Raw genomic sequence first — 57,132 nt, forward strand, 5'->3', positions numbered from 1 at the left:
GCGGCGTGCTTCCGTTTGTCGGAAATCCGGCGGGTATCGGCGGATATTTCGGTTTTGACGCGGCAACTGCCGGGTCGGCGGCGGGGTATCCGGCGGCCGGCGGGCGCGCCACCACCCTGAGGCGCGACCCGTATTTCGCCGCAGCAGCGCCCGCGACCGCGCCGGCGCCGGCCGCTACGGCCTCCCGCGGTAGCCCTGGGAACATGAATGGGAAACCCAGCCCGGCGCCGACATCCAACGGCACAGCCGCGGCGGCCGGCATCCCCAGCGGAACCGATCCCAACGCCGCCGGCAGACCCGCCGTGGCCCAGCCCCAGCTCGCCGGCACCGACAGCCCCCCGACCTCAGCCGCTTGCCCCAGGCCGGCCAGGCCGCCCAGGCCTGCAATGTCGCCGACACCGGAGCCCAACGCACCCTGTGCTGCCGCGGCCGCGCTGTCGGCGGCCGCCGCCGCAGCGTCGGCTGCGCCCGCCGCGGCGGGGCCGGCGGCGCCGGACAGTGCATTACTTATCGGCGTACCCATGAGGGGTCCGAGTGCGCCTTCCGCCACGAACATGCCAAACCACGCCGGGACGGTGGCGTAGCTTGACGCGATGCCTCCGAGCGAGAAACCGGACGACGAAAGCCCGCCCAGGAACCCCCCGGTCGAGGACGACGCGGATGACCCGCCCAAGAGATCACCCAGGATGCCCGAAACTCCCGATGTCGACGCGAGGGGCGAGGTGAGGCTCTGTAGCGCCCCGGAGAGGCTGGAAATCAGCTGGGACAGGACGGACTGCACCCCGGTGCCCGTCGAAGAACCGACGGCCTGGGCGCTCGCGGCCCCCTGGGCGGCCAACCCACCGAGGTTGGTGGTGTCCGGCGCCGCGGTGAAGGGCACCACTTGTGCGGTGGCTGCCGCCGAATTCGCGGCGTAGCCGTACATCGCCACGGCGTCCTGGGCCCACATTTCGGCATATTGGGCCTCCGTGGCCGCGATCGCCGGCGTGTTCTGACCGAAAAAGTTCGTCGCGACCAACATCATCAGCAGTGCGCGGTTGGCCGCGATCTCCGGCGGCGGCACCGTCATCGCAAACGCTGCCGCGTAGGCGGCCGCCGCGGCGAGTGCCTGGCTGGCCGCCAGCTCAGCCTGCTGGGCGGTCGCGCCCATCCACGCCACGTAGGGTGCGGCTGCAGCCGCCATCGCCGTCGCCGACGGACCCACCCAGGGGCCACTGGTGAGCGCCAAGACCACCGACCCGAAAGACGATGCGGCGGACTCCAATTCGGCGGCCAACCCGTTCCAGGCGCCTGCGGCGGCCAGCATCGACCCCGCGCCTGGACCGGCATACATCCGACCGGAGTTGATCTCCGGCGGTAACGCCCCGTAATCCATGCTGAAACCCCTGCGACCTCAGAGGACCGCGGCTGCGTTGGCAGCCTCGGTGGCCGCGTAGGAACCCGCGCTGGTCGCCAGGGTGCTGACGAACAATTCGTGAATCGCGGTGGCCTGGGCGCTCACTTCTTGGTACATGACACCGTGCGCGGCGAACTGCGCCGCCGTCAGTGCCGACACTTCGTCGGCGGCAGCCGGGACTACACCGGTCGTGGGGGCTGCTGCCGCCGTATTCCCGGCGGCCACTGCAGCGCCGATGCTTTGCAGCTCTCCGGCCGCCGACGCCAGCATCGCCGGCAGGGTGGTCACGAACGACATGTTCTCCTCCTCCTAACGGAAGCAGGCCCCTAAGAGGCGGCCGCGACTACCGCGGTCCAGGGCGCCACTCCGGTGCGTATACTGACTATGCACCTTGAGGGCAATAATACATACTCTTTGTCATATCGTAAACCGATCTGGTGACTTGTGGTCTCTTTTAGGGCATAAGGCATGCGGAAGTCCGGGACGAGGCCCGTAGAACAGACTGCCGACACGGCGCCGCGGCGAAGGGCCGCTCGGCGGCCGCGCCTCGACACGGGCAAGGGGCCGCAAGCAACAGCGATCTGGGCACGACCCGGTACCGTGTCGCCGCGTCCGGCCCGGCCATTGGTGGTGCACGCCGGCCAAGCCTTTCGACACCCGGCGCGGTTCACGCGAGGGCACCACCTGCCGCGTTCAGGCCGCCGTTCGGCGCGTTGCAAGGAAATCAGGGCTTGGACGCACCGGCTGCAAGCCGGGCGTCGGGGGCCCAACCAGCCGATCTGCGACCGGGCGGCCGCCTAGGGTCGGACGACGAGGCGCCCGGGCCGGCTGCGCCGAACGGGGTTGAGCGTCGGGGACAGTTATCGCTCGTCCGTCCAGAGTTGTTCGGTCAGATTTTCGAAGGCGACCAACACAACCGGGTCGTCCCGCCGCAGCAGCGCCGACCTGCTCATCCTGGCCCGCACCGGCCAACCCTCACAATGGCGCAACTCCACGACCAGATTCGCCAGCGCATCCACACCGGAAAGCCCGCACAACGCGGCCGGCACCGTATCGAAGATCTCCGGAAACACCGACCCCGCCAGGCCGTCGTGCTCGTACCCCACCATCTCGGCAAACGCCGCATTGGCAAACAAAATGACCCCGTCGCGCGCCATCGCCAGCGCAGGAACCGGCAACCGATCCAACACCACCACCGCGGGCAACCGGCCCAACACGTCCATCGGTGAATCCCCCGGCGACCCATTGCGCCGCCGCTCAACCCGCCCGCACCCACCAGCGCCATCGCGCACCCCGTCGGGTCGGCCCTCCGTCGGCAACGGCGCATTCGACCTTGTCGGCGCAGACGTATGCAACTCCGGCGATCTGGTCACAACCGACATGTGCTCCTCCTAGAAGCAAAGCCGATCCGGCCGGGGAATTACCGCGGCACGGAGGCGCATCGCCAGCAGATACCGGCCATCCACCTTGGTGGCTAATATACATACCATTTGGTATGATAGATGCGGAACTGACACACTGCCAGTCTTTAAACAGACTCAATCATGAATTAAACTCATGAAGTTAGCTGCAGATCAGACCAGACGACGACTACGGACGACTTCGACGGACGGCGCCGCCCCAGGCGGGCGAGCACACAACCCAGCGAGTCACCACCCCAGCATGGAAGGGACTGACTCGGTGTCGAAACCGCCATGGCGCACCGCGCCGGCTCGCTGCGCGGCAATCGCGACAAGACAGGCGGGCGATGACTGAGGACAGCGAAGGACGAGCCGACACCACACGTCATCGACTCATCGCCGCCGCGGCACACCAGTTCGCGAGCCGCCCCTACAGCATGGTCAGCCTCGAGGACATCCTGGCCGAGGCCGACCTGACCAAAGGGGCCATGTACTTTCACTTCGCCTCTAAACAGGCGCTGGCCCTGGCGATCATCGACGACCTCACCGAGATGAGCCAGGCGACGGTGGCCGAGTTGCTTGCCCGCAAGATGTCGGGACTGGAAACGCTGATCGACCTGGTGTATCTCCGAGCCGTTCAGGACGCCCACCACGAGGTGGCGCGAGCCGGCGTCCGACTGCTCGATACGTTGGACAACCCCGCCTCCCTGCCCCCCACGATGTGGCAGTCGTGGATCGAGTTCGTCACCACCCTCGTCAAGAGAGCGATCACGGAGGGCGACGTCATCGAACAGCGCAATCCCGAGGACATCGCCCAGATGCTGGTGGCGCTGTGGGTGGGCGTCCGGCGAACCAGCAATCCGGACCAACCCGAGAACTACCTCGATAACCTCGAAAAAGTCTGGATACTGGTGCTACCCAGCTTCACCAGCCCCGACCGGATCGACTACTTCACCCAGTTCATCCAGCGACGCCGCGCACTCGCGTAAAGCGGCCGGGGTTTCTCGCGCGCGAGTCCCGCACCGCCACAGGTCACCGATCCGACCGACCGGGCACCCCGACACTTACTGTTGCTCGCCCATCCAGAGTTGTTCGGTCAGATTTTCGAAGGCGACCAACACAACCGGGTCGTCCCGCCGCAGCAGCGCCGACCTGCTCATCCTGGCCCGCACCGGCCAACCCTCACAATGGCGCAACTCCACGACCAGATTCGCCAGCGCATCCACACCGGAAAGCCCGCACAACGCGGCCGGCACCGTATCGAAGATCTCCGGAAACACCGACCCCGCCAGGCCGTCGTGCTCGTACCCCACCATCTCGGCAAACGCCGCATTGGCAAACAAAATAGCCCCGTCGCGCGCCATCGCCAGCGCAGGAACCGGCAACCGATCCAACACCACCACCGCGGGCAACCGGCCCAACACGTCCATCGGTGAATCCCCCGGCGACCCATTGCGCCGCCGCTCAACCCGCCCGCACCCACCAGCGCCAACGCGCACCCCGTCGGGAAAGCCCCCTGCAGGCGACGGCCCATCGGCCGTCCGCGCCACAGGCTTCACCATCTCCAGTTGTGTAGTGACGACCGACATGTGCTCCTCCTAGAAGCAAACAGATGCGGAGGCGGTTAGGTCTCGCAGCACCGGACGGGAACTCGCGGACAAACCGATGATGCACTACCCGGGGCGAATACATACTTAGTGTGCACACATTTAACCGGTTCGCAGTCCAATGGTAAAGCGATAGCGCGCACGTGAACGAAGGATGTCAGCTCGACGGAACGAACGATAGGGTGCGACCGACACAGCGCGTCATCAGACGGACCTGCACACCCGGCGGGCCGCCACCCCCTATCATCGGAGGGATTGGCGTGGCGGTGAGCTTGCCTGGCGTGAAGGCTCGCCGCGCGGCAACCGGGACAAGACAGGCGGGCGATGACCGAGGACACCGAACGACGGGCCGACACCACACGCCATCGGCTCATCGCCGCCGCGGCTCGCCAGTTCGCCCGCCGCCCCTACAGCATGGTCAGCCTCGAGGACATCCTGGCCGAGGCCGACCTGACCAAAGGGGCCATGTACTTTCACTTCGCCTCCAAGCAGGCGCTGGCCCTGGCGATCATCGACGACCTCACCGAAATGAGCCAGGCGACGATCAGCGAGTTGCTTGCCCGCGAGATGTCGGGACTCGAAACACTGATCGACCTTGTCTTCCGCCTTGCGGTTCAAGACACCCAACAGGACGTGGCGCGAGCCGGCGTGCGACTGCTCGAGACCCTGGACAACACAACGCCGCTGCCCCCCGCGATGTGGCGATCGAGGATGGACTTCGTCACCACCCTCATCGAGAGAGCGGTCGCCGAGGGCGACGTGATCGACCGCCACGACCCCGACGACATCGCCCAGATGCTGGTGGCGCTGTGGGTGGGCGTCCGGCGAACCAGCAATCCGGACCAACCCGAGAACTACCTCGACAATCTCCAAAAGGTCTGGACATTGGCGCTACCCAGCTTCATTCATCCCGATCGGATCGACTACTTCACCCAATTCATCCGCCGCCGCCATGCGCTGACGGTGAAAAAAGTGTTCGCTGAGGCAGTCCCGGTTGATATGCACGCCACTGCCGGCGCCTCCGCCGCGACTCCCACCGACGCGTAGGCCAACTGCCGGGCCTCACCCGCGACAGCCACACGATCGGCCACGACCGCTGTGCAAGGCGCCGAACCGCAGCGCCGACAGCAATCACCACCGACAGATCAATAGCCGATTTCCGGAATTTCTTGCCCGCGAGAGCCACCAACCGTACTAGTGGTGGTCAACCCAGAGCCGCTCCGTCAAATTGTCGAACGTCACCAGCACAACCGGATCGTCACGCCGCAGCAGCGCCGACTTGCTCATCCGGGCCCGCACCGTCCAACCCTCACAATGCCGAAGCTCCACCACGAGGTTCGCAATCGCATCGACACCGGAAAGCGCCGCGACGTCGGTCGGCACGGTCAGGAAGATTTCCGGAAACGCCGATCCCGCCAACCTGTCCTGCTCGTATCCCACCATCTCGGCGAACGCCGTATTGGCAAACAAGATGACCCCGTCGCGCGCCATCGCCAGCGCAGGAACCGGCAGCCGCTCCAACACCACCACCGCGGGCAACCGGCCCAACACGTCCATGGGTGAGTCGTTGGACCCCGAATTACGCCGCCGCTCCACTCGCCGATCGCCGGCCATGACCGCGGCGTGGCGGGGGTTGCCGGCTGAGTTCTCGCCAGCCAACTGCGCGTCCGACATGGATGGCACAGTATCAACGAGACAAGATCAATGCATCAAAAAAGCAAAATCCCTACGGGAGCGGCCCTTCTGTAAGGGGTTTTCGAAACGCCCCCGGGCCGGTCCGTCGAAGACGGTCGGCGCCGTGTTCTTGCGAGAAGTCGTCGCTTGTCTCCCACGGTTGCACCACCGGCCTAGTTTCCCGGCGGTCGGGCGGAATCCCGAGCCGGCCGCCGCGTGGCCGCCGGTTTCCCCTGCGCTGTGGTGGTGCGCCCGTTCCGCGCGCGTGAAACCTGGGAATCGTGCCAGCTGGCGACGGTGTCAAGCACTGGAGCCACGTTGGTTGCCCACCATTCGTGCTGGTTTGGCTGCGTGGCACATTTGCGCCACAGATCGGCAATACGGTGCAGCCAGGTAAGCAGGATTGCGACACGCTCGCCGATGCGATTGTCGACCGGCTCGCGGTCACCGATACCCACGTCGGGGTGGCAGCGCGCGGCGAACAACGCACGACGCTCGCGGTCCGAGAGACCGCCTGCCCGCAGCCGGTCGGAGACGATCGTGCCCAGATCGACCCGCTCGACCTGGCAGCTCGCCGTCAGAAGCATCAGGTACTCGTCGATGAGCGCCGGCTGGCCGGGACGCGCCCCATCCCAGTCCACGATGCCGGTGACCGCGGTCGGCACGCCGTCCAGCCGAACGTTGCCGGGGGTGTAGTCGCCGTGCGTCCAGCTCACCGGCACGCGCCAGTCGACGAGCACCGAGCGCAGCATCGTTCCAAGCCGGTCCACCTCGGGAACCCGACGGGGATCTAGCCGCCGGCACATGGCCGTCAGCTCCGCAAGGGGCTGCACCAGCCATCGCCTCAGCATGCAGATGTTGTCGATGGCGACGAAAGTGGCAGTCCCCCGATGCAGCGGAGCGATGGCCCTCAGGGCCGCTGTGGTCAGCTCCTCGACCCGGTTCGGGTAGCGCGTCAGCACCTCCGCCAGGTCTGATCCCGGCCGATAGGACTCCACGCACACCGTCGCATCGGCGCGCTCGTCGAATGCCAGGATCCGCGGCAGCAGCTCGCGCCATCCCCCATCGAGCCCTTGGTGGATGGCAAGTTCGGCGAGCACGCGGCGCTGCGTGCGCAGTTCCGCGGCTCGCAGCGGGCCGCGGCCCACCTTCAAAACCGCGGCTGGCGGTCCCTGCTCGCGACTCAGCAGCACCACGGCCGTGTCCCCGACGAGTTCGACGGGCGGCATGCTCAGTGCGACGTCGATCAGACCGATCGGGAGATCGTTGCCGTCGATCATCCAGTTGGATGACCGAGCAGCGCTTGTCATGCCGTCACTGCGGCTGACGCTTCCACTCCCGGTCGCCCCGCCGCCTGCCGCACCGCCTGGTACAGGTGCCCGGAGACGCCCGAGCGGTGATGGCGCAGTACGGTTCGCAGCACGCGGATGCCGTCGCGGATCGCATGCAGGTTCGACGCCCCCGTGCGGCGGGGCAGCTCGACGCTGGGAACCTCGGCAATGCGCAGCCCTGCCTGCATCGCACGCACCGTCATCTCGGCCTCGATTTCGAAGCCGGTCGCTGACAGCTGGAGGTGGTCAAGATAGCGACGGTCGAACGCGCAGAATCCGTAGCAGAGGTCGGTGAGGTGCCCGTGGTAAAGCCAGTTGAACACCGCGAGCAGGAACCTGTTGCCGAGTTGCCGGAACCAGGTGATGTCCAAAGACGATCCGCCGCTGATGAATCGCGATCCTTTGACGAAGTCGTAGCCGTTGGCAAGGAAATGCACGTAGTGGGGGATCTCGCTGGGCGACATGCTGCCGTCCGCATCCATCATGATGACGATGTCCCCGGTGGCGGCCAGAAAGCCGGTTCGCAACGCGCTGCCTTTGCCTTTGCCCTGTTGCGGCACTACCCGGACGTCGGGCCGGGAGCGACGCGCGGTGACGATCGTGACGTCGGTCGAATCACCGTCAACCAGGATGATTTCGGTCGCCTCATCGGTGATCTGCTCGAGCACCCAGCCGATGTTGCGCGCCTCGTTCCGCACCGGAATAACCAGGCTGACCGTCGGATCCTGGACGACGCTTTTCGGGCGAGGTCGGGGATGCCGAGTGAGCGAATGCTGGACCGACTCTAAGGAGGAAACGCTGGTCATGTCGCGACTGCCAATCTGTAGGGGAGGCATTGCCCCGCCCCGGAGCACGCCTGAGGTGTATACCGACTATCCACTTGGCGGGAAGCTTACATACTATCTGGCTGACTTGCAACGGATTCAGCAACTATTGGTATTCCATGTCGTTGGAAGCATGCCCCAAACCCGCGTCACAGCTGATTAGGAGACCGCAGGCCTAGCCGTCGGCGGCCGGGCGTTACCCTCCAGCGCGTCAACTACTGGTTGACATAGCCCACGGTGACCGGCACAGCGCGTCAAGGCGGTGGCTGTTCCCAAGCGGAGGGTCGGCCGTCAGCACCGGTCCTCCAGTCCGGCGCGACACCGACGCTCCCGCCACGACGCTTCGCGTGTCGGTTCGGGCGCCATGCCGGCCGCTTCGCCACCCGGCTGCCCCCGGCACGCGTGCCGGGCAGGCCGAGCCGGAGGGCGTATCCGTGATGGGTGCGCGGGGTAACCAAGCCGGACGGGACAGGTGAGTGGCGAGGGAGCAATCCCCGCCGAACGGATGCCGAGGGCACCTTTTCGGAGGTGAAACTTGGCGCTCGTCCATCCACGTAGAACCGTCGCACGCGGGTAATCCGTTGCCGCCAAGGGCTTCTCGGCGACTGTGCACCGATTCGAGCTCACGTCGGAATTCCTAACTCCACCTGGGGAATTAGGCGAAACGGCGTCGAATCCGTTGCGAGCAAACGAGTCCCGTGACTGCAGAGTCAAGATTGGCCGTCGGGTTGGACCACGAAGTCGACGACGACCGCGGCGACGGAATCGATGGCGCGCCGCGCCATGACCTCATAGCCGTGCGTGCTCAGCGTGGGCAGGCACAGCAGGCCCGCCCGCGGTGTCAGCCCATTCGCCTTGGAATGTGAGGCGTCGGACATGAACGCGCCCAAGACCGCCGCCTGCGGCTCAAACCCGTGGTCGTCGGCGATCTGCATCAGCCGGTCCGCGACGTCCTTGTCGTAGGCGCACATGGCGTCGCTGTAGCCGACGATGGGACCGCCGGTGACGGTGGTCCCGTACTCCCGTTCGGTGGGGCCTACCTCGAGGGCGAGGGTAAGGGTGCCGGGCAGGGTGGCGCTGGCGTAAGACCCGCCCACCCCGCCGATCTCCTCGTTGGTGGTGAAGACGGCGTAGACGTCGTGGGCGGGCCGTTGTCCGCACTCGCGTAACAGGCACGCGGCTTTCAGGAGCGCGGTCACCGCGGCGCGGTCGTCCAGGAAGTAACAGCCGACGTAATCACCGATCTCGACCAGTGACCTCTTGCTGCGCTCGACGCACACCCGCGTGCCCGGGTGCACGCCCGCGGTGGCGAGCTCGTCGCCCGTGCGGCCGGTGAAGACGTAGACGTGGTGCCAATCCAGAGCCTGGTCGCCCTGATCCGGTTTGGTCTGCCAGATCCGCGGACTCTCCTTCGTGGTGTGCTCGGAGCCCAATGTGAGCACCGCGGTGAAAGTCTCGTGATCGCCGAGCACGGCGACGGGCCCGAGCCCGAAGTTCCCGGGGTACATCGTCCCCAGTTGCGTCAGGTGCAGCGAGCCGTCGGGCTCGATCCGCTTGACGAGCATGGACAGTTCGTCCATGTGCGCCATCACCCGCGTCGCGTCGCCGGGCCCGGCGGTCGATCGGTGGCGGTGGGCGGAGTCCTCGGGCGGACCGTTCGCCCCGATGTAGCCCACCAGGTTGCCGGCGTCGTCGGTCCACATGTCGTCGACGACGGGTTGCAGCTCGCGCGCGCACACCGCGCGCACCTCGTTCTCCTGGCCGCACGGGCCGTACGTCCACAGGAGTTCTCTCAGCAGCGCGTCGGTCGCGTCGGTGTCGCGGAGCGCCATCGAGTCCTTTCCTCACGGCGGCGGGCGCGCGTGATCTCAAGTTCGGCCTCATGGGTGATGACTGGATCAGTACCCGTATCTGGGACTCTTGCAACCGGTCGGTCCGTTCGAGCGGACTCGCCTGCAAACGACTGGTTGCGCAAACGCCGGGGCCAGCGGAGACTGGCGATGCCCCGGAGACTCCGCGACCACGCATTGGGGAGCACGGTGAACGACCTAGAGCTCGCGCCTGCGTGCGGCGGCCAGCCGGAGAAACCGTGACAGCACACAACATCGTCGTCGTCATGCTGATGGTGTGGGCGATTCTCGCGCCGCCGGCCTTCTTGTGGTTCGGTGTGTGGCTCGAACAACGCCGGCGGCGATGAGCGCGGACGCGAGGGGGCGGAACTGATCGTTGAGGCGGGATTGGGCACCGCACAATACGACGACACCTGGCTCCATATTTTGGTGGAGCTGAGCGGGTGTTGCACCTGCGCGTGCAGCCAAACTCCCAAGACCGCATGATCTTTGGCAAACAGCGGCCAGCCCGACGGCCAGCACCCAGGTGCACGTCGACGCGGTCCAGCGGATGCCGGGCCACGCCGAGGCGTCGAAGACGTCAGACGCGTCTACGCCGACCCGTTCGATGAAGACGTGGACAGCGTGGCAGCCGACTTAACCGTGGCGATTCGGTCGGCGACTGCCCGATCGGAAGTCGTGCGGCAACGACCTGAACCGGCGGATCTAGGCTTTTGCTCCACCGTCGGTCGGCGCGTCAACGAAGTGATCGGCATCCAGCGCCGTCGCGTAGTACATCGAAGATATCGACGCGACCATCGCGACCCTCGAGTAATCGCGCTCAGTCGGTTCCTCCGGCAACGCCTGGACGAGACCGACGGTCAGGTCGCCATACTTTTGGGCAGTTTCACGCCATTCGCGAATCCTGTCCGGATCAACAGCCATCCTCTTCAACCCTCCCTGCGCACCCGCTGCGGACCGGACCCGCCGCGTGACGCCCGTTGAATGACAAAACCACCGGTCAATCTTGGTGGAGCTAAGGGGATTCGAACCCCTGACCTACTCGATGCGAACGAGTCGCGCTACCAACTGCGCCATAGCCCCTGATCGCTAGCAGGCTACCAGCCCCCGGGCGAACCGCCGAACTGCCGGCGCTACTCGCCGACCGCGCGGGGCAGGTCCCTGGGCCATCCGAAGTTCCGCATCGGCGTCGCGTAGTCCAGATGCTCGAAGATCGGGTCCTCGTCGTCGATCTCGAGCACCACCGCGCCGGGGCGCCGCAGGCGGGAGGGCACCACGTCGTATTCGCGGTCGTAGGCGTTCTCCACGCCGAGGCGCGCGCGTGCCATCCGCTGCATCCGGCGGCGACGAATCTTCTCCTCGATCCGGGTCTGCCTGCGCAGATAGGCCAGATACAGCACGGTCACCGCCGTCGCGCTGCCGCACACCCACCACGCCGTCGGCGATACCTCGAATGCGGCCGTGGCCGAGCCGACCAAAAAGACCGCCATCGCCATCAGCACCCGCTTGCGAAACGCGTACTTGCGAGCGCTGACCGCGGCGGCGGCCTTCGGGTCGAACCGGCGACGCCGGGAGGCGCCCGGCGCGACGAACGCCCGCGGATCGTCGTCCTCCTCGCGGTCCGCCTCGGGCTCCAAACCCGAAGAGTCCTCGACGTATTCGTACTCGTCACCTTCGTCGCCGGTTCCGGCGTGCGCGGCGACGGGCTGGGGCTCGGTCTCGTCGGCGGCCTCGTCCGCGTCGGCCGGCTCGGCGTTTTCGGCCCCGGTCCCGGCCGGGAGCGCGCCGGCATCCTCGACGACGTCGACGTCCAGGTAGTCGGGCTCGGCCGGCTCATCGGCCGCGACCTTCACCACGACGGGTCGCGCCGGACGCAGATCGGTGGTGTCGCCTTCCTCCTCGGGGTCCTCGGCGTCGTCCCGGTCCACCTCGGCCGCGTCGTCCTCGGGCTGCCAGTGCGGGTCGCTGCGGTGGCCCGCCGCGGGCCCACCCCGCTTGAGCAGCCGGGAACCGGCGCCGTTGAGCACCCGGGTCGCCAGCGCCACGTCGCTGGTGCGCCGCACGGCGTCGCGTTTGCTGACGAGCATGGGCACCAGCACGAACAGCCACAGCACCACGAGCGAGATCCACAACAGCGACTGCGGGATGCTTGGCATGATGACTAGCTCCTAACTGGTCCTGCCCTCCGCGAGGCTCATCGGTGGCCGGTGCGGCCGGGGCAGGGTGACCAGCACAATTACACACCTGTAATTTGCCGCTCACAAGCACCAAACGTCACTCGTGTCGCGCTAGCCACAGCAAGCGGCAACGTGACGCCTCCGGCGGGGCGGTCAGGCCCAGCTCGCGTGACCCGCGCGGACCAGGGTCGACGCCACCGATCCCTGAACCTCCTCGACCGTGATCGCCATCAGCAGGTGATCGCGCCACGCCCGGTCGACCTCGAGGTAGCGGCGCAGCAGGCCCTCTTCGCGGAACCCGACTTTTGCCAGCACGGCGCGGCTCGCGGCGTTCTCCGGGCGCACGGTGGCCTCCACGCGATGCAACATGACCGGGCCGAAGCAGTGATCGAGACCGAGCGCCAGCGCCGCCGTCGCCACCCCGCCGCCCGTGGCCGACCTGGGCACCCAGTAGCCGATCCACGCCGACCGCAGCGCCCCGTGCGTGACGTTGCCGATGGTCAGCTGGCCGCAGAACCGCCCGTCGAGCTCGATGACGTAGGGCAGCATGCGTCCCTTACGGGCCTCCGCGCGCAGGCCCGAACACAACGCCGGCCACGCGGCGACCGTGTGCCGGATCGTCCAGTCACTGTCGGTGCTGGGTTCCCACGGCTCGAGATGGGCGCGGTCGGCCAGCCGGATCCGGCTCCATTGCGCGCCGTCGCGCATCCGCACCGCCCGCAGCCGCACGACCCCCGCCGGTACCCGCAGCGGACCCACGTCCAGCGGCCAACCGGGATGACGGGAATTGGTGCGCAGCAGGTTCACGAGCGGGTGCAGTCGCTTCGCCTAGCCGCGCTGGGCCAGGAAGGCGACGTCGACGATCTCGCCGGTGCGGATCTGCTCGGCGCCGCTGGGCACCACCACGAGGCAGTTCGCCTCGGCGAGCGTGGCCAACAGGTGCGACGACGCGCCCGGCGCCCCGCCCAGCGCCTGCACCAGGTATTCACCGCTGTCCTGGTCGCGCATCAACTGGCCGCGCAGGTACCCCTTGCGCCCGGCGACCGACGTGATCGGCGACAGGGCGCGGGCCTGCACGATCCGGCGCATCGGCTGGCGCTTGCCCAGCGACAGCCGGATCAGCGGCCGGACCATCACCTCGAACACCACCAGCGCGCTGACCGGGTTGGCGGGCAGCAGAAACGTCGGAACGCCCTCGCGCCCGAGCTGCCCGAAGCCCTGGACGGATCCCGGGTGCATGCCGACCCGGACGACCTCCATCTCGCCCAGCTCGGAGAGCACCGACCGCACCGCCTCGGCGGCCGCGCCCCCGACCGCGCCGGCGATGACGACGACCTCGGCGCGGTTGATCTGGCCCTCGACGACCTCCCGCAGCTCCTTCGGGTCGTTGCTGACGATGCCGATGCGGTTGACCTCCGCGCCGGCGTCGCGGCCCGCCGCCGCCAACGCATAGGAGTTGACGTCGTAGACCTGCCCGTTGCCCGGGGTGCGCGAGATGTCGACCAGCTCGCCGCCCACGGCCATCACCGACAGCCGCGGCCTCGGATGCACCAGCACCCGTTCGCGGCCGACCGCCGCCAGCAGCCCCACCTGCGCCGCGCCGATGATCGTCCCGGCGCGCACGGCGACGTCGCCGGGCTGCACGTCGTCGCCGGCGCGGCGCACGTAGGCGCCCGACGGCGCCCCGCGGAAAATCCGGACCTGCGATGTCCCGCCGTCGGTCCAGCGCACCGGCAGGACGGCGTCGGCCAGGGTGGGCAGGGGCGCCCCGGTCTGCACCCGGACCGCCTGCCGCGGCTGCAGCCTGCTGGGCGTGCGGGAGCCGGCCTCGATGGTCCCCATCACGGGCAGGACGAGGCCGTCGCGCGTGTCTTCGTCTCCTGCGGGGTCGCGGGGCGGCTCGCCGAGGCTTTCGGCGCCCACCTCGCCGACGCCCAGCACGTCGACGCTGCGCACGGCGTAGCCGTCGATCGCGGCCTGATCGAAGCCGGGCATGGGTCGCTCGGTCACCACTTCCTCGGCGCACATCAAGCCCTGCGCCTCGGCGATGGCCACCCGTATCGGCCGCGGGGCCACCGCGGCCGCCGTTATCCGGGCCTGCTGCTCCTCCACAGAACGCACAAGCGCGCCTTTCTGCCCTCAAATGCCCTGACGGGCACAAGCCCTCTGAGTGCTGGCGGACCGACGTATCGCCCGGCTAGTTCTCGGTCAGGCCCAATCGCGCCACCAACCATCGCCGCAAATCCGGGCCATAGTCGTCACGATCCAATGCAAAGTCAACCGCAGCCTTGAGGTAGCCGCCGGGATTTCCCAAGTCGTGTCGAGATCCGCGATGCACGACGACATGCACCGGGTGGCCCTCTTTGATCAGCAGCGCAATGCCGTCGGTGAGCTGCATTTCGCCGCCGGCCCCGCGTTCGATGCGGCGCAGCGCGTCGAAGATGGCGCGATCGAGCACGTAGCGGCCCGCGGCGGCGTACATCGACGGGGCATCCTCGGCCCTGGGCTTTTCCACCATCCCCTTGACCCGCAGCACGTCGGGGTTGTCATCGCCGGGGACCGGTTCGACGTCGAAAACGCCGTACGCGCTGATCTCCTCGGGGGACACCTCGATCGCGCACAACACCGTGCCGCCGTGATCGGCCCGCACCCTGGCCATCGTCTCCAAGACGCCCGTCGGCAACACCAGGTCGTCGGGCAGCAGCACCATGACGGCGTCCTCGTCGGCCGCGAGGGTGGGCTCCACGCAGCTGATGGCGTGCCCCAGTCCGAGCGGTTCGGCCTGCACGACGGACTCGACCTTGATCAGCTGCGGCGCCCGGCGCACCTTGTCGAGCATCGCCTTCTTGCCCCGCGCCTCGAGCGTGCCCTCCAGCACCAGGTCCTCGACGAAGTGCGCGACGACCCCGTCCTTGCCCTCGGAGGTGACGATCACCAGGCGTTCCGCGCCGGCGGCGGCCGCCTCCTCGGCGACCAGCTCGATCCCGGGGGTGTCGACGACCGGCAGCAGCTCCTTGGGCACGGTCTTGGTCGCGGGCAGGAACCGGGTACCCAGGCCGGCGGCGGGAACGATCGCCGTAAAGGGGATCGGAATTTCTGCGCGTGACATTGTTAAAACGATAACCCCCGCTGGGCGCTCCCACGCCGTCTGGCGACGCCGAAACCCGGCCTGTCATCGTTAGGGGCGTGCAAACCGCGAGCAAGGCCGCGTTGCGCCGGCAGCTCTTGGCCGCGCGGCGCGGTGTGGGCGACGACGTTCACGGCGCCGAGGCGCGCCTGCTCGGCGAGCGGCTGGAGGCCGGCCTCACCAGCGGGATCACCGTTTGCGCGTACGTTCCGGTGGGCGCCGAGCCGGGTTCTCCCGAGCTGCTGGACATGCTGCTGCGCCGGTGCGGACGGGTGCTGCTGCCGGTCGCGCGGACCACCGCCGACGAGACGCCGCTGCCGCTGCGCTGGGGCGAGTACCGGCCGGGCACCCTCGTTCCCGGGCCGTGGGGGTTGTTCGAGCCGCCCGAGCCGCTGCTGCCGGCGACGGCCCTGGCCCAGGCCGGAGTGGTGCTGGTGCCGGCCCTGGCGGTTGACCGCCGGGGGGTGCGGCTGGGCCGTGGGCGGGGGTTTTACGACCGCTCGCTGGGCGGGCGCGACCCGGCGGCGCGGCTCATCGCGATGGTCCGCGACGCGGAGTTCCTCGACGAGCTGCCCGCCGAGCCGCACGATGTCCCGATGACGCACGCGCTGACGCCCCACCGGGGCCTGATCGCGCTGCCGACGCGGGAATGATCGCGATCACGTGGCGGTTCTAGCACTTGACACGGTAGAGTGCTAATGCAGCCCGAGACGATTTCGGAGGTTTTTGTGCCGACTTACAGCTACGCGTGCACCGAGTGCGGCGACCGCTTCGACGCTGTGCAGGCCTTCACCGACGACGCGCTGACGACCTGCGCGAAGTGCTCGGGCCGGCTGCGCAAGTTGTTCAACTCCGTCGGAGTGGTGTTCAAGGGCAGCGGCTTCTACCGCACCGACAGCCGCGCCGACGGGGCGAAGTCGAAGAGCTCGACCAACGGATCGTCGGGTGACGCGGGCTCCAGCGAGAAGAGCGCGTCCACCGATAAGAGCGGGTCAAGCGACAAGAGCGGCTCGGCCGAGAAGACGACCAGCAGCAGCGCCACCCCGGCCACCGCCGCCTCCAGCTGAGCGGTTATCCACAAGCAATCTTCTGACCGGCATCGCCGGCCGCCCGGCGCGCCTACCGTTGCGCCGTGGGCGAATCATCGCTGAACCCCAGCCTGTTCAGGCGGATCTCGACGTCGCTTCGCCCCGACTGGTCTCGCACCGTGTTGGCCCGCCGGATGGCCGCGGGCGGGCTGGTGGCGCTGGCGGGCGTTGCGGCCCTGCGGTCCGACCCGCACGGTGACGACGCCGAAGTGGTGGTGGCGGCGCGCGACCTGCAGCCGGGCGCGGCACTGACCGCCGATGATGTCCGGCTCGAAAAGCGTTCGGTCGCAAGCCTTCCCGACGGTTCTCAGGCCGACGTCGGCGCGGTCGTCGGTTCGACGCTGGCCGGCCCCACCCGGCGCGGCGAGGTGCTCACCGACGTCCGGTTACTGGGCAGCCGGCTGGCCGAGGCGGCGATCGGGCCGAAGGCCGGGCCCGGCGCCCGCATCGTGCCGTTGCACCTGGCGGACGGCGGGCTGATCGACCTCGTTCGGGTGGGCGACGTGGTGGACGTGCTCGCCGGCCCGGGCAACGACGCACCGGCGACCGGCGGCCCGGCCGTGACCAAAGTGGTAGCAACCGACGCCGTCGTCGTGCTTGTTTCCGCCAAACAGAAGGTCCAGGCTGCCGATAGCGACCGCGTAGTGTTGGTTGCGCTGCCGGCTCGCGTGGCGAACACGGTGGCGGGCTCGACGCTGGGTCAGACGGTGACGCTGACCCTGCACTGAGGGCCTGGCCGCTGTTGGGCACGTGATCGATAGCAAACGTTGTCAGTCCAGAAAGGACCTCGGCATGCTCAAAGGGTTCAAGGAGTTTCTCGCAAGGGGCAATATCGTCGACCTGGCCGTCGCGGTGGTCATCGGTACTGCCTTCACCGCATTGGTCACCAAGTTCACCGAAGCCATCATCACGCCGCTCCTCAACCGGGTCGGCGCGAACAAGCAGACCAATGTCGGCGCCTTGAAGATTTCTATCGGCGGCGGCCAGTTCATCGACTTCAACATCTTGCTGTCGGCGGCGATCAACTTCTTCTTGATCGCGCTGGTGGTCTATTTCTTCGTCGTGCTGCCGTACAACACCCTGCGTAAGCGCGGCGAGGTCGAGCAGGCCGACGACGCCCAGGTTGTCCTGCTCACCGAGATCCGTGACCTGCTGGCCCAAAACACCGACGGGGACTCGTCCGGCCGGCACGGTGGCGCGGCGGCCACCACGCCCCCGCCGGCCCACGGGCCCCGCGCGGACGCCGAAGCGCAGTGAGGCGCGCCTAGATCTCCAGGCTCGACAGCTGGCCGATGATCTGAGCGGCAAGGGGATTCAGCGTCGCCATCCCGTCGCGCACCGCGTAGCGGGAGCCGGCGAGGTTGACCACCAGCGTGCTGCCCGACACCCCGGCCAGACCGCGGGACAACCCGGCATCGATGATGCCCGCGGACAGCCCCGACGCGCGGATGGCCTCGGCGATGCCCAGGATCTCCCGGTCCAGGATCTCGCGGGTGGCCTCCGGCGTGACGTCGCGTGGCGTGACGCCGGTTCCGCCGACCGATACCACCAGGTCCACCCCGCCGATCACCGCGGTGTTCAGCGCGTTGCGGATCTCGACCTCGTCGTCGGCGACCGCCACCACGCCGTCGACCACGAACCCGGCCTCGGTCAGCAGCTCGGTGACCAGCGGTCCGCTGTGGTCCTCGTCCCCGTGCGCCGTGCGATCGTCGACCACCACGACCAGGGCCCGGCCGACCACCAACTCCGCACCCGTTTCCATGGGTGCCACCGTATATCCGAGGTCGGACAATCCCGCCGACGAGGGCTCATCGACTCGCATCACTGATCCGCCTTGCCGAGGGTGACCTGCACGGTGCGGCTCCCGCCGCCGGCGTCCTGGAAGGTCAGCGACACCTTGTCGCCGGGGGCTTTCGACCGCACGGCGGCGACCAGCGCGTCGGCGCTGTTGATCGGGCGGTCGTCGACCTTGGTGACGACCACGCCCTTGGGCACGCCGGCGCTCGCCGCGGCTCCGTTGGGCACGACGTCGACGACCTTGGCGCCCGGGGTGCCCTTGTCGCTGGTCACCTGCACGCCGAGCGAGGCGTGCGTGGCCTTGCCGGTCGCGATCAGCTCGTCGGCGATGCGCTTGGCCTGGTCGACCGGAATCGCGAAGCCGAGGCCGATCGAGCCGCTCTGCGCGTCGGGCGAGTCGGCGCCCAGGGTGGCGATCGCGGAGTTGACGCCCACCAGCTGGCCGCTCATGTTGACCAGAGCCCCGCCGGAGTTACCCGGGTTGATCGCGGCGTCGGTCTGGATCGCGTCCAGCACGGTGTTCTGGTTCCCCGACTCGCCGGTGGTGGACACCGGCCGGTTCATCGCGCTGATGATTCCGGTGGTCACCGTCCCCGACAGGCCCAGCGGCGACCCGATCGCCACCACCGGCTGGCCGACCCGCAGGTCCGACGAGGAGCCCAGCGTGATGGGGGTCAGCCCGGACACGCCCTGCACGCGGATCACGGCGATGTCGCTGGTGGGGTCGGCACCGACGACCGTGAACGGCGCGGTGCGGCCGTCGGAGAAGGTCACCGTCGTTTTCGGCGGCGCGCCACCGGGGGGAGCGCCGGGCCCACCGGGCCCGCCGGGCTTGGCCGCGGCCGCGACGACGTGGTTGTTGGTCAGGATCAGCCCGTCGGCCGACAGGATGATGCCGGAACCCTCTTCGGACTGGCGGCCCAGGTCGGTTTCCAGCATGACGACGCTGGGCACCACCTTGGCTGCCACCTGTTCGACGCTGCCCGGCGGCATGTTCGCCGCCGGGACGCTGGGAGCGGCGCCCGGGATGATCCCGTGGCCGTTGCCGCTCGCGGAGTGCGTGCCCAGCTCGACGGCCGTTGCCGCGGCGCCGCCGATCCCGGCCGACACGACCGCGATCGCCAGCGCGCCGGCGGCCAACAGGCCTGCGCGGGAGCGCTTCTGGGGCACGGGACCCGGGGGCATCGGCGGCAGCAGGTGGATCGGCCCCGTCCCGGTTCCGCCGGGCATGGGACCCACCCCCGTGCCGCCGGGCATCGGACCCGTCCCCGCGCCGCCAGGCATCCGGCCCGGCCCGGCGCCACTGAAAGGCTCGTAGGGCTCGTAGGGCCGCCGGTACGGGCTCGTCGGCGTGGGCTGCGACGGCTGGGCCGGCTGCTGATAACGCCAGTCGAACTGCTGGTTGTACGGCTGTTGGCGCCCCTGCGCATAGGCTGGGGGCACAGGCTGATCAGGCCCGGTACGGTATCCCGGCTGCTGCGGCGGTGGCGAATACCTCGGGTCATTCGTCATGTCGCTACGTCGCTCTTCCTATATTCCGGCGTTTTGGGCTCGACTTGGCTCGAGTCCAACACTAGCTGCAGACCTACCTTGCCCGCGCGGACTGAGATTCCACTGAGATAACGTTCGCCGAATCCCGAGAGTTCTGCCCGCTGTTCGCCACGGGCATAACGGGGCCGGTTTCGCTGTCGGCGCGCAGGACCTCGGTGTCGTCCGCGGCCGGCGGGGCCGGCATCGGACGGCCGGGCAGCAGCACGTAGATGGAGGTACCGGGCGGCTGACCTCCGGGCACGGTGTCCTCCACCCGAAGCAGCCCACCGTGGTTGAGCACCACCTTCTTCACGATCGCCAGCCCGAGCCCCGAGCCCGGCATCGCCCTCGCCGTCGTCGACCGGTAGAAGCGCTCGAACACCAGGCGGCGCTCGTGCGCTGGGATGCCGGGGCCGTGGTCGGCAACCACCAACTCGGCGTGCGTCGGGTCGAGTTGTCGCATCGTGATGCCGACATGGGCACCCGGCGGGCTCCACTTGGCCGCGTTGTCCATCAGGTTCAGCACCGCGCGGGAGAGGCCCGCGGCGTCACCGTAGACCTGCCATCCGATCGCGTCGACATCGAAGTGAATGTCGTTGCGCCGCCGCCTCACTCGCTCCAGGCTGCGATCGATCACCTCGGACATGTCGACGGTCTCGTGCACGACCTGTCCGGCGTCGTCGCGGGTCAGGTCCACCAAATCGCCTACCAGAGTGGATAATTCCTCGATCTGCGCCAGCACGTCGGCGCGCAGGCCGACCATCTCCTGTTCGGGCAGCCGCGGCGCCCCGGGCTCCATGGCGGCCATCAGGAGTTCGACGTTGGTGCGCAGCGAGGTCAGCGGGGTGCGCAGTTCGTGTCCGGCGTCGGTGACCAGCCGGGCCTGCCGCTCCCGCGACTCGGCCAACGCCCGCAGCATCAGGTTGAAAGCCTCGGTGAGCCTGGCCAATTCGTCGCTTCCGAACACCGGGATGGGCCGCAGGTCGTCGGTGCGCGCCACGCGCTCGGCGGCTTCGGTGAGGCGGGCCACCGGACGCAGCCCGGCCCGGGTGACCATCCCGCCGGCCACCGCGGCGACCGCGACTCCGATGCCGCCGACGATGAGCAGCACCCAGCGCAGCTGGGTCATGACCGCCTCGGTCGGCTTCAGGCTCTTCGAGATCAGCAACGAGCTGCCGTTGGGCAGGTGGATGGCCAGTATTCGTTGATCGGAGGCGGTGCGCCGCGACATGAACAAATCGCCGCTGATGACGGCCTTTTCGGTGGTTCCGACCGGCAGCGTCTGGCCCGGCTGGTTGGCGCTGTAGACGGCGTGGCCCGGGTTCACCAGCATGGCGTTGACGTCCGAATAGGCGGTGCCCTCGATGGCCTTGCCGGGGTCGGCGGCCAGCGAGCCGCTGGCGATCAACAGCTGCGCCCGGCTCTGCAACTGGTTGTCGATGTCGCTGTAGAGCGCAGCCGAGATCACCGCGTAGACGGCGAAGGACATCAGCACGACGACCATCGCCACCATCGACATCGCCAGCAGCATCACCCGCCACCGAAGGGACAGCGAACTGGTGGCTCGCAGCGGCGCGCGCCGGTGCCTTTCCGACCGGATCATCGTCGGGCAGGGCTCATCACGGCGGCGTCTCCCGGAGGACGTAACCCACCCCGCGCACCGTGTGGATCAGCCGGGGCTCGCCCTCGGCCTCGGTCTTGCGGCGCAGGTAGCCGACGTAGACCTCCAGCGCGTTGCCCGAGGTGGGAAAGTCGAATCCCCACACCTCCTCGAGGATGCGGCTGCGGGTCAGCACCCGGCGGGGATTGGCGATCAGCATTTCCAGCAGCGCAAACTCGGTGCGGGTCAAGCTGATCCGACGGTGTCCGCGGGTGACTTCGCGCGTCACCGGGTCCAAACTGAGGTCGGAGAACGTCATCGCCACCGACTCGACGTCGTCGTCGGGCTTCGTGCGCCGCAGCAGCGCCCGCATGCGGGCCAGCAGCTCTTCGAGGGCGAACGGCTTCGGCAGATAGTCGTCGGCTCCCGCGTCCAGGCCGGCGACGCGCTCGGACACCGAATCGCGGGCGGTGAGCACCAGGATCGGCAGGTCGTCGCCCGTGCTGCGCAGCTGACGGCAGACCTCGAGGCCGTCCAGGCGCGGCATCATCACGTCCAGGACGAGCGCGTCGGGCCGGTCGCTGGCGATCATGTCCAGGGCCTCGAGGCCGTCATGGGCCAGCTCGACCGAGTACCCGTTGAACGAAAGCGAGCGGCGCAGTGACTCGCGCACCGCGCGATCGTCGTCGACGACAAGTATGCGCACGGCCATTAGTTTCGTCCCAGCGCCTGAGAGCCGCCTGAGAGGCGCGCCGCGTATTTGCCGAGATTAACGCTTGTCGAGATCGATCAGGCCCAGGCGCGCGGCCTTGAGCAGCCGGCGGGGCACCTTGTGCTTCTGGCCGGCCACCGTCACGCCGACGAGCTCGGTCTTCGTGGCCTTCCACTGCGCGCGGCGGCTTCGGGTGTTCGCGCGCGACATCCTGCGCTTGGGTACGGCCATGGTCGGGCCTGACTCCTCGTGTCGGGGGCATGTCGCGGGCGTGGCCGGTGCGGCCGAACGTGCGACGATTGCCCATCAGGATAGTCGGTGGCCTGCTGGTCGCCAAAACGACGGCGCACTGGCCGACTCGACGTCCTTGACGCGATACCGGCGCGACCCGCTAACCTACCGGTTGGTTGGTTGGTTTGCGCTCAACGGTGGATCGCGGATGGGAGGACTGCATGGCCTCTTCCTCGGGTCGCGACGCCGTCCGGATCGCGAACTGCTCCGGGTTCTACGGCGACCGGCTCTCGGCGATGCGCGAGATGCTGACCGGCGGGGACGTCGACTACCTCACCGGGGACTACCTGGCCGAACTGACCATGCTGATCCTGGGCCGCGACCGGATGAAGCACCCCGAGCGCGGCTACGCCAAGACCTTCCTGACCCAGCTCGAGGACTGCCTGGGCGAGGCGCACGATCGCGGGGTGCGCATCGTCGCCAACGCCGGCGGCCTCAACCCGGCCGGTCTGGCCGACGCGATCCGCGCCCTGGCCGAGCGCCTGGGTGTGCCCGCCCGCGTCGCGCACGTCGAAGGCGACGACCTGCAGCCGCGCGCCGCCGAACTCGGGCTGGGCGCCCCGCTGACCGCGAACGCCTACCTGGGCGCCTGGGGCATCGTCGACTGCCTCGGCGACGGGGCCGACGTCGTCGTGACCGGCCGGGTCACCGACGCCTCGGTGATCGTCGGCGCGGCGGCGGCGCACTTCGGCTGGGGCCGCACCGACTACGACGCGCTCGCGGGCGCGGTGGTGGCGGGCCACGTCATCGAGTGCGGCGTGCAGGCCACCGGCGGCAACTACTCGTTCTTCACGGAGCTTCCGGATCTGACCCACGCCGGTTTCCCGCTGGCCGAGGTCCACGCCGACGGCTCGTCGGTGATCACCAAACATCCCGGCACGGGCGGCCTGGTCAGCGTCGACACCGTCACCGCGCAATTGCTCTACGAGATCACCGGCGCCCGCTACGCCAACCCCGACGTCACCGCCCGGATGGACACCATCGCGCTGTCCCCCGACGGCCCCGACCGCGTGCGCATCGCCGGGGTGCGCGGGGAACCGCCCCCGCCCACGTACAAGGTGTCGCTGAACAGCATCGGCGGGTTCCGCAACGCCATGACGTTCGTGCTGACCGGCCTGGACATCGAGGCCAAGGCCGAGCTGGTGCGCCGCCAGCTGGAGGCGGCGTTGACGGTGAAGCCCGCCGAGCTGCAGTGGACGCTGGCCCGCACCGACCACACCGACGCCGACACCGAGGAGGCCGCCAGCGCGTTGCTGCACTGCGTCGTCCGCGACCCCGACCCTGCAAACGTGGGCCGCCAGTTCTCCTCCGCCGCAGTCGAATTGGCGCTGGCCAGCTACCCCGGCTTTCACGTGACCGCCCCGCCCGGTGACGGCCAGGTGTACGGCGTGTTCACCGCGGGCTACGTCGACGCCACGAGCGTGCCGCACGTCGCCGTGCACGCCGACGGGACGGGGACGTACATCCCTTGCGCCACCGAGACTTTGGAACTGGCGCCGGCCGATCCCCCGCCGTTGCCCGAGCCGTTGCCGCCCGGCCCGACGCGGCGCGTGCCGCTGGGCCGCGTCGCCGGGGCCCGCAGCGGCGACAAGGGCGGGTCGGCCAACGTCGGGGTCTGGGTGCGCAGCGACGAGCAATGGCGCTGGCTGGCCAACACGCTGACCGTCGAGCTGTTCACCGAACTGCTGCCCGAGGCCGCCGACTTCGAGGTCACCCGCCACGTGCTGCCCAATCTGCGCGCGGTGAACTTCGTCGTCGACGGCATCCTCGGTCAGGGCGTCGCCTATCAGGCGCGGTTCGATCCCCAGGCCAAGGGGCTGGGCGAATGGCTGCGCGGCCGCTACGTCGACATCCCGGAGAGCATCTTGTGAGTATCTGGACCACCCCGGAGCGCGAACAGTTGCGAAAGACGGTGCGCTCCTTCACCGAACGCGAGATCCTGCCCCACGCCGACGAATGGGAGCGCACCGGCGAGTTGCCGCGCGACCTGCACCGGCGCGCCGGCGCGGCCGGCCTGCTGGGCGCGAGCTTCCCCGAATCGGTCGGCGGCGGTGGCGGGGACGGCGCCGACGCGGTGGTCATCTGCGAGGAGGTGCACCAGGCCGGCGCCCCGGGGGGCGTCTTCGCGTCGCTGTTCACCTCCGGCATCGCGGTGCCGCACATGATCGCGTCGGGTGACCGGCGGCAGATCGACGAGTTCGTGCGACCGACGCTGGCCGGCGAGAAGATCGGTTCGCTGGCGATCACCGAGCCCGGCGGCGGTTCGGACGTCGGGCACCTGCGGACCAGCGCCGTCCGGGACGGCGATCACTACGTCGTCAACGGCGCGAAGACCTACATCACCTCCGGGGTGCGCGCCGACTATGTCGTCACCGCGGCGCGCACGGGGGGCCCCGGCGCAGCGGGGGTTTCGCTGCTGGTGGTGGAGAAGGGCACGCCCGGTTTCGAGGTGACCCGCAAGCTGGACAAGATGGGCTGGCGGTCGTCCGACACCGCGGAGTTGTCCTACATCGACGTGCGGGTGCCGGTGGCCAACCTCGTCGGCGCCGAGAACAGTGGATTCGCCCAGATCGCTCAGGCCTTCGTCGCCGAGCGGATCGGCCTTGCCGCGCAGGCGTATTCGAGCGCACAGCGATGCCTGGACCTGACGGTGCAGTGGTGCCGCGACCGCGAGACGTTCGGCCGGCCGCTGATCTCGCGGCAGTCGGTGCAGAACACGCTGGCCGAGATGGCCCGCCGCATCGACGTCGCCCGGGTCTACTCCCGCCATGTGGTCGAGCGGCAGCTGGCCGGCGAGACCAATCTGATCGCGCAGGTGTGCTTCGCCAAGAACACCGCCGTCGAGTCCGGCGAGTGGGTGGCCAACCAGGCCGTGCAGCTGTTCGGCGGCATGGGCTACATGGCCGAGTCCGAAGTCGAACGCCAGTACAGGGACATGCGGATCCTGGGCATCGGCGGCGGCACCACCGAGATCCTGACCGCACTGGCCGCCAAAACGTTGGGATTCCAGTCATGACGACACTGCGATCCACCCTCGACCCGAACTCCGCCGCGTACACCGACGCGGCGTCGACGGCGGCGGAGCGGCTCGCCGAGATCGAAACCGAACTCGCCAAGGCGCTCGCCGGCGGCGGACCCAAGTACGTCGAGCGCCACCACGCCCGCGGCAAGTTGACCGCCCGGGAACGCATCGAACTGCTCGTCGACCCGGATTCGCCGTTCCTGGAGCTCAGCCCGCTCGCGGCCTACGGCAGCGCGTTCACCGTCGGCGCCAGCACGGTCACCGGGATCGGCGTGGTGTCGGGTGTGGAATGTTTGATCGTCGCCAACGACCCGACGGTCAAGGGCGGCACCAGCAACCCGTGGACCCTGAAAAAGATCCTGCGGGCCAACCAGATCGCCTTCGAAAATCGGCTGCCCGTCATCTCGCTGGTGGAGTCCGGCGGGGCGGACCTGCCCACCCAGAAGGAGATCTTCATCCCCGGCGGGCAGATGTTCCGCGACCTGACCCGCCTGTCTGCGGCCGGAATCCCCACCATCGCACTGGTTTTCGGCAACTCCACCGCCGGTGGCGCCTACATTCCCGGCATGTCGGATCACGTCGTGATGATCAAGGAACGCTCGAAGGTGTTCCTTGCCGGTCCCCCGCTGGTCAAGATGGCCACCGGCGAAGAGTCCGACGACGAATCGCTCGGCGGCGCCGAAATGCACGCGCGCACTTCGGGATTGGCCGACTACTTCGCCGTCGACGAGCTCGACGCCCTCCGCATCGGGCGCCGCATCGTGGCCCGGCTGAACTGGGTCAAGCAGGGACCGGCTCCGGGGCCCGTGGCCGAGCCGCTGTTCGACGCCGAGGAGCTGATCGGCATCGTGCCGGCCGACCTGCGCATCCCGTTCGACCCCCGCGAGGTGATCGCCCGCATCGTGGACGGCTCCGAATTCGACGAGTTCAAAGCCATGTACGGCTCGTCGCTGGTCACCGGCTGGGCCCGGTTGCACGGCTACCCGCTGGGCATCCTGGCCAACGCGCGCGGCGTCCTGTTCAGCGAGGAGTCGCAGAAGGCCACCCAGTTCATCCAGCTGGCCAACCGCTCCAACACGCCACTGCTGTTCCTGCACAACACCACCGGCTACATGGTCGGCAAGGACTACGAAGAGGGCGGCATGATCAAGCACGGGTCGATGATGATCAACGCCGTGTCCAACTCGACCGTCCCGCACATCTCCCTGTTGATCGGCGCCTCCTACGGCGCCGGCCACTACGGCATGTGCGGGCGGGCCTACGATCCGAGGTTCCTGTTCGCGTGGCCCAGCGCCAAATCCGCCGTCATGGGCGGCGCCCAGCTCGCGGGCGTGTTGTCGATCGTGGCCCGCGCGGCGGCCGAAGCCCGCGGTCAGCAGGTCGACGAGGACGCCGACGCCGCTATGCGCGCGGCCGTCGAGGGACAGATCGAAGCCGAGTCGCTGCCGCTGGTGCTGTCCGGAATGCTTTATGACGACGGGGTGATCGACCCGCGCGACACCCGCACGGTGTTGGGAATGTGTCTGTCCGCCATCGCCACTGGCCCGATCGAGGGGACGTCGAACTTCGGCGTCTTCCGGATGTGAGCCCCATGGTTACTCGAGTGCTGGTCGCCAACCGCGGCGAAATCGCCCGGCGGGTGTTCGCCACCTGCCGGCGGCTGGGCCTGGGCACCGTCGCCGTCTACACCGACCCCGACGCCGGCGCGCCGCACGTGGCCGAGGCCGACGCGCGGGTGCGGCTCGCCCAGACGAGCGACTACCTCAACGCCGAGGCGATCATCGCCGCCGCACGCGCCGCTGGCGCGGACGCGGTGCATCCGGGCTACGGGTTTCTCTCCGAGAACGCCGATTTCGCGACCGCGGTGCAGTCGGCCGGGCTGACCTGGATCGGTCCGCCGGTGGACGCGGTGCGGGCGATGGGCTCCAAGATCGAGTCCAAGAAGCTGATGGCCGCCGCCGGGGTTCCGGTGCTCGACGAACTCGACCCGGACGCGGTCACCGCGGCGCAGCTGCCGGTGCTGGTCAAGGCCTCCGCCGGCGGTGGCGGCCGCGGCATGCGGGTGGTCCGCGAATTGTCTTCTCTCAAAGGCGAAGTCGAGGCGGCCAGGCGCGAGGCGCAGTCGGCATTCGGTGACCCGACGGTCTTCTGCGAACGCTACCTGCCGACGGGACACCACGTGGAAGTGCAGGTGCTGGCCGACGCGCACGGCACCGTGTGGGCCGTCGGGGAGCGGGAATGCTCGATTCAGCGCCGCCACCAAAAGATCATCGAGGAGGCCCCCTCGCCGCTGGTCGAGCGCATCCCGGGCATGCGGGCCAAGCTGTTCGACGCGGCCCGGCTGGCCGCCGGCGCCATCGGCTACACGGGCGCAGGCACGGTGGAGTTCCTCGCCGACCCAAATTCTCAAGACGGCGAGTTCTACTTCCTCGAGATGAACACCCGGCTGCAGGTCGAGCACCCGGTGACCGAGGAGACCACCGGGCTCGACCTCGTCGAACTGCAACTCGCCGTCGCCGACGGCGGGAGGCTCGAAGCCGAACCTCCCGCCGCCCAGGGATATTCGATCGAGGCCCGGCTCTACGCCGAGGACCCGGCGCGCGGCTGGCAGCCGCAGGCCGGCGTGCTGCACACGATCGACGTGCCCGCGGCCCGGGCCCAGTTCGGCACGCTCGGGCACCGGGCGGGCATCCGGCTCGATTCCGGCGTCATCGACGGCTGCACCGTATCGATCCACTACGACCCGATGCTGGCCAAGGTCATCTCCTACGCCCCGACGCGCCGGCAATCCGCGCTGTTGCTCGCCGACGCGCTGGCCCGCGCCCGGCTGCACGGCGTGCGCACCAACCGCGAGCTGCTGGTGAACGTGCTGCGGCACCCGGCATTTCTCGACGGCGCCACCGACACCGCATTTTTCGACACGCACGGCCTGGCCGAGCTGGCCGCGCCGCTGGCCGAGCGCCGGGCGATCCGGTTGTCGGCCGTCGCCGCCGCGCTGGCCGACGCCGCCCACAACCGCGCCGCGGCCTCCGTACTCGGCCCGGTCCCCAGCGGGTGGCGCAACCTGGCGTCGGGGTATCAGCGCAAGACCTACCGCGACGACACCGACACCGAGCACATCGTCGAATACCGTTTCACCAGAGCCGGATTGACGCTGCCGAACGACGCGGCGGTGCGCCTGGCTTCCGCCGCGGTGGATCGCGTCGTCCTCGCCGACGACGGGGTGGAGCACACCTTCGCGGTCACTCGATGCGGTGACGACGTCTACATCGACTCGGCCCGCGGACCCGTTCACCTGGTCGCGCTGCCCCGGTTCCCGGAGCCGGGCTCGACCCTCGAAAAGGGTTCCCTGGTCGCGCCCATGCCCGGCAACGTCATCCGCCTCGGCGCCGCGGTCGGTGACGCCGTCACCGCGGGGCAGCCACTGATCTGGCTGGAGGCGATGAAGATGGAACACACCATCACCGCACCCTCCGACGGCGTGCTCGCCGAGCTCAACGTCGCCACCGGTCAGCAAGTCGAAGTGGGCGCCGTCCTCGGAGTGATCGCAAGCGCGGCGCAGCCGGGCGAAGCGGGTCACGACCATCCGAACATGGCACGCGTGGAGGCGCCCGAAGCAGAAGGAGATTCACAGTGACCGACAGCAGCTTCATCGAGAACGAGGAGCGCAGGGCGCTGCGCAAGGCGGTGTCCGAGTGGGCGGCCAACTACGGCAGCGAGTACTACCTCGAGAAGGCCCGCGCGCACGAACACACCACCGAATTGTGGTCGGAGGCGGGCAAGCTCGGCTTCCTCGGGGTGAACCTGCCCGAGGAATACGGCGGCGGCGGCGCCGGCATGTACGAGCTGTCGCTGGTGATGGAGGAAATGGCGGCCGCGGGCAGCGCGCTGCTGCTCATGGTGGTGTCCCCCGCCATCAACGGCACCATCATCAGCAAGTTCGGCACCGAGGAACAGAAGAAGCGGTGGATTCCCGGCATCGCCGACGGCTCGCTGACGATGGCGTTCGCGATCACCGAGCCGGACGCCGGCTCGAACTCGCACAAGATCACCACCACCGCCCGCCGCGACGGCGGCGACTGGATCCTCAAGGGGCAGAAGGTCTACATCTCCGGCATCGACCAGGCGCAGGCGGCACTGGTGGTGGCGCGCGCCTTCAAAGAGGGAGGGGCCAAGTCCGAATCTCTCCGCCCGGCGCTGTTCGTGGTGCCCACCGACGCGCCGGGCTTCACCTACACCCCGATCGAGATGGAGCTGATCAGCCCCGAGCGGCAGTTCCAGGTCTTCCTGGACGACGTTCGGCTGCCCGGCGATGCGCTGGTGGGGGCCCAAGACGCCGCCATCGCACAGCTTTTCGCGGGCCTGAATCCCGAGCGCATCATGGGAGCGGCCAGCTCGGTGGGCATGGGCCGCTTCGCGCTGCGCAAGGCCGTCGACTACGTCAAGACCCGCCAGGTGTGGTCCACCCCCATCGGTGCGCATCAGGGCCTGTCACATCCGTTGGCGCAGTGCCACATTGAGGTCGAACTCGCCAAGCTGATGATGCAGAAGGCCGCCGCGCTCTACGACAGCGGTGACGACGCCGGCGCGGCCGAGGCCGCCAACATGGCCAAGTACGCCGCCGCCGAGGCGGCCACCCGCTCGGTCGACCAGGCCGTGCAGTCGATGGGCGGCAACGGGCTGACCAAGGAGTACGGCGTGGCCGCCATGCTCGCCTCGGCCCGGCTCGGGCGGATCGCCCCGATCAGTCGGGAGATGGTGCTCAACTTCGTGGCGCAGACATCGCTGGGCCTGCCCCGGTCGTACTGATGGACACGCTCGTCGAATACGCCGGCCCGGCCGAGACCGGCGGCCCGGCCGCGCGGCTGACGCTCAATTCGCCGCACAACCGCAACGCGCTTTCCACTGCGCTCGTCGAGCAGCTGCACGGGGGCTTGCGCAGTGCCGCCTCGGACCCGAGAGTGCGCGCGGTGGTGCTCGGGCACACCGGCAACACCTTCTGCGCCGGGGCGGACCTTTCTGAAGCGGGCGCCGGCGACGCACACGACATGGCGGTGGCCCGCGCCCGGGAGATGACCGCGCTGTTGCGCGCGATCGTCTCCTCGCCGCTGCCGGTGATCGCCGCGGTCGACGGGCACGTCCGGGCCGGCGGGTTCGGGTTGGTCGGCGCGTGCGACATCGCGGTCGCCGGCCCGGGCAGCACCTTCGCGCTCACCGAGGCCCGGATCGGCGTCGCGCCGTCGATCATCTCGCTGACGCTGCTGCCGAAGATGTCGGCGCGGGCCGCGGCGCGCTACTACCTCACCGGCGAGACCTTCGGCGCGGCGACGGCCGCGGAGATCGGGCTCGTCACGATGGCGGCCGACGACGTCGACGCCGCGGTGCAGAAGTTGGTGGCCGACGTGAGCCGCGGTTCGCCGCAGGGGCTCGCGGCGTCGAAGGCGCTGACCACCGCCGCCGTGCTGGAGGGGTTCGACCGCGACGCCGAACGGCTCACCGAGCAGTCGGCGCGGCTGTTCGTGTCGGACGAGGCCCGCGAGGGCATGCTGGCGTTCCTGCAGAAACGCCGGCCCGGTTGGGCGGACGTCTGACGGGCCGCGCGAGCGGCGGAGACGCCCCTGAGCGGGGCCCGACCTGGGCAACAACGTTGCAGTTTAGCCAACCCTCTTGCAGCAAAACTTCTACGTCGTACGCTCGTGGATGATGAGCAACTCGGCGCAGCGCGGCACCCGCGACTCCCAGGACACGCGCGACGAATCGTCCCGCGCGGCCGATACGGATCGCATCCAGGTCGCGCAGTTGCTCGCATACGCCGCAGAGCAGGGCCGGCTGCAGCTGAAGGACTACGAGGACCGCCTGACGAAGGCTTACGCCGCCACCACGTACGAAGAGCTCGACCAGCTCAGGGCCGACCTACCCGGTGCCATGCTGAGCCCGCGCAGGGGCGGCAAACCCAATCCCGCCCCGTCGATGTTGCTGTTGGCGTTGATGAGCAATTTCGAGCGCCGCGGCCGGTGGAACGTCCCCAAGAAGCTGACCACCTTCACCTTCTGGGGCACCGGGGTGGTGGACTTGCGCTACGCCGACTTCACCTCCACCGAGGTGGACATCCACGCCATCTCGATCATGGGCGCGCAGAACATCCTGCTGCCACCCGAAGTCAACGTCGAGATCCACGGGCACGGCGTGATGGGTGGCTTCGACCACACCGTGCTCGGCCAGGGGACGCCCGGCGCGCCGAAGGTCAACATTCACGGCTTCTCGCTGTGGGGCGGTGTCGGCATCAAGCGCAAGGCCCGCCGCCCCCGCGGGTAAGCCCGCCCCGGGATTCGTTGCGCCGCAGGGGTTCCTAGCCCGGGATGTAGTCGAACTGGTCGGGGTTGGGGCCGCGCCTGCCCGCCTCGCCCTTGTCCAGCGCCGAGATCGCGTCCATGTCGGACTCCCCCAGCTCGAAGTCGAACAGCTCGAAGTTGGCCTGGATCCGTTCCGGCGTCACCGATTTGGGGAAGACGACGTCGCCGCGCTGGATGTGCCAGCGCAGCACCACCTGCGCCGGTGACTTGCCGCTCGCGTCGGCGATACGGTTGATCACCGGGTCGCCGAGCACCTTGCCCTGGGCGATCGGCGACCACGCCTCGGTGACGATGCCGTGCTCGCGGCCGTACGCGCGGACCTCCTCGTTGCCGAAGTACGGGTGCACCTCGATCTGGTTGACCGACGGGACGGTGGTGGTTTCCGCGGCCAGCCGATCCAGGTGTGCGGTCTGGAAGTTCGACACACCGATGCTGCGGGCGCGACCGCCCTTGGCGAATTCTTCGAGCACCTTCCACGTGGAGACGAAGTCGCCGTCATAGAGCGTCGGCAACGGCCAGTGGATGAGGAACAGGTCGACGTAGTCGGAATTCAGCGCCTCCAGCGTCTTGTCGAACGCGCGGCGCGCATCGTCCGGCTTGTGAAAGCCGTTGTTCAGCTTGCTGGTAACGAACACCTCGGCGCGGTCGAGCCCGGCGTCGCGGATGCCCTCGGCGACCTCCTTCTCGTTGCCGTACATCTGGGCGGTGTCGATGTGCCGGTATCCGATGTCGAGGGCGCGCTTGACGGCCGCCGCGGTCTCGTGGGGCTTGATCTGGAACACGCCGAAACCAAGCTGCGGGATGCTCACTCCATCGTTGAGTTCGATCGTTGGAACCTTGCTCATGCGTCTCCTCCTTCTTCGCCCGACTACCCGGCCGGGGAAGTATCTATTCCACTGAGGGTTTACCGCCGGCTAACGTCGCCGCCGAGACCGCAGATAGTCGCCCACCACCGCGGCGCCCAGGCCGTCGACATCGGGTACCACCACACGCCCCTCGACGCGCCGGGCCACCTGGTCGATGAACCGGGCCAGGCCGGGATCGTTGCCCAGCCGGAAGATCGTCACCTGCGCGCCGAGCCTTGCGATGTCGTCGAATCCGCGAACGGTGTGCGCGATGGTCCGCGGGTGCGGCGGGTAGTCGAAAAACACTGCGGAGCCGTCCCCGTCGAAATCCTCCAGGTGGGCGGTCGGCTCGCCGTCGGTCACCACCAGCACGACGGGCTGCGCGTTGGGATGCCGGCGCAGGTGGCGGCCCGCGAGGGCCAGCGCGTGATGCAGGTTGGTGCCCTGCTCGTAGACACCCTCGAGACCGGTGAGCTCGGCGGCCGTCACCGTCCTCGCGTAGCGGCCAAACGCGATGATCTGCAACGCATCCGAGCGGAACCGCGTGCACACCAGGTGATTGAGGGCCAGCGCCGTCTGCTTCATCGGCAGCCAGCGGTTCTCCATCACCATCGAGAACGAGGTGTCCACCAGCAGCGCCACCGCCGCCTGCGTGCGCGTCTCGGTCTCGGAGATCTCGACGTCGTCGACGCTGATCCGGATCGGGCCCGCCCGGCCGTCGAGCGTCGTCGTCCCGGCCTGCCGCAGCACCGCGTTGGTCAGCGTGCGGGAGATGTTCCACGGCTCGGTGTCACCGAATTGCCAGGGCCGGGTCGCGCCGGTCAACTCGCCGGCCGCACCCGCGCGCCGATGATCGCGCTCGCCGCGGCGCCCGGAAAGCTGTTGCACCACATCGCGTAACGCCGTCTCGCCGAGCCTGCGCATCGCCTTCGGGGAAAGCCGCCACTGGCCGTCGGAACCGCGATCCAGGAAACCCTGATTGACCAGCGCGCGCTCCAGTTCGGCGAGGGTCCGGGCGTCGATGGCCGCCTGGTCGCCGAGTTGGCGGGCCAGCGCGTCGAGGTCGACGTCGTCCATGGTGGCGCCGGGGTAGCTCTGCGACAGCTGCTCGGCCAGTTGCTCGAGCTCGGCGATGTCGGAGATGGCCTGGGTGCCTTCGCCCATGCCGAACGGGTTGTCGCCGGAGAACTGTTCGGACCCCGTCCAGTCCTCGCCCGGCCGCGCGGCCTGCAGGTGGGCGTCGAGCCGCCCCAACGCCTCCATCAATGCCTGCGATCCAAATGCCTGCTGCGCCAATGCATCCAGCTCGGCGCGCTGATCGGGGCTCAGGCTGTTGCGGAAGCGTTGCGCCGCGGCGGCGCGTTTGGCCAGCGAGTCCAGCAGCTCCTCCACATTGCGCGGGTTCTCCGGGAAGAACTCGCCGTGCTTGTCCATGAATTCTTCGAAGTCCTGTTGCGAGTCCTGCCCGCGCGCGTGCTTGTCCAGCAGCTCGTTGAGGTCGTCCAGCATCTCGTTGACCCGCTGGCGATCCGCCTCGGTGGCGCCCTCCAGCGCCTGCTTCATTCCGGCGAAGCGCTGGTCGAGCATCTCGCGGCCGAGCAGATCCTTGATCTGCTCGTACTTTTCGCGCGCCTCGCCGCTGCGCCAGTTGTAATCGGACAGCTCCTGCACGGCCTTGGCCGGCGACGCCGGCAGCGCGTCGAGCTGCAACTCGCCGAAGCGGGCGTCGTCGTCGAGCGCGCGGGCCAGCTCCTTGCGCTCGGCCAGCACGGCCTCGTCGAGCAGCTTCTTGATCTCCTGCAGGGTGCCGTCCAAGTTGTTGCGGCGCAACAAGTCCCGTCGCCGGCGATTCGCCTCGGCGGCCAGCCGGTCGGCCCCGGGCATGTTCTTGGTGCCGCGGCGCAGCAACTCCGACAGCGCGCGCCGCGGCGAGGTGCCGGCCATCACGTCCTGACCGATCTGTTCGAGCGCCTCGCGCAGATCCACCGGGGGGGCCAGCGGATCGGGTCCCCCGGTGTAGGCCGAGTATCGCGAGGAGTGGCCTTTCGAAAAAGGCTTAGCCATAGACGGTTTGGCCCTCCCCGGACACCTTATCGATCCGCTTGGCCAGGTACAACGCCTCGAGCGCCAGTTCCAGCGCCGCGGCGCGCTCGCCCACGGATTGGGCGTTGAGCTTGATCGCGATCCGGTCGACGACCGGCAGCTCCCCCACCGCGGCCAGCACGTCCTTGGCCGACACCCGCTCGCCGGTGGTCACCGCCGACCCTCGTTCGACCGCGGAGACCAGCGAGCCGACGTCGATGCCCCCGAGCACGCGCGATGCCGTGTCGGCCGTCGCGCGCCGCAGCAGGTGCTCGAGCACCGCCTGCTCGCGGCCCTCCTCACCGGACTCGAACTCCAGCTTGCCGCGCAGCACGTCGATCACCGTGCCGAGGTCGACCACCCGGGCCACCGGGTCCGTCTCCCCCAGCACCGCGCCGCGGTGCCGGGCGGCGGCGGCGACGGTCTCGGCGGCCGCGATCGCGAACCGCGCCGACACCCCGGACCGCTGATCGATCGAGTTGGACTCCCGCAGGTAGCGGGCGAACCGCGCGATCACCTGCATGAGGTAGTCGGGCACCTGGGCGCTCAGGTGGGCCTCCTGCACGATCACGCCCACCTCGTCCTCGAGCTCCAGCGGGTAGTGGGTGCGGATCTCGGCGCCGAACCGGTCCTTGAGCGGCGTGATGATGCGGCCGCGGTTGGTGTAGTCCTCGGGGTTGGCGCTGGCCACCACCAACACGTCGAGCGGCAGGCGCAGCGTGTAACCGCGGACCTGGATGTCGCGCTCCTCCATCACGTTCAGCATCGACACCTGGATGCGCTCGGCGAGGTCGGGCAGCTCGTTGACCGCGACGACGCCGCGGTGCGCGCGCGGGATCAGCCCGTAGGCGATGGTCTCCGGGTCGCCGAGGCTGCGGCCTTCGGCGACCTTGATCGGGTCGATGTCACCGACCAGGTCGGCGACGCTGGTGTCGGGCGTGGCCAGCTTCTCGGTGTAGCGCTCGCTGCGGTGCTTCCACGCCACCGGCAGGTCGTCGCCCAGGGTGGCCGCCCGTCGGATCGACTCCGGGGTGATCGGGGTGTACGGGTGCTCACCCAGTTCGGCCCCGTCGATCACGGGGGTCCACTCGTCGAGCAGCCCGGTCAGCGCGCGCAGCAGCCGGGTCTTGCCCTGGCCGCGTTCGCCCAGCAGGACGAAGTCGTGACCGGCGATCAGCGCCCGCTCCAGCTGAGGGAGCACGGTGTCCTCGAAACCCAGGATCCCGGGCCAGACGTTGTCGCCCTCGGCCAGCGCAGTCAGCAGGTTTTCCCGGATTTCCTGTTTCACTCCGCGTTCGCGGTGACCGGTGGCGCGCAGTTCGCCGACGGTGCGGGGGAGATTGCTCGGTGATTGCACCACTCCACGCTACGCGCTGCCCGCACGCCCCACGCGCCGAGCGATCAGTGAGCGAAGTGGCGGGCGCCGGTGAGGTACACGGTTACGCCCGCGTTGGCCGCCGCCGCGGTCACCTCGTCGTCGCGCACCGATCCGCCCGGATGCACCACCGCCTTCACCCCGGCGGCGGTCAACGTCTCGAGCCCGTCGGGGAACGGGAAGAACGCGTCGGAGGCCGCGACGGCTTCGCGGACCCGGTCACCGCCCCTGGCATTGCCTCTTTCGACGGCCAGCCGGGCGGCGTCGACCCGGTTCACCTGACCCATGCCGACGCCGATGGTCGCGCCGTCGGCCGCGATCACGATCGCGTTCGACTTGACCGCGCGGCAGGCGCGCCACGCGAAGACCAGATCGGCCAGGGTGTTCGGGTCGGCGGGCGATCCGGTCGCCAGGGTCCAGTTCGCCGGGTTGTCGCCGTGCGCGTCCAGCTGGTCGCGCTGTTGGACCAGGAGCCCGCCACTGACCGGGCGCAGCTCGGTGCCGCCGGCCAGCGGCTCGGAGGCCACCAGCACGCGGATGTTCTTCTTGCGCGTCAACGCCTCCACGGCGCCCGGCGCGTACGCCGGCGCGACGATCACCTCGGTGAAGATGGTGCTGACGTACTCCGCCATCTCGACGCTGACTTCGGTGTTGGTGGCGATCACCCCGCCGAAGGCGCTCAGCGGGTCGCATTCGTGGGCCTTGCGGTGCGCGTCGGCGACCGAGACCGACGAGATCGCGATACCGCAGGGGTTGGCGTGCTTGATGATCGCCACGCAGATCTCTTCGTGGTCGAAGGCGGCCCGCCAGGCCGCGTCCGCGTCGGTGAAGTTGTTGTAGGACATCTCTTTTCCGTGCAGCTGCTCGGCCTGTGCCAGGCCGGGCCACGCGCCGGGGTCGCTGTAGAGCGCCGCCTGCTGGTGGGGGTTCTCGCCGTAACGCAGCATCGCCGACCGCCGCCAGCTGCCGGCGAACCACTGCGGGAACGCCGTGGGCGGGTGCTCGGGGGCCAGCGTCGACTCCATCCAGCCGGCGACCGCGATGTCGTAGTCCGCGGTGTGCTGAAACGCCAGCGACGCCAGCCGTTTGCGCTCGGCGAGGGTGAACCCGCCGTTGCGCACGGCGGCGAGCACCCCGTCATAGCCGAGCGGGTCGGTGACCACCGCCACGCTCGGGTGGTTTTTCGCGGCGGCCCGGATCATCGACGGTCCGCCGATGTCGATCTGTTCGACGCACTCGTCGATGCCGGCGCCCGAGTCGACCGTCTCGCTGAACGGATACAGGTTGACGACAACCAGTTCGAACGCCGCGATGCCGAGCTCCTGCAGCGCCGCTTCGTGCCCGGGCTTGCGCAGATCGGCCAGCAGCCCGGCATGCACCCGCGGATGCAGCGTCTTGACCCTGCCGTCGAGCACCTCCGGGAAGCCGGTCAGCTCCTCGACGCGGGTGACCGGAATTCCTTTTTCCGCAATGGTTTTCGCCGTCGACCCGGTCGAGACGATCTCCACACCGGCGGCCGTGAGTCCCTGGGCCAGCTCGACCAGCCCGGTCTTGTCGTACACGCTGATCAACGCGCGGCGGATCGGCCGCTTCGTCACCCTCAGCCCGTCGTCGGTGCTCATGCTGTGCTCATCCCAGGGTCGCCTTTCGTCCTACCAGGGTCATGCCGCGGGTCGCGATCGCGGCCACCACGTCCACCAACAGCTGTCGTTCGGTGACTTTGATGCGCTCATGCAGGGTCTCTTCGTCGTCGCCGTCGAGCACCGGAACGGATTGCTGCGCCAGGATCGGCCCGGTGTCCGTACCGGCATCTACCAGGTGCACCGTACAGCCCGTGACCTTGACGCCGTAGGCCAACGCGTCGGCCACCCCGTGCGCGCCGGGGAACGCGGGCAGCAGCGCCGGATGAGTGTTGACGATGCGCCCGTCGAAGCGTGAGAGGAATTGCGGCCCAAGTATTTTCATGAACCCCGCCGACACCACCAGGTCGGGCTCATGGGCGGCGGCGGCCTCGGTGATGGCGGCGTCCCAGGCGTGGCGGTCGGGGTGATCGGCCAGCCGGACGGTGAAGGTGGGCACCGACGCCGCCGCGGCGATCTCGATGGCGGGGCAGTCGCGATCGGTGCCGAGGGCGACCACGCGGGCCGGGTAATCACCGGCGGCGGCGTGGATCAGTGCGGCCAGCAGCGAGCCGGTGCCCGATGCCAGCACCACCACCCGCGCCGGCGCACTGGGGGGCACGTGAAGCGGTGGCTGCACAACGGCGAGCCTAGTCTGGCGACGATGCGCGCCGAGACTGCGGCCAGCGCGTTACCGTCCGGCGTGTCGGCGCGCTCAGCGCAGGCTCGGCGACTCGGGCGGCGGGGTGTCCTCGTCGCCCGCTTCCCCGGCGCCGGCTTCGTCGCCCGCGGCGGCCTCTTCGTCGCCCGCGGCGGCTTCGTCGGCGGATTCTTCGGCCGGCTCTTCGAAAAGCCCCGCGAAGTCCGCCGGTTCGTCGGCCTCGGCCTTGGGCCGCCTGGGTCTTCGGAGTCGCACCGGGCGAATCCCGCCGGCCATCACGACCGTGATCCCGCCGACGACCGCGAACCAGAAGAACACACCGCCCAGCAAGGTCCCCTGGTCGACGCCGACGTCACCGAAGTTGCCGAGCCGGCCGCTCCCGCCGTAGGCGAGCAGCGACATCGCCAGCGCGCCGACCGCGGCGGCGACCAGCAGTTTGGCCGTCGCCGGCAGCAGCGGCAGCGCGCGCCGGGCGCATTGCTGCCCCACCGCGACACCAGACGAGGCGCCGACGATGAGCAGCGCGACCCACACCGGTCCCAGCGGCGGCGTGGGCAGCGCGGCCAGGATCGGCAGTGCGGGGATGTCGCCGCCGAAAACGGTGAACGGACTGAACGTCGCGAACCCGAGGTGGGCGCTGGATCCGACGGCCACCGCCGACGTGCCGACGATGACGTTGGGCGCGTACAACACGGACAGCACGGTGAGGCTGAACTGGCCGAAGATCGAATCGGTGATGCCGTAGAGCTCCTGCATCGTCGCCCAGTGCACGACAAGAGACCCCGCGGTCACCAGCCCGGAGAGCCCGACCAGCGCCAGCACACCGGCCACCGCGGCGCGCAGCGAATCACCGAGCCAATCGGGCAGCGCCGACGCCGCCAGCGCCCGCCTGCCCACCCGCGACCACACACCGATCCCGGCGCCGAGGGCGTGCACCACCAGGACGCTCGCGAACGCGCGCAGCGCGCTGGGCGTCTGCAGCTCGGTGATCACCGACGACGCGTCGTGGATGACCGCCAGCGCGATCGCCGCCATCAGCAGGGGGCCGCCCAGCGCCGATGCGACCACCCAGCGGACCACCAGCCACGACGACCGCGGCGAGGTGGCCCGCGCGCTGCTACGCGCGGTGCCCCAGACCATCAACAGGACCGGCAGCAGCGGCAGCACGCCCAGTTCGCGGCCACCGATCGAGATGGGCACCTGGTGCACCGCCAGCCACATGCTGGCGATGGCCCCCAACGCGCCGGTCATGTCGCTGTTGGCGATCAGCAACTGCAGCAAGGTGACCGCGGCGATGACGCCCAATGCCACCACGGACGGGCCGAATGCCACCCGGACGAGGTCGCGCGCCTGGCGAGCGCCAGCGCTGTCCTCGCGTTCTGACACCCTGTTCACTCTTGGCGCACGTGCCCGACTACGCGCGAGAGCGCACGGTTAGGCGGGCGCCGGCCCAGACGGTGACGACGGCGACTGCTGCTGCTCCTGGCCGTGGGACGACTGGCCCCCGGTGTTGACGGACTGGTCGGCCGAACCCGAACCGGCCTGCGACTCCGCGCCACTGGCGGCCGAGGAGGGCGGCGGGCTGAAACTGGGAAAGCCGGTGGGCGGCGTCGACGGCCCGTTCTGGTGTGCGCCCGGCTGCGGCTGAGCGCCGAATCCACCGGTGGACGTCGGGATCGCGGCCTGCGTCGGAGCCTGGCTCTGGCTGGACGGGTAACCGCCGTACTGAGAGCCGTACGACGACGGCTGCGGCGTCTCCTGCGGGTTGTGGGACTGATGTCCCGCGTGCGGCTGGGCACTCGGCTGACCGTAGTACGAGGGCTGCTGCCCGTACTGCCCGTACTGGCCGTATTGCCCATACTGGCCGTACTGCGCGTACGGGTCGTACTTGGGCCGCGGGGTGGGGGCGGTGATCACGCCCGAGTCGAGCAGCAACGCGCCGATGGCGGCGAGGGCCTGGAAAATGCTGCAGCCCACCAACGGCCACATCGCCCAGCCGATGCCGAATCCGGCGGGTGTGTTGACGGTTTCGGTGATGGCCAGCAGCGCGCCCAGCACCGCGACCACGGCGACGATTGCCACATAGCTTTTGGCCTTGGGCAGCAGGCTGACCGCGGCCAGCAGGGCGGCCAGCAGCGCGACGATGACCGCGGTGCCGGCGTCACCGGCGCGTCCACCGCCGGGACCGAGGTCGGCGCTGATGACGAACGTCGGCCCGAAATTCAGCAGATAGACCGCGAGGCCGAGGATCACCACGGCGACGTTCAAGGCCAGCGGAAGCTTGCTCTCGCCGTCGTCGGTCTTGGCGAACGACGGTGTGGCGCCTGCGTAGGAGCCGCCGGGTTGCGCGGGTTGATATCCGGGGCTACCGGGCGAGTAGGTCATGACTCCTCCTGTGGCTCGTGGGCGGCGCCACATTGCAGTGCGACGCTGTGCTTCCAGGCGCACCACTTCGACGAACACCTTCCCCATGTTGCGTTGCGGCGCGATCGATCAACCACGCTAGCGCACCTTCGGGTCGCCGTGCCGGAGCCACCGGCCGGTCGGCCCAGCGGCGCCGCTTGCCGAGCGCAGGTAGAACACGTTCTAATTCTGTGCATGGATTACGGCCTTGTGCTTTTCACCAGCGATCGCGGCATCACCCCGGCGGCGGCGGCGAAGCTCGCCGACGACCACGGCTTCCAGACGTTCTACGTGCCAGAGCACACCCACATCCCGGTCAAGCGCGAGGCGGCCCACCCCACCACCGGCGACGCGTCGTTGCCGGACGACCGCTACATGCGCACGCTGGACCCGTGGGTGAGCCTGGGCGCCGCATGCGCGGTCACCTCGCGGGTGCGCCTCTCGACCGCGGTGGCGCTGCCCGTCGAGCACGACCCGATCACGTTGGCGAAAAGCATTGCCACGCTTGACCACCTGTCCGGGGGCCGGGTGAGCCTGGGCGTCGGCTTCGGATGGAACACCGACGAGCTCGCCGACCACGGGGTGCCGGCGGGGCGGCGACGCACAATGTTGCGCGAGTACATCGAGGCGATGCGCGCGCTGTGGACCGAGGAGGAAGCCGCCTACGACGGCGAGTTCGTCAAGTTCGGGCCCAGCTGGGCCTGGCCGAAGCCGGTGCAGTCACACATCCCGGTGCTGGTCGGCGCCGCCGGCAACGAGAAGAACTTCAAGTGGATCGCCCGCAGCGCCGACGGCTGGATCACCACCCCGCGCGACTTCGACATCGACGAGCCGGTCAAGTTGCTGCAGGACACCTGGGCGGCCGCCGGCCGCGACGGGGCCCCGCAGATCGTCGCGCTGGACTTCAAGCCGATCCCCGAGAAGCTGGCGCGCTGGGCCGAGCTCGGCGTGACAGAAGTGCTGTTCGGCCTGCCCGACCGCCCCGACGACGAGGTCGCCGCCTACGTCGAGCGGCTGGCCGGCAAGCTGGCCGCCGCCGTCTGAGCGCGAGCAGACACAAACGCCCCTCGACACGCCCTGCGACGGGAGCTTTTGCGTCTGGTCGGCCTAGAGACAGCAGCGATTGCCGTAGTCGAAGGAGCGCACCCGGACCGCCTGCCCGAGGGGATCGCCCTCGATCAGCAGCGCGATCAGTTCGTCGTCTTCGGTGGTCGACAGGAACCGACTGCCGTCGTCGAGCCGGCCGATGACGATGCCGGTCGGGCGACCGTCGTCGCGCCGCACCGTATAGGTCTCGACGGTGCCGCACCCGTCGGCGGCTTCGACCACCGCCTGGGTGGGCAGGCCCGCGACCTGCGACTGCAGCCGCGCGTTGCGATCCGGCGTCCATTCCACCGGGGTCGTGGAGTACACCCCGACGGAGTACTTGCTCAGGATGCCGCCGTTGGCGCCCACAAGCCCGAATTGACCTGGCATGCTTCGCATTTGAACGATCGTCTCGGCGACCGCGTGCATCGAGTAGTTGTTGCCGGCGCCGCCGAAGAACGGTAGCCCCCCGGTCAGCGTGAGCCCGCGCGGGTCGTCGGGCGCGATCCCCATGCCGTCGCAGATGTTGAACACGGGGACGGGAAAGCAGCTGTAGAGGTCGAAGGTGGCGACGTCGTCGACGCCGATGCCGGCCATGCCCAGCGCCTCGCGCACCGCCATGACGGCCGACGGCGCGTGCCCGAGATCCGGGCGCTCAAGCAGCGGCTGCTCTTCGAGGTCGGCGTGCCCGTGCAGGTACACCCAGTTCTCTTCGGGCACCCCGAGGCGCCGCGCGGCCTCGACCGACATCAGTAGCGCGGCGGCGAACGGGTTGCTGGCGGCGATCTTGGTGAAGGGCGCGAACAGCTCGCCCATCCGGCGTCGATACTGGGCGGGCCCCAGCCCGGTGCCGGCCCGCCGGGCGTTCTCCAGCAGCCCGTATTGGATCGGCGCGCTGGTCAGGCCGTGGATGACGGTGTAGCGCGAGATGAGTTTCTCGATGCCGGTGCCGCGGTCCTCCAGGTCACCGTCGACAGTCTCGGTGAAGTCCGGCTTGTCGTCCGCCTTCGCGAAGCGCCGGAGCGTCGAGGTCGCGTCCGACCCGAAGATCAGGGCCACCCGCGACCCGCCGGCGGCGATCTCCGCTGCCAGCTCGCTGATCAGATGCTGCGGCCCCTGGCCGCCCACGATCTCGAGGATCGCGCGCGCCGGCTCGGCCCCGACCCGCTTGGCCACCGAGCGCGGATAGTTGTTCGACCGCCCGAGCACGGCTGAAGCGACCGGCCCGGAGATCTCGAACTGCCTCACGCCGGCCACGGTGTCGACGGCCGCGGCCACCGACCCGGCGTCGGCTCCGCAGTCGGCCAGGGCCGCCGATGCGGCAGCGGCGGCCAACTCCACGGGCGACATCGCCCGGTAACCGGGGTCGTCGATGCGCTCGGCGGCCTGCCCGACGCCGACGACGACGGGCGTGCGCGGATCAAGATTCATAGCTCAACTATCTACCGCAGCGGAACTGCGGCCCCGCCACCGGGTCCCGGTCGAAGGCCGGCGGCCGCTACAGCGCCTTGAGAATCTCCCGCGCCAGCGCCGCCGTCTCCGACGGGGTCTTGCCCACCTTGACGCCGGCCGCCTCCAGGGCCTCCTTCTTGGCGGCGGCGGTGCCCGACGAGCCGGACACGATCGCGCCCGCGTGGCCCATCGTCTTGCCCTCGGGCGCGGTGAATCCCGCGACGTAGCCGACGACCGGCTTGGAGACGTGCGCTTTGATGTAGTCGGCGGCGCGCTCCTCGGCGTCGCCGCCGATCTCGCCGATCATCACGATGACCTTGGTGTCGGGGTCCTTCTCGAAGGCCTCGATGGCGTCGATGTGGGTGGTCCCGATCACCGGGTCGCCGCCGATGCCGATGGACGTCGAGAACCCGAAATCACGCAGCTCGTACATCATCTGGTAGGTCAGCGTGCCCGACTTGGACACCAGCCCGACGGGTCCCGAACCGGTGATGTTGGCGGGGGTGATGCCCACCAGCGCCTCGCCCGGGGTGATGATGCCGGGGCAGTTCGGGCCGATGATGCGGGTCTTGGCGCCCTTCTCCAGGTTGTAGGCCCACGCAAAGGCGGTGTCCTGCACCGGGATTCCCTCGGTGATGACCACCAGCAGCGGGATCTCGGCGTCGACGGCCTCGATGATGGCGTCCTTGGCGAACTTCGGCGGGACGAAGATGATCGACACGTCGGCGCCGGTCTCTTTCATCGCCTCGGCGACACCGCCGAACACCGGCAGCTTGACGATCCGGCCGCCCTTGTCCTCGTGCGTGACGGTGGTGCCCGCCTTGCGCGCGTTCACGCCGCCGACAATCTGGGTGCCCGCCTTGAGCATTCGCGCGGTGTGGACGGTGGCCTCGCTGCCGGTGATGCCCTGGACGATGACCTTGTTGTCCTTGTTCAGGAAGATCGACATGGTTCCAAGTCCTTTCTAGGCGCTCGCCAACTCGGCGGCCTTGTCAGCGGCCTCGTCCATCGTGGGCACCAGCGTCACCAGCGGATGGTTGGCCTCGGTCAGGATGCGACGGCCCTCCTCGACGTTGTTGCCGTCCAGGCGCACCACCAGCGGCTTATTCGCCTCGCCGCCAAGGATTTCCAGCGCCTTGACGATGCCCGTGGCCACCGCGTCGCAGGAGGTGATGCCGCCGAAGACGTTGACGAAGACGCTCTTGACCTGCTGGTCGCCCAGGACCACGTCCAGCCCGGCGGCCATCACCTCGGCCGAGGCGCCGCCGCCGATGTCCAGGAAGTTGGCCGGCTTGACTCCCCCGTGCTTCTCCCCGGCGTAGGCGACGACGTCGAGGGTCGACATCACCAGGCCCGCGCCGTTGCCGATGATGCCGACCTGGCCGTCCAGCTTGACGTAGTTGAGGTGGTGTTCCTTGGCCTTGAGCTCCAGCGGGTCGGTGGCCTCGCGGTCCTCGAACTCCGTGTGATCGGGGTGGCGGAAGTCGGCGTTGGCGTCGAGCGTGACCTTGCCGTCCAGTGCCAGGATCCGGTCGTCCGGGGTGCGCACCAGTGGGTTGACCTCCACCAGCGTCGCGTCCTCGGCGACGAACAGCTCCCACAGCTTGGAGATGGTGACCGCGGCGGCGTCGAGCACCTCGGCCGGCAGGTGGCCCTGCTCGGCGATGGAACGGGCGGTCGCGACGTCCACCCCCTTGACGGCGCTCACCGGCACCTTGGCGAGCCGCTCGGGCTTGGTGGCGGCGACCTCCTCGATCTCCATGCCGCCCTCGACCGAGCACATCGCCAGGTAGGTGCGGTTGGCGCGGTCGAGCAGGAAGGATATGTAGTACTCCTCGGCGATGTCGCTGGCCTCGGCGACCAGCAGCTTCTTCACGATGTGGCCCTTGATGTCCAGGCCGAGGATGTTCTTGGCGTGCTCGTAGGCGTCCTCGGGCGTCGCGGCGAATTTGACGCCGCCGGCCTTGCCCCGGCCGCCGACCTTGACCTGGGCTTTGACCATCACCGGGCGGCCGATCTCGTCGGCGATGGCCCGAGCACCCTCGGCGGTGTCGGTCACCCGCCCGGGCGTGCTCGGTACGTTGTGCTTGGCGAACAATTCTTTTGCTTGATACTCGAAAAGGTCCATGGGCTCACTGTCTTCGCTCGACTTGCTGCTAGGCCTGTACGTGGGTCCCTCAACGGGGACAGCCGGAATCGGCGACTCGCACGGTGGCACTGTATCCACCCGCCGAACGCGTGCTAGCGTCGCGTCCGCCGTTGTGGCGCAGCTCACGGCATATCGATACTTCGCCGAAGTGATGCGAATCACAATATCCGCCGGGTTCTCGGCCCGAGGTTGCAAGCCCCGTCGGTTAGCGGATACCTTCCTAGGGTCCAGATAACGTTATGGTCACGATACGAGGACATTTCAGCTTGTCCCAGCACCGTTTGACTCGTCCTTCTGCCGAAACAACAGGCGTGGTGAGGGTAGGTCGCGCAGCAGGCGGCCGGTGGACCGAGGCTCACCGCAACGAAGTCACCGAGATACTCCCGCTCGACGGATTCGACTTCGACGACCTGGATTTCGCCGACGAGTCCGGCGACCTCGAGGGCCTGGACTTCAGCAACGACTCCGCCTTCGACAACGGGGCCCGCGTCCTGCTCGCTCCCGAGCTCGACGACCTGCACGACGCGAGCGATCCGAGTCCGCTGCTGCTGGCGGCCCCCGCCGCCGTGCCGGTACCGGCACGGTTCGAGTCGTCCACCACCGAGCCGCACCGGCCCAACCACGCCGACATCACCGACGTCATCCCGGCGATACGCCGCGGTGGGCAGCACCGTAAGCAGCCGACCAGCGCCGCCCGTGGGCGTCTGCTCATCTCGGCGATGGCCGCGGGTGCCGCGGCCGCCGCGGCCCACACCGCGACCAGCCACGCCGACACACCCAAGACGGAGGCCGTGCTGACCGCCAACGCGTCTGCGCTTTCCGGCGGGGCGGGCGGCAACACGATCCGCGGCGCCCAGGTGGTCGCGGTCCAGCCCGCGGCGAATGCCGCGGTCCACAATGAGGAACTCGCCAAAGGCGTGGCCTTCGCCAACGACCGCGCCCAGCGCGAGGCTCGGCTACAGCAGCCGCTTTACGTCATGCCGACGAAGGGGATCTTTACCTCCAACTTCGGCTACCGCTGGGGCGTGCTGCACGCCGGCATCGACCTCGCCAACTCGATCGGCACGCCGATCTACGCGGTGTCCGACGGCGTCGTCATCGACGCCGGCCCGGCCGCCGGCTATGGCGCGCTGGTCAAGCTGCGCCACGCCGACGGCACGGTCACGCTCTACGGCCACGTCAACACGACGCTGGTCAGCGTCGGCCAGCGCGTGATGGCCGGTGACCAGATCGCCACCATGGGCAACCGCGGCAATTCCACCGGGCCCCACCTGCACTTTGAGGTGCTGCTGGGCGGCACCGAAAGGATTGACCCAGTCCCATGGCTTGCAAAGCGGGGTCTTAACGTCGGCGGCTACGCTGGCTGAGGTGACCGCGCCGAACGACCCCGCTGCACCAGCGCCGACACCCGAGGCCAGCGCACCGCCCTCCGAATCACAGACGCGGATCATCCGGCGGGCACCGACCGGGCCGATGCCCGTGGTGCCGGAGTCCCCGACCACCCAGATTCCGCGGGCTTCCGCCTCGGATCAGGGTGCCCCTTCCGCGGTACGACGAGGTTTTCCGGGCCACGAGCCGAGCGGCCGGACCGCCGTCGCCGCCGCCGCCGTCACCATCGTCAGCGGATGGGCGACGTCGGTGGTGGCCACCGACCTGATCGGGGGGTGGTGGCGGACCGACCGCCTGTTCTGCATCGCGGTCGCCTTCCTCGCGCTGGTGTTCGCGATCACCACGGTTTCCGGGGTCATTCTGCTGCTGCGGCGCCGGCCGCTCGGGCGTTACCTGATCGCGGCCGGCGCGGTGGTCGCGGTGCTGACCTACGGCGGCGTGTTCATCGCGGGCGCGCGGGTGGCGTGGATCGTCTACTTCCTGTGGCTGCTGCCGGTGGCCAGCGTGGCGCTGACGTTTCATCCCCAAACCAGACGCTGGCTGCAGGGGTACTGACTTTCTCCGCGCCGTTGTCCGCCGAACGTGTTGTGGTGCTGGGGAATCGGCGAAAATCTCGCCCTGACGTCACGTTCGGTGCGTCAGAGCTTGCTGACCGGGGCGTGGTTGTGCATCAGCTTCACCCGTCCCGCGCTGCCGAAGTCGATGAGCGACATGGCCGATTCGCCGACGCCTGACACCTCCTCGACCCGACCGAGGCCGTATTTGTCGTGGGTCACCCGGTCGCCGGGTTGCAGCACCAGCAGCGGCCGTTTGCTCGCCCCGGAGCGGGTCGGCGACGGACGCGGCGCGCCGAACCGCCCGGCGCCGCTGACCGGGGCGCTGAACGACGGGGTGGGCGCGCTGCGGCGCCAGTCGATGAGCTCCTGCGGGATCTCGCGCAGGAAGCGCGATTCGGGGTTCAGCATCGGCTGCCCCCAGGACGACCGCACGATGGCCCGGCTCACATACAGCCGCTGGCGGGCCCGCGTGATGCCGACGTAGGCCAGCCGCCGCTCTTCGGACAGCTCCGTCGGGTCGTCCAGGGACCGCATGTGGGGGAACATCCCGTCCTCCCAGCCGGTGACGAACACCACCGGAAACTCCAACCCCTTCGCCGTGTGCAGCGTCATCAGCGTGACCAGACCGGCGCCCTGCTCGGGGATCTCGTCGGCGTCCGCGACCAGGGACACCCGCTCCAAAAAGGCCGCCAGCGCGCCGGTGTCCGGCACGTCCTCGTCCTCGGGGGCGTCCAGCGACTCGTCCAGCGCGGCGGCGTTCGCCTGATCGGTGCTGAATTCGTGTGCGACGCTGACCAATTCGTTCAGGTTGTCGAGCCGGGCCAGCTCCTGCGGATCGGTGGAGGACTCCAGCTCGGCGCGGTATCCGGTGCGTTCGAGCACCAACTCGACCAGGTCGCCGAGGTCGTCGTCGAGGTGACCCCGCAGGTCGTCCAGCAGCTCGACGAACCCCGCGATCGCCTTCTCCGCGCGGGTGTTCAGCATCGGCACCTTGCCCTCGGCGGCGGCCACCAGCGCGTCGGCGAAGCTGGCGCCGGTGTTCTCGGCGTACACCGCCACACATGCCTCGGCGCGATCCCCGATGCCCCGACGCGGCGTGTTGAGGATGCGCCGCATGCTGACCGCGTCACCGGGATTGTCCAGCACCCGCAGGTAGGCGACGATGTCGCGGATCTCCTTGCGCTCGTAGAAGCGAACTCCCCCAACGACTTTGTATGGGATGCCGGCGCGGATGAACACCTCTTCCAACGACCGCGACGAGTTGTTGGTGCGGTAGAACACGGCCACGTCGTTGTAGGTGATCTCGCCGCGCTCGGCGAGCGCGTCGATCTCCTCGGCCACGAACCTGGCCTCGTCGTGCTCGTTGTCGGCGACGTAGCCGACGATCAGCTCACCGGCGCCGGCGTCGGTCCACAGCCGTTTCTCCCGGCGTCCGGTGTTCCGGGCGATCACCGAGTTGGCGGCCGACAGGATGTTCTGCGTCGAGCGGTAATTCTGTTCCAGCAGAATGGTTCTCGCGTCGGGATAGTCGCGCTCGAAGTCCTCGATGTTGCGGATGGTGGCGCCGCGGAACGCATAGATTGACTGATCGGCGTCGCCGACCACGCACAGTTCCGCCGGCGGTACGTCGTCCTCGGTCTCGGTGCCCACCAACTCCCGCACCAATACGTACTGGGCGTGGTTGGTGTCCTGGTACTCGTCGACCAGCAGGTGCCGGAATCGCCGCCGGTAGTACTGCGCGATCTGCGGGAACGTCTGCAGCACCGCAACGGTCTCCCCGATCAGGTCGTCGAAGTCCAGCGCGTTGGCCGCCCGCAGCCTCCGCTGGTATTCGCCGTAGACCGACGCCACCGTGCGGCTCAACTCGTCGGACGCGTCGGACAGGCTGGCCAGGGCCTCGTCGGGGTCGATCAGCTCGTTCTTCAGGTTGGAGATGGCGTTGGCCAGCAGACGCGGCGAGTAGCGCTTGATGTCCAGCCCCATGTCGCGCCCGATCATCTGCAGGAGCCGCCGCGAATCGTCGGCGTCGTAGATCGAGAAGTTGGAGTTGAGCCCCTCGATCAGCGACGCCTGGTTGCGCAAGATGCGCACACACGTCGAGTGGAACGTGGACACCCACATCGCGCGGGCGCGGTTACCCACCAGCCGCACCACGCGTTCGCGCATCTCCGCGGCGGCCTTGTTGGTGAAGGTGATGGCCAGGATCTGACCGACCCCGACCCCGCGCGCCGCGATCAGGTAGGCGATCCGCCGTGTCAGGACCGCCGTCTTACCCGAGCCCGCCCCCGCGACGATCAGCAGCGGCGAGCCCTCGTGCACCACCGCTTGGCGCTGCTGGGGGTTGAGCCCATCGAGCAGCTCGTCGGCTTCGGTGGCGGAGTTGGCTTCGGTATTGCTGGTCACGTGCACGCTCATGTCGGTCCAAATCTACCGCCGCCGACCGACTACCTCGCTGGCCAGGCCGTCCGGCGCGCCGGAGACCGGGACGCAGCCCCGTGGGGCCGATCCGGTCGATATTTTTGCGCCGCCGCAGTCGTTAGTGGCACACTCAGTTGGTGCTCAACGTGCAGCTTCGGCTCCCTGCCCGCGTGTCGCAGCGCCGATTTTTCTATGGGTACCGGCCAGCGGTGCCCGTGGTCTAGCTGCTTTCGCAGAGCCCCGTGGTCCGCTTCCGGATTCGGGGCTCGTCTCTTTTGTGAGGCCCGATAACGGATGAGACCAGAACCCCCACATCAAGAGAACGCGGAGTTGGTTGAGATGAACACAGAGACGGCAGAGACCACCGACATCGAACAGTTGCGCCAGGAGATCGACCGGTTGGACGCCGAGATCCTCGCCGCGGTGAAGCGGCGCGCCGAGGTGTCCCAGGCGATCGGCAAGGTGCGCATGGCGTCCGGCGGCACCCGGCTGGTGCACAGCCGCGAAATGAAGGTCATCGAACGCTACAGCGAGCTCGGTCCCGAGGGTAAGGATCTGGCGATGCTGCTGCTGCGGCTGGGCCGCGGCCGCCTCGGCCACTGACGGCGCCCGCGCTGGCCTGGCGCGGCGCTGTCGGACCGCTGGCCCGACGGTGACGCCCGCAGCGCCCGGCTACGCCGCGCTTGCGACCGTCTGGCCCGACGGTGACGCCCGCAGCGCCCGGCTACGCCGCGCTTGCGACCGTCACTAGGCCAGATCGTGACGGCCCGCAGCGCCCGGCTACGCCGCGCTTGCGACCGTCACTAGGGTCGAACTCATGACATCCGTGCACACCATCCCCGACATCACCGCCACCCCGGCGTGGGACGCCCTGCGCAGTCATCACGAACAAATCGGCCAGACCCATCTGCGCCAGTTCTTCGACGACGACCCCGATCGCGGCCGCGAGCTGACCGTCACCGTCGGCGACCTCTACATCGACTACAGCAAACACCGCGTCACCCGAGAGACGCTGCGGCTGCTGATCGACTTGGCCCGCACGGCTAACCTCGAAGAGCGCCGCGACCAGATGTTCTCCGGGGCGCACATCAACACCTCCGAGGACCGCGCCGTGTTGCACACCGCGCTGCGGCTGCCCCGCGACGCCGAGCTCGTGGTCGACGGCCAGAACGTCGTCGCGGACGTGCACGAGGTGCTGGACAGGATGGGCGACTTCACCGACCGGTTACGCAGCGGTGAATGGACCGGGGCCACCCGGAAAAGAATCAGCACGGTCGTCAACATCGGCATCGGTGGGTCGGATCTCGGGCCGGTGATGGTGTACCAGGCACTGCGCCACTACGCCGACGCGGGGATTTCGGCGCGGTTCGTCTCCAACGTCGACCCCACCGACCTGACCGCAAAGCTGGCCGACTTGGACCCGGCCACAACGCTTTTCATCGTCGCGTCGAAGACCTTCTCCACGCTGGAGACGCTGACCAACGCGACCGCCGCGCGCCGCTGGCTGACCGACGCGCTCGGCGACGCCGCGGTGGCCAAGCACTTCGTCGCGGTGTCCACCAACAAACGGCTGGTCGACGACTTCGGCATCAACACCGACAACATGTTCGGGTTCTGGGACTGGGTCGGCGGCCGTTATTCGGTTGATTCCGCGATCGGCCTGTCGGTGATGGCCGCCATCGGCAAGGAGGCCTTCGCCGACTTTCTCTCCGGATTCCACATCGTCGACCGGCATTTCAAGACGGCCCCACTGGAGTCCAACGCGCCCGTCCTGCTCGGCCTGATCGGGCTGTGGTACTCCAACTTCATGGGCGCGCAGTCGCGCGCCGTGCTGCCCTACTCCAACGACCTGTCGCGCTTCGCGGCATACCTGCAGCAGCTCACGATGGAATCCAACGGCAAGTCCACCCGGGCCGACGGCACACCCGTCACCACCGACACCGGCGAAATCTTCTGGGGCGAACCGGGAACCAACGGCCAGCACGCCTTCTACCAATTGCTGCACCAGGGCACCCGGCTGGTGCCGGCCGATTTCATCGGCTTCAGCCAACCCGTCGACGACCTCGCCACCGCCGACGGCACCGGCAGCATGCACGACCTGTTGATGAGCAACTTCTTCGCCCAGACCCAGGTGCTGGCGTTCGGCAAGACCGCCGAGGAGATCGCCGCGGAGGGGACGCCGGCCGACGTGGTGCCGCACAAGGTGATGCCCGGCAACCGGCCGTCCACCTCGATCCTGGCCGACCGGCTCACGCCGTCGGTGCTCGGCCAGCTGATCGCCCTCTACGAGCACCAGGTCTTCACCGAGGGCGTGATCTGGGGCATCGACTCCTTCGACCAGTGGGGCGTGGAGCTGGGCAAGACGCAGGCCAAGGCGCTGCTTCCGGTGATCACCGGCGACGCCTCGCCCGCGCCGCAGTCGGACAGCTCGACCGACGCGCTGGTGCGTCGCTACCGGGCCGAAAGGGGCCGCGCCGGCTGACATTTCGCGGACCCGGCGCACTCATCGGGTCGCGACGACCAGCTCGGAACCGAACCGTCGCACGAATGTACGCAGCCGTTCCACGGTCGCGGTCTGCGGATCGCTGAGGTGCAGCTGCAGCAGTTCGCGACCGGCGGCATGCAAGACCCGCGCGGTGTATTCGGGATCGTGCAGGCGGGGATTGAGGCGCAGCAGTTCACGGACGAAGAAGTCGAGCACGACGGCCTGAGATTGAGCCAGGCGCGCATACAACTCCGGCGGAGCGCCCTGCGGCGGGAACAGGAACAGCCGCCAGGTGGCCGGGTGGGCATCGACGGCGGCCAGCACCCCGTCGAACGCGAGCACAAGAGCGTCCGCGGCGGCATCCAGCCCCGAAATCGCTTCGGCGAACTGGGCTCCCGCCCGCGCCGCCTCGCGGTCGATCAGCTCGACGAACAGCCCCGCCAGGTCGCCGAACTTCTGATAGATCAACGACCGATTGATGCCGGCCTGCTGTGCGATGCGGTTCGGCGTCGCCGCGTGGAAGCCCTCCGCATCGACGATCGCGTGTGTGACGTCGAGGATCTGCTCGCGCCGCCCCTCGGCGGTCATGCGCCGCCTGGGATGGGACGGCATCGACGGCAATGACACACCCACGCTTGACAGCATAACTAACAGCTTGTGAGTATTACTCACCAACTGTTAGTTAGCGGAAGGCGGCTTGTGACCTCCAAGGCCACGTACTATCCCGAACTCGCGCGACGCGTCCGCAGCCAGCGCGATCTGCAGCCCGACCTCTACGGCGACTTCGACTTCGACCGGCCGCCGGATCGCCTGGCCACCGAGCCGGGCGTCGATTCCGCCCTGCCGCCCTGGGTCGCCGACCGCGCCGCGATCCTGGACGACGACCGCGTCCTCGAATTGATCAGCACGGCAACGCTGCTCGGCGACGTCGTCGCCGATCCCTATGCGGCACTGATGAACACCCACAGCGTCACGCACCTGATCGACATGCTCAAAAGGGCCTGCCGCGACGGGGTCGAGGCCGTCCCCGACGCGCCACCCGAACTCGTCGCGTTCATCGCCGCCATGGAGGCCACGCCGGAGTGGATCGACTTCGACCTGGTACGCGAGGGCGCTCGCCAGGAGCGGATTCCCGCGGCGCTGCTGGCCCCCTTCATCACTCGCGGCGCCTTCATCGCGACCTTCACCAACACCTACGCCGCGCTGCCGATGGCGCTGACCGGCGCCCTTTCGGGCAAGCGGGCCGCCCGGCGGGTCAACGAGACGGCCAGCTTCTTCGCCGTCACCACGCTGCCCGGGGCGCTGGACCGGTACGGCCCCGGCTTCGAGGCCGCCGCCATGGTCCGGCTGATGCACTCGATGGTCCGCTACAACGCGCTGAAGAAGTCCGACAAGTGGGACACCGCCGTCTACGGCATGCCGGTGCCGCAGGTCGACCAGATGCCAGCGGGAATGATCGGCCAATACCTGTTGGCACGCAAGGCGCGTCGGCAAGGCCGGTCGAAGTTCACCAAGGAAGAACGTGCCGTCATCGAATTCGCCCGGTACCGCTGCTTTCTGCTCGGCCTGCCCGAGGAACTGCTACCCGCGGAACCCGCCGACATCATGCACGTCATGCACGCGCGCTCCGCACTGCTGCGCCACGGATTCGACAGCATCTGCCAAGAACTCGTCCGCGGCACCATGGCGGCCTACCTGCGCCCCGACACCACCCTGTTCGACCGGTGCGCCGAAGCCGTCGAAAAGAGTTTCAGCAAGCTCACTTTCGTGCGAACCTTCTGCAACGGTGACCGCGCGATCGCCGAGGCCATGGGCGTGTCGCTCGCGCCGACGGACCTGTTATGCGTCGCCCTCACCGCGCCCTTCATCCTCGGGCGTTTCAGCGCCGTGAGCCAAGCCAGCCGCATCCCGGTGCTCCGGGAGATCACCGACGCCTATGTCATCGGGCTGCTCAAGCTCCGGCTGGCGACCTACGGCAGGCCCGAATTCACCACAGACGCGGCGCATTACACGCCGGTGCCGCATTGACCTTGTGGCGAGCGTGCGCAGTTGTACGCGCCCGCACGGCGTGTCGCGCACAACTGCGCACACTCGCGGGCATCACGGTCGGCGGCCTCAGGCGAACCACTTGGTAAGCGAGGGCGGCAGCACCCGCATCACCTGCACCAGCGGCGCCCATGGCCACCACGGCACCGCCACCCGCCCGGGCTCGCGTTCCATGGCGGCGACGATGGCGTTGACGCCAGTCTCGTTGTCCACCATCAACATCGTGCTGTTCGACTTGGCCGTCATCTCCGACTCGATATAGCCGGGCTCGATCACCGAAACCCTGATCGGGCCCTTGGCGTATTCGGCGCGCAGGGATTCACCCAGCGAACTCAGACCGGCCTTGCTCGCGGCGTAGGCGGCCTTCACGCCCGGCACCCCCCTGTTGCCGAGAACCGATGAGATGAGCACCAAATGACCAGAACCGCTCTTGGTGAACATCTCCAGCGCGGTCTCGATCTGCACCAGCGCGGCCACCAGGTTGGTTTCCAGGGTCGCCTTGTTGGCCCACAGCTTGCCGGAGCCCAGCTTCGCGCCCTTGCCGATGCCGGCGTTGACGACGACGCGGTCGATGCCCCCGAGTTCGTCGCTGAGTTCGGCGAACACTTTCGGCACCTGTTCATGGTCGTTCACGTCCAGCGCGGCCACGGCGATCTTGATGCCTGGATACTGTTGCGACAGTTCGGCTTTGAGCTCGTCTAGCCGGTCGGTGCGCCGGGCGCACAGCGCAAGGTCGCGGCCCTTGGCGGCGAAAACGCGCGCCATCCCGGCGCCCAGGCCGGAACTGGCTCCCGTGATGAGGATCTTCTGGCGAGTCACCCGAGCAGCATATCGGCTACTTCAGCAGCCTTGACATCCGACGGTCGGCCAGCACCTTGCCGCCGGTCTGGCACGTCGGACAGTACTGAAAAGACTTGTCCGCGAACGACACCTCGCGCACGGTGTCCCCGCACACCGGGCAGGGCAGCCCCGTGCGGGCGTGCACCCGCAGGCCGGAGCGCTTCTCCCCCTTGAGCATCGCGGCGCCCTGCCCGACGGAACGGCTCACCGCGTCGGTCAGGACCGAGATCATCGCATCGTGCAGGGCGGTGAGCTGTTCGTCGGTCAGCTTGCCCGCGGTGGCGAACGGCGAGATCTTCGCGACGTGCAGGATCTCGTCGCTGTAGGCGTTGCCGATGCCCGCGATCACCTTCTGGTCGGTGATGACGGTCTTGATCCGGCCGGTGTTGCCGGCCAGCAGTCCGGCCAGGTCTTGGGGGCCGAGCTCCAGCGCGTCGGGACCCAGGGCGGCGATGCCCGGGACGAGCTGCGGGTCGTCGACGAGCCAGACCGCAAGCCGCTTCTGGGTGCCCGCCTCGGTGAGGTCGAAGCCGGGCGCGTCGCCGGGGGTGCCCAGGTGCACGCGCAGGGCGATCGGGCCCTTGCCGGGGCGCAGCGGCGCCGCGGCCGGCTTGTCGGACCAGCGCAACCAACCCGCGCGCGACAGGTGGGCGATCAGGTACAGCTGCCCGGCTTGCAGCCCGAGGTACTTGCCCCAGCGGTGGGCACCCGTCACCGCCCGGCCGTGCAGCGCGCTGATCGGCGGGTCGAACGTCTTCAGCACGGACAGCGCGGCGACGTCGACCCGTCCGACGGTCGATCCGACGGCGTGGCGGCGCAAATGGTCGACCAGCGCTTCGATCTCGGGCAGTTCGGGCACGCCCTTCAGTCTGCCGGTCTGAGCAAATAGGTGTCCATGATCCAGCCGTGCCGCGCGCGAGCCTCGGCCCGCAGCGCCGTGATGCGCGTCCCGACCTCCCCGACCGCCCCCGCCACCAGCAGCTCGTCGCCGGTGCCCAGGTAGGCGCCCCACCAGATGCGGGTGCCGGGCGGGCACACCTGAAACGAGCAGTCACCGTCGAGCATCACGACCGCGGGGCCGGTCAAACCGTGCTCGCGGAGCCGTCGGCCGGTGGTGATCAGGACGGGTTCGCCGACCTCGTTGAGCGGGATGCGGTGCCGGGCCGTCAGCGCCTGCACCGCGGTGATTCCGGGAATGACGTCGAAGGTGAACGCGACTTCGGCCGCCACGGCGCCCAGGATGCGCAGGGTGCTGTCGTACAGCGACGGGTCACCCCACGCGAGGAACGCACCCACCCCGTCGGGGCCCAGCTCCGCGGAAATTGCCGCGGCCCAGACCCGCGCCCGCGCCGCATGCCAGTCCGACACGGCCCCCCGGTAGTCGGTCCCGGTCGAGCGCGGGGGATCCGGCAGCTCGACGAAGCGATACCCGGGCTCCCGGATGAACCGGGCGCAGACCGCCCGCCGCAGGCCCACCAGGTCGCTCTTCGCCGCGCCCTTGTCCACCGCGAAGAACACCTCGGTGGCGTTGAGCGCCTCGATCGCCTGGACCGTCAGGTAGTCCGGGTTGCCCGCGCCGATCCCGATCACGTGAATGTGCCGACCCACGACGCCAGTCAACCGAATCGAAACCTGAAGGGCCTAGTCGGCTCCCCAAGTACCCAGTACCATGGGTACCGTCTGAAGCACCCGATGAAGGGACGCCAGCGCTATGACGACCGTGGTGAAGCCAAGTGGCCCGAGCCGTGAGGAGTTCTCGGACCGTTTGCTGAAAGGCTCGGTCAAGAAGTCCTACGAGCCCGTCGTCGACATCGACTGGGACGCCCCGCTGGACCCGGACAAGTTTTATCTGCCGCCGCGGCTGGTGTCGCTGTACAACACGCCGATGTGGGACGAGATGACCCGCGAGCAGCAGATCGACCTGTCCCGCCAGGAACTGGTCAACA

The 57,132-nt window shown here is 68.9% G+C and carries 53 protein-coding genes, 1 tRNA gene and 1 pseudogene (2 of these 55 only partly in view); 20 read left to right on the forward strand and 35 right to left on the reverse strand.

Annotated features, from left to right (window positions below):
- The 3 genes from A5696_RS10845 to A5696_RS10855 all read right to left on the reverse strand — a co-directional run.
- Window positions 1–1,375: the 5' portion of a PPE family protein gene (locus A5696_RS10845; protein ID WP_067877655.1), read on the reverse strand. The gene continues 62 nt to the left of window position 1, outside the view; the window shows 1,375 of its 1,437 coding nt (coding positions 1–1,375); the start codon lies at window positions 1,373–1,375; its stop codon lies beyond the left edge, outside the window.
- An 18-nt stretch (window positions 1,376–1,393) separates the two neighbouring features.
- Window positions 1,394–1,693 carry a PE family protein gene (locus A5696_RS10850; protein WP_067877658.1) on the reverse strand — a complete coding sequence of 100 codons (300 nt, stop codon included), beginning with the start codon at window positions 1,691–1,693 and terminating at the stop codon, window positions 1,394–1,396.
- Between the two features lie 563 nt (window positions 1,694–2,256).
- Window positions 2,257–2,619, reverse strand: a complete 363-nt coding sequence (locus A5696_RS10855; protein ID WP_067877661.1) for a PAS domain-containing protein — start codon at window positions 2,617–2,619, stop codon at window positions 2,257–2,259.
- Window positions 2,620–3,143: 524 nt separating this feature from the next.
- Here A5696_RS10855 and A5696_RS10860 point away from each other — a divergent pair.
- Window positions 3,144–3,785: a TetR/AcrR family transcriptional regulator gene (locus A5696_RS10860; RefSeq protein ID WP_067877664.1), complete on the forward strand. Its 642-nt coding sequence runs from the start codon at window positions 3,144–3,146 to the stop codon at window positions 3,783–3,785.
- Window positions 3,786–3,860: 75 nt separating this feature from the next.
- Here A5696_RS10860 and A5696_RS10865 read toward each other — a convergent pair whose 3' ends face one another.
- Entirely contained in the window at window positions 3,861–4,226 is a 366-nt protein-coding gene (locus A5696_RS10865) for a PAS domain-containing protein (protein WP_067877667.1), read from the reverse strand.
- A 501-nt stretch (window positions 4,227–4,727) separates the two neighbouring features.
- Between A5696_RS10865 and A5696_RS10870 the strand changes: the two genes are divergently transcribed.
- A complete protein-coding gene (locus tag A5696_RS10870; protein ID WP_067877670.1) occupies window positions 4,728–5,450 on the forward strand; it encodes a TetR/AcrR family transcriptional regulator in 723 nt (240 codons plus the stop codon).
- A gap of 147 nt (window positions 5,451–5,597) precedes the next feature.
- On the opposite strand, the gene A5696_RS10875 is transcribed toward A5696_RS10870, so the two are convergent.
- From A5696_RS10875 to A5696_RS10920, 10 genes are all read right to left on the reverse strand, one after another.
- Window positions 5,598–5,960, reverse strand: coding sequence for a PAS domain S-box protein (locus A5696_RS10875; protein ID WP_156738340.1), 363 nt, complete (start codon window positions 5,958–5,960; stop codon window positions 5,598–5,600).
- Window positions 5,961–6,250: 290 nt separating this feature from the next.
- Complete coding sequence (locus A5696_RS10880; protein ID WP_067877674.1) at window positions 6,251–7,357, reverse strand: aminoglycoside phosphotransferase family protein; 1,107 nt, start codon at window positions 7,355–7,357, stop codon at window positions 6,251–6,253.
- A gap of 26 nt (window positions 7,358–7,383) precedes the next feature.
- Window positions 7,384–8,214 (reverse strand): glycosyltransferase family 2 protein, encoded by an 831-nt coding sequence (locus A5696_RS10885; RefSeq protein WP_082956576.1) that lies wholly within the window; start codon window positions 8,212–8,214, stop codon window positions 7,384–7,386.
- A gap of 728 nt (window positions 8,215–8,942) precedes the next feature.
- On the reverse strand, window positions 8,943–10,064 hold the full coding sequence (locus tag A5696_RS10890) for a M20/M25/M40 family metallo-hydrolase (RefSeq protein ID WP_067877680.1): 1,122 nt from the start codon (window positions 10,062–10,064) through the stop codon (window positions 8,943–8,945).
- 723 nt (window positions 10,065–10,787) lie between these two features.
- Window positions 10,788–11,006, reverse strand: coding sequence for a hypothetical protein (locus tag A5696_RS10895; RefSeq protein ID WP_067877682.1), 219 nt, complete (start codon window positions 11,004–11,006; stop codon window positions 10,788–10,790).
- Between the two features lie 83 nt (window positions 11,007–11,089).
- Window positions 11,090–11,165, reverse strand: a tRNA-Ala gene (locus A5696_RS10900).
- 50 nt (window positions 11,166–11,215) lie between these two features.
- Complete coding sequence (gene glpR / locus A5696_RS10905; protein WP_067877686.1) at window positions 11,216–12,238, reverse strand: gephyrin-like molybdotransferase receptor GlpR; 1,023 nt, start codon at window positions 12,236–12,238, stop codon at window positions 11,216–11,218.
- Between the two features lie 174 nt (window positions 12,239–12,412).
- Window positions 12,413–13,066 carry a GNAT family N-acetyltransferase gene (locus A5696_RS10910; RefSeq protein ID WP_067877689.1) on the reverse strand — a complete coding sequence of 218 codons (654 nt, stop codon included), beginning with the start codon at window positions 13,064–13,066 and terminating at the stop codon, window positions 12,413–12,415.
- A 21-nt stretch (window positions 13,067–13,087) separates the two neighbouring features.
- On the reverse strand, window positions 13,088–14,380 hold the full coding sequence (glp, locus tag A5696_RS10915; RefSeq protein ID WP_067877692.1) for a gephyrin-like molybdotransferase Glp: 1,293 nt from the start codon (window positions 14,378–14,380) through the stop codon (window positions 13,088–13,090).
- A gap of 76 nt (window positions 14,381–14,456) precedes the next feature.
- Window positions 14,457–15,368: a UTP--glucose-1-phosphate uridylyltransferase gene (locus A5696_RS10920; protein WP_067877694.1), complete on the reverse strand. Its 912-nt coding sequence runs from the start codon at window positions 15,366–15,368 to the stop codon at window positions 14,457–14,459.
- A gap of 77 nt (window positions 15,369–15,445) precedes the next feature.
- Here A5696_RS10920 and A5696_RS10925 point away from each other — a divergent pair, with 77 nt between their 5' ends.
- The 4 genes from A5696_RS10925 (at window position 15,446) to mscL (ending at window position 17,731) form a co-directional block, all read left to right on the forward strand.
- Window positions 15,446–16,039, forward strand: coding sequence for a 5-formyltetrahydrofolate cyclo-ligase (locus A5696_RS10925; RefSeq protein ID WP_067877697.1), 594 nt, complete (start codon window positions 15,446–15,448; stop codon window positions 16,037–16,039).
- 75 nt (window positions 16,040–16,114) lie between these two features.
- On the forward strand, window positions 16,115–16,453 hold the full coding sequence (locus tag A5696_RS10930; protein ID WP_067877898.1) for an FmdB family zinc ribbon protein: 339 nt from the start codon (window positions 16,115–16,117) through the stop codon (window positions 16,451–16,453).
- A 65-nt stretch (window positions 16,454–16,518) separates the two neighbouring features.
- Complete coding sequence (locus A5696_RS10935; RefSeq protein ID WP_067877701.1) at window positions 16,519–17,202, forward strand: SAF domain-containing protein; 684 nt, start codon at window positions 16,519–16,521, stop codon at window positions 17,200–17,202.
- 64 nt (window positions 17,203–17,266) lie between these two features.
- The gene (mscL, locus tag A5696_RS10940) at window positions 17,267–17,731 is read left to right on the forward strand and encodes a large-conductance mechanosensitive channel protein MscL (protein WP_067877704.1); all 465 of its coding nucleotides are present in this window, start codon (window positions 17,267–17,269) and stop codon (window positions 17,729–17,731) included.
- A 7-nt stretch (window positions 17,732–17,738) separates the two neighbouring features.
- Here mscL and A5696_RS10945 read toward each other — a convergent pair whose 3' ends face one another.
- The 5 genes from A5696_RS10945 to rpmF all read right to left on the reverse strand — a co-directional run bounded on the left by A5696_RS10945 (window position 17,739) and on the right by rpmF (window position 22,344).
- The gene (locus A5696_RS10945) at window positions 17,739–18,296 is read right to left on the reverse strand and encodes a molybdenum cofactor biosynthesis protein B (protein ID WP_067877707.1); all 558 of its coding nucleotides are present in this window, start codon (window positions 18,294–18,296) and stop codon (window positions 17,739–17,741) included.
- The gene (locus A5696_RS10950) at window positions 18,296–19,783 is read right to left on the reverse strand and encodes a S1C family serine protease (protein ID WP_082956575.1); all 1,488 of its coding nucleotides are present in this window, start codon (window positions 19,781–19,783) and stop codon (window positions 18,296–18,298) included. Before A5696_RS10950 ends, A5696_RS10945 begins: the two co-directional genes overlap by 1 nt.
- 73 nt (window positions 19,784–19,856) lie before the next feature.
- Complete coding sequence (locus A5696_RS10955) at window positions 19,857–21,404, reverse strand: HAMP domain-containing sensor histidine kinase (protein ID WP_067877710.1); 1,548 nt, start codon at window positions 21,402–21,404, stop codon at window positions 19,857–19,859.
- Between the two features lie 16 nt (window positions 21,405–21,420).
- Window positions 21,421–22,107, reverse strand: a complete 687-nt coding sequence (gene mprA, locus A5696_RS10960) for a two-component system response regulator MprA (protein WP_082956586.1) — start codon at window positions 22,105–22,107, stop codon at window positions 21,421–21,423.
- Between the two features lie 63 nt (window positions 22,108–22,170).
- The gene (rpmF, locus tag A5696_RS10965) at window positions 22,171–22,344 is read right to left on the reverse strand and encodes a 50S ribosomal protein L32 (RefSeq protein ID WP_066961599.1); all 174 of its coding nucleotides are present in this window, start codon (window positions 22,342–22,344) and stop codon (window positions 22,171–22,173) included.
- Between the two features lie 221 nt (window positions 22,345–22,565).
- On the opposite strand from rpmF, the gene A5696_RS10970 reads away from it, so the two are divergent.
- The 7 genes from A5696_RS10970 to A5696_RS11000 all read left to right on the forward strand — a co-directional run bounded on the left by A5696_RS10970 (window position 22,566) and on the right by A5696_RS11000 (window position 31,741).
- Entirely contained in the window at window positions 22,566–24,275 is a 1,710-nt protein-coding gene (locus A5696_RS10970) for an acyclic terpene utilization AtuA family protein (protein WP_067877716.1), read from the forward strand.
- A complete protein-coding gene (locus tag A5696_RS10975) occupies window positions 24,272–25,420 on the forward strand; it encodes an acyl-CoA dehydrogenase family protein (RefSeq protein WP_067877719.1) in 1,149 nt (382 codons plus the stop codon). Before A5696_RS10970 ends, A5696_RS10975 begins: the two co-directional genes overlap by 4 nt.
- A complete protein-coding gene (locus A5696_RS10980) occupies window positions 25,417–27,012 on the forward strand; it encodes an acyl-CoA carboxylase subunit beta (protein ID WP_067877722.1) in 1,596 nt (531 codons plus the stop codon). The genes A5696_RS10975 and A5696_RS10980 overlap by 4 nt, the downstream gene beginning before the upstream one ends.
- A gap of 5 nt (window positions 27,013–27,017) precedes the next feature.
- A complete protein-coding gene (locus A5696_RS10985) occupies window positions 27,018–29,063 on the forward strand; it encodes a biotin carboxylase N-terminal domain-containing protein (RefSeq protein ID WP_067877725.1) in 2,046 nt (681 codons plus the stop codon).
- Window positions 29,060–30,235: an acyl-CoA dehydrogenase family protein gene (locus tag A5696_RS10990; RefSeq protein ID WP_067877728.1), complete on the forward strand. Its 1,176-nt coding sequence runs from the start codon at window positions 29,060–29,062 to the stop codon at window positions 30,233–30,235. Before A5696_RS10985 ends, A5696_RS10990 begins: the two co-directional genes overlap by 4 nt.
- The gene (locus A5696_RS10995) at window positions 30,235–31,017 is read left to right on the forward strand and encodes an enoyl-CoA hydratase family protein (RefSeq protein ID WP_067877732.1); all 783 of its coding nucleotides are present in this window, start codon (window positions 30,235–30,237) and stop codon (window positions 31,015–31,017) included. Before A5696_RS10990 ends, A5696_RS10995 begins: the two co-directional genes overlap by 1 nt.
- A 112-nt stretch (window positions 31,018–31,129) precedes the next feature.
- A complete protein-coding gene (locus tag A5696_RS11000; protein WP_082956585.1) occupies window positions 31,130–31,741 on the forward strand; it encodes a DUF1707 domain-containing protein in 612 nt (203 codons plus the stop codon).
- Window positions 31,742–31,775: 34 nt separating this feature from the next.
- Here the strand turns inward: A5696_RS11000 and A5696_RS11005 are convergent, their stop codons facing one another.
- The 7 genes from A5696_RS11005 to A5696_RS11035 all read right to left on the reverse strand — a co-directional run bounded on the left by A5696_RS11005 (window position 31,776) and on the right by A5696_RS11035 (window position 40,746).
- Window positions 31,776–32,624 (reverse strand): aldo/keto reductase, encoded by an 849-nt coding sequence (locus tag A5696_RS11005; RefSeq protein WP_067877737.1) that lies wholly within the window; start codon window positions 32,622–32,624, stop codon window positions 31,776–31,778.
- Between the two features lie 69 nt (window positions 32,625–32,693).
- Entirely contained in the window at window positions 32,694–34,688 is a 1,995-nt protein-coding gene (locus A5696_RS11010) for a VWA domain-containing protein (protein WP_067877740.1), read from the reverse strand.
- Entirely contained in the window at window positions 34,681–36,066 is a 1,386-nt protein-coding gene (locus A5696_RS11015) for a sigma 54-interacting transcriptional regulator (protein WP_067877743.1), read from the reverse strand. The genes A5696_RS11010 and A5696_RS11015 overlap by 8 nt, the downstream gene beginning before the upstream one ends.
- Window positions 36,067–36,107: 41 nt before the next feature.
- Window positions 36,108–37,703: a bifunctional phosphoribosylaminoimidazolecarboxamide formyltransferase/IMP cyclohydrolase gene (gene purH, locus A5696_RS11020; protein WP_067877747.1), complete on the reverse strand. Its 1,596-nt coding sequence runs from the start codon at window positions 37,701–37,703 to the stop codon at window positions 36,108–36,110.
- A 7-nt stretch (window positions 37,704–37,710) separates the two neighbouring features.
- Window positions 37,711–38,340, reverse strand: coding sequence for a phosphoribosylglycinamide formyltransferase (purN, locus tag A5696_RS11025; protein ID WP_082968985.1), 630 nt, complete (start codon window positions 38,338–38,340; stop codon window positions 37,711–37,713).
- A 75-nt stretch (window positions 38,341–38,415) separates the two neighbouring features.
- Window positions 38,416–39,756: a DUF6350 family protein gene (locus A5696_RS11030; protein ID WP_082968986.1), complete on the reverse strand. Its 1,341-nt coding sequence runs from the start codon at window positions 39,754–39,756 to the stop codon at window positions 38,416–38,418.
- Window positions 39,757–39,795: 39 nt separating this feature from the next.
- The gene (locus A5696_RS11035; protein ID WP_067877752.1) at window positions 39,796–40,746 is read right to left on the reverse strand and encodes a DUF5336 domain-containing protein; all 951 of its coding nucleotides are present in this window, start codon (window positions 40,744–40,746) and stop codon (window positions 39,796–39,798) included.
- A gap of 213 nt (window positions 40,747–40,959) precedes the next feature.
- Here A5696_RS11035 and A5696_RS11040 point away from each other — a divergent pair, with 213 nt between their 5' ends.
- Entirely contained in the window at window positions 40,960–41,808 is an 849-nt protein-coding gene (locus tag A5696_RS11040) for an LLM class F420-dependent oxidoreductase (protein WP_067877756.1), read from the forward strand.
- 63 nt (window positions 41,809–41,871) lie between these two features.
- On the opposite strand, the gene A5696_RS11045 is transcribed toward A5696_RS11040, so the two are convergent.
- The 3 genes from A5696_RS11045 to sucC form a co-directional block, all read right to left on the reverse strand.
- Window positions 41,872–43,281 carry an acetyl-CoA acetyltransferase gene (locus A5696_RS11045; protein WP_067877759.1) on the reverse strand — a complete coding sequence of 470 codons (1,410 nt, stop codon included), beginning with the start codon at window positions 43,279–43,281 and terminating at the stop codon, window positions 41,872–41,874.
- A 67-nt stretch (window positions 43,282–43,348) separates the two neighbouring features.
- Entirely contained in the window at window positions 43,349–44,251 is a 903-nt protein-coding gene (gene sucD / locus A5696_RS11050; protein WP_067877762.1) for a succinate--CoA ligase subunit alpha, read from the reverse strand.
- Between the two features lie 15 nt (window positions 44,252–44,266).
- The gene (sucC, locus tag A5696_RS11055; RefSeq protein ID WP_067877765.1) at window positions 44,267–45,430 is read right to left on the reverse strand and encodes an ADP-forming succinate--CoA ligase subunit beta; all 1,164 of its coding nucleotides are present in this window, start codon (window positions 45,428–45,430) and stop codon (window positions 44,267–44,269) included.
- 335 nt (window positions 45,431–45,765) lie between these two features.
- On the opposite strand from sucC, the gene A5696_RS11060 reads away from it, so the two are divergent.
- Together A5696_RS11060 and A5696_RS11065 are read left to right on the forward strand one after the other, a co-directional pair.
- Window positions 45,766–46,818, forward strand: a complete 1,053-nt coding sequence (locus tag A5696_RS11060) for a M23 family metallopeptidase (RefSeq protein WP_231964288.1) — start codon at window positions 45,766–45,768, stop codon at window positions 46,816–46,818.
- Window position 46,819: 1 nt separating this feature from the next.
- Window positions 46,820–47,395: a hypothetical protein gene (locus A5696_RS11065; RefSeq protein WP_067877770.1), complete on the forward strand. Its 576-nt coding sequence runs from the start codon at window positions 46,820–46,822 to the stop codon at window positions 47,393–47,395.
- An 83-nt stretch (window positions 47,396–47,478) separates the two neighbouring features.
- Here the strand turns inward: A5696_RS11065 and pcrA are convergent, their stop codons facing one another.
- The gene (gene pcrA / locus A5696_RS11070) at window positions 47,479–49,812 is read right to left on the reverse strand and encodes a DNA helicase PcrA (RefSeq protein ID WP_067877773.1); all 2,334 of its coding nucleotides are present in this window, start codon (window positions 49,810–49,812) and stop codon (window positions 47,479–47,481) included.
- A 297-nt stretch (window positions 49,813–50,109) separates the two neighbouring features.
- On the opposite strand from pcrA, the gene A5696_RS11075 reads away from it, so the two are divergent.
- Together A5696_RS11075 and pgi are read left to right on the forward strand one after the other, a co-directional pair.
- Window positions 50,110–50,418, forward strand: coding sequence for a chorismate mutase (locus A5696_RS11075; RefSeq protein ID WP_082956571.1), 309 nt, complete (start codon window positions 50,110–50,112; stop codon window positions 50,416–50,418).
- A 214-nt stretch (window positions 50,419–50,632) separates the two neighbouring features.
- Complete coding sequence (gene pgi / locus A5696_RS11080; RefSeq protein WP_067877779.1) at window positions 50,633–52,297, forward strand: glucose-6-phosphate isomerase; 1,665 nt, start codon at window positions 50,633–50,635, stop codon at window positions 52,295–52,297.
- Window positions 52,298–52,318: 21 nt separating this feature from the next.
- Here pgi and A5696_RS11085 read toward each other — a convergent pair whose 3' ends face one another.
- Window positions 52,319–52,888 (reverse strand): TetR/AcrR family transcriptional regulator, encoded by a 570-nt coding sequence (locus A5696_RS11085; protein WP_156738341.1) that lies wholly within the window; start codon window positions 52,886–52,888, stop codon window positions 52,319–52,321.
- Window positions 52,889–52,999: 111 nt separating this feature from the next.
- Between A5696_RS11085 and A5696_RS11090 the strand changes: the two genes are divergently transcribed.
- Window positions 53,000–54,328: an oxygenase MpaB family protein gene (locus A5696_RS11090; RefSeq protein ID WP_067877785.1), complete on the forward strand. Its 1,329-nt coding sequence runs from the start codon at window positions 53,000–53,002 to the stop codon at window positions 54,326–54,328.
- 87 nt (window positions 54,329–54,415) lie between these two features.
- On the opposite strand, the gene A5696_RS11095 is transcribed toward A5696_RS11090, so the two are convergent.
- The 4 genes and pseudogenes from A5696_RS11095 to cobF all read right to left on the reverse strand — a co-directional run bounded on the left by A5696_RS11095 (window position 54,416) and on the right by cobF (window position 56,794).
- Window positions 54,416–55,165, reverse strand: coding sequence for an SDR family oxidoreductase (locus A5696_RS11095; RefSeq protein ID WP_067877788.1), 750 nt, complete (start codon window positions 55,163–55,165; stop codon window positions 54,416–54,418).
- A gap of 16 nt (window positions 55,166–55,181) precedes the next feature.
- Window positions 55,182–55,640 carry a zinc finger domain-containing protein gene (locus A5696_RS28315; RefSeq protein ID WP_231964291.1) on the reverse strand — a complete coding sequence of 153 codons (459 nt, stop codon included), beginning with the start codon at window positions 55,638–55,640 and terminating at the stop codon, window positions 55,182–55,184.
- A gap of 165 nt (window positions 55,641–55,805) precedes the next feature.
- Window positions 55,806–56,045 (reverse strand): annotated as a pseudogene (locus A5696_RS28320) (DNA-formamidopyrimidine glycosylase family protein); the annotation flags it as partial.
- A gap of 5 nt (window positions 56,046–56,050) precedes the next feature.
- Window positions 56,051–56,794, reverse strand: a complete 744-nt coding sequence (gene cobF, locus A5696_RS11105) for a precorrin-6A synthase (deacetylating) (protein WP_067877794.1) — start codon at window positions 56,792–56,794, stop codon at window positions 56,051–56,053.
- Between the two features lie 103 nt (window positions 56,795–56,897).
- Here cobF and A5696_RS11110 point away from each other — a divergent pair, with 103 nt between their 5' ends.
- Window positions 56,898–57,132, forward strand: partial view of a diiron oxygenase gene (locus A5696_RS11110; RefSeq protein ID WP_067877797.1) — the beginning only. Its footprint extends 671 nt past the window's final position; the window shows 235 of its 906 coding nt (coding positions 1–235); it begins with the start codon at window positions 56,898–56,900; the stop codon falls past the right edge of the window.

Origin of the sequence: Mycobacterium sp. E2699 (assembly GCF_001666745.1) — a bacterium.
Classification (GTDB): Bacteria; Actinomycetota; Actinomycetes; order Mycobacteriales; family Mycobacteriaceae; genus Mycobacterium.

What these genes read in the sequence shown, in the direction of transcription:
- A5696_RS10855 (WP_067877661.1), bottom strand. Translation starts at nt 2,619, where the DNA reads ATGGACGTGTTGGGCCGGTTGCCCGCGGTGGTGGTGTTGGATCGGTTG.
- A5696_RS11040 (WP_067877756.1), top strand. Translation starts at nt 40,960, where the DNA reads ATGGATTACGGCCTTGTGCTTTTCACCAGCGATCGCGGCATCACCCCG.
- sucD (WP_067877762.1), bottom strand. Translation starts at nt 44,251, where the DNA reads ATGTCGATCTTCCTGAACAAGGACAACAAGGTCATCGTCCAGGGCATC.
- glpR (WP_067877686.1), bottom strand. Translation starts at nt 12,238, where the DNA reads ATGCCAAGCATCCCGCAGTCGCTGTTGTGGATCTCGCTCGTGGTGCTG.
- A5696_RS10970 (WP_067877716.1), top strand. Translation starts at nt 22,566, where the DNA reads ATGGCCTCTTCCTCGGGTCGCGACGCCGTCCGGATCGCGAACTGCTCC.
- A5696_RS10875 (WP_156738340.1), bottom strand. Translation starts at nt 5,960, where the DNA reads ATGGACGTGTTGGGCCGGTTGCCCGCGGTGGTGGTGTTGGAGCGGCTG.
- pgi (WP_067877779.1), top strand. Translation starts at nt 50,633, where the DNA reads ATGACATCCGTGCACACCATCCCCGACATCACCGCCACCCCGGCGTGG.
- mscL (WP_067877704.1), top strand. Translation starts at nt 17,267, where the DNA reads ATGCTCAAAGGGTTCAAGGAGTTTCTCGCAAGGGGCAATATCGTCGAC.
- purH (WP_067877747.1), bottom strand. Translation starts at nt 37,703, where the DNA reads ATGAGCACCGACGACGGGCTGAGGGTGACGAAGCGGCCGATCCGCCGC.
- pcrA (WP_067877773.1), bottom strand. Translation starts at nt 49,812, where the DNA reads ATGAGCGTGCACGTGACCAGCAATACCGAAGCCAACTCCGCCACCGAA.
- A5696_RS11075 (WP_082956571.1), top strand. Translation starts at nt 50,110, where the DNA reads ATGAGACCAGAACCCCCACATCAAGAGAACGCGGAGTTGGTTGAGATG.
- A5696_RS10995 (WP_067877732.1), top strand. Translation starts at nt 30,235, where the DNA reads ATGGACACGCTCGTCGAATACGCCGGCCCGGCCGAGACCGGCGGCCCG.
- A5696_RS10955 (WP_067877710.1), bottom strand. Translation starts at nt 21,404, where the DNA reads ATGATCCGGTCGGAAAGGCACCGGCGCGCGCCGCTGCGAGCCACCAGT.
- A5696_RS11005 (WP_067877737.1), bottom strand. Translation starts at nt 32,624, where the DNA reads ATGAGCAAGGTTCCAACGATCGAACTCAACGATGGAGTGAGCATCCCG.
- rpmF (WP_066961599.1), bottom strand. Translation starts at nt 22,344, where the DNA reads ATGGCCGTACCCAAGCGCAGGATGTCGCGCGCGAACACCCGAAGCCGC.
- A5696_RS10980 (WP_067877722.1), top strand. Translation starts at nt 25,417, where the DNA reads ATGACGACACTGCGATCCACCCTCGACCCGAACTCCGCCGCGTACACC.
- A5696_RS10865 (WP_067877667.1), bottom strand. Translation starts at nt 4,226, where the DNA reads ATGGACGTGTTGGGCCGGTTGCCCGCGGTGGTGGTGTTGGATCGGTTG.
- A5696_RS10895 (WP_067877682.1), bottom strand. Translation starts at nt 11,006, where the DNA reads ATGGCTGTTGATCCGGACAGGATTCGCGAATGGCGTGAAACTGCCCAA.
- A5696_RS10950 (WP_082956575.1), bottom strand. Translation starts at nt 19,783, where the DNA reads ATGACGAATGACCCGAGGTATTCGCCACCGCCGCAGCAGCCGGGATAC.
- A5696_RS11035 (WP_067877752.1), bottom strand. Translation starts at nt 40,746, where the DNA reads ATGACCTACTCGCCCGGTAGCCCCGGATATCAACCCGCGCAACCCGGC.
- A5696_RS10890 (WP_067877680.1), bottom strand. Translation starts at nt 10,064, where the DNA reads ATGGCGCTCCGCGACACCGACGCGACCGACGCGCTGCTGAGAGAACTC.
- A5696_RS10945 (WP_067877707.1), bottom strand. Translation starts at nt 18,296, where the DNA reads ATGCGAGTCGATGAGCCCTCGTCGGCGGGATTGTCCGACCTCGGATAT.
- A5696_RS10885 (WP_082956576.1), bottom strand. Translation starts at nt 8,214, where the DNA reads ATGACCAGCGTTTCCTCCTTAGAGTCGGTCCAGCATTCGCTCACTCGG.
- A5696_RS10860 (WP_067877664.1), top strand. Translation starts at nt 3,144, where the DNA reads ATGACTGAGGACAGCGAAGGACGAGCCGACACCACACGTCATCGACTC.
- sucC (WP_067877765.1), bottom strand. Translation starts at nt 45,430, where the DNA reads ATGGACCTTTTCGAGTATCAAGCAAAAGAATTGTTCGCCAAGCACAAC.
- A5696_RS10880 (WP_067877674.1), bottom strand. Translation starts at nt 7,357, where the DNA reads ATGATCGACGGCAACGATCTCCCGATCGGTCTGATCGACGTCGCACTG.
- A5696_RS10870 (WP_067877670.1), top strand. Translation starts at nt 4,728, where the DNA reads ATGACCGAGGACACCGAACGACGGGCCGACACCACACGCCATCGGCTC.
- A5696_RS11000 (WP_082956585.1), top strand. Translation starts at nt 31,130, where the DNA reads ATGAGCAACTCGGCGCAGCGCGGCACCCGCGACTCCCAGGACACGCGC.
- A5696_RS11045 (WP_067877759.1), bottom strand. Translation starts at nt 43,281, where the DNA reads ATGAATCTTGATCCGCGCACGCCCGTCGTCGTCGGCGTCGGGCAGGCC.
- A5696_RS11085 (WP_156738341.1), bottom strand. Translation starts at nt 52,888, where the DNA reads ATGACCGCCGAGGGGCGGCGCGAGCAGATCCTCGACGTCACACACGCG.
- A5696_RS10985 (WP_067877725.1), top strand. Translation starts at nt 27,018, where the DNA reads ATGGTTACTCGAGTGCTGGTCGCCAACCGCGGCGAAATCGCCCGGCGG.
- A5696_RS10920 (WP_067877694.1), bottom strand. Translation starts at nt 15,368, where the DNA reads ATGTCACGCGCAGAAATTCCGATCCCCTTTACGGCGATCGTTCCCGCC.
- A5696_RS10850 (WP_067877658.1), bottom strand. Translation starts at nt 1,693, where the DNA reads ATGTCGTTCGTGACCACCCTGCCGGCGATGCTGGCGTCGGCGGCCGGA.
- A5696_RS11010 (WP_067877740.1), bottom strand. Translation starts at nt 34,688, where the DNA reads ATGGCTAAGCCTTTTTCGAAAGGCCACTCCTCGCGATACTCGGCCTAC.